This window comes from Pantoea sp. PvP021 (assembly GCF_054056055.1).
Window position 1 is genome coordinate 1 of the sequence record NZ_JBSRXX010000002.1, and the last position, 57,248, is coordinate 57,248.

A 57,248-nucleotide genomic window follows, 5' to 3' on the forward strand; every position below is an offset into this window, starting at 1 on the left:
CCGGCGTGGACTTCTGGCCCACCGTCACGCCTCAGCGCTGCGGATAGCCCTTTCAGCAGCAGAGGCGCTCAGGCCTCCACTCTCGTGCCCTTTTTTAACAATACACACTGAAGTTTCAGAGCAGGCCCCTGCCCGGCACCAGACTGCGTTATCATCTGTCGCTTAACTGACTGGCATTAGCCGCTGGCGGGTTTATTTTTATCACTGCTCCGTCAGCCGCACACCGCTGCTGGCATCAAACAAGTGCATTTTATCCGGATTAACGGTCACCGGCAGCGTGCCGCCAGGCACGGCATCGCTGCGGCCGGTCAGTTGCATATGCAGCGGGAAACCCTGCCAGTTCAGATGTAGCAGGGTCGATTCGCCGGTGATCTCAACAATATTGACCGCCGCCGGTTGCCCGCTGGCATCAAAAATCAGATCGTGGGGTCGTACGCCAAGCGTGACCGGCTGATCGGCCTGCTGCTGTGCCGCACTGTGCCAGCGACGCGGCAACGGCAGCCACTGCTCGCCACAGCAGACGCCAGGCAGCCCATCGCGTGTCTGGAAACGGGCATCCAGCAGATTCATCGGCGGTGACCCGATAAACCGCGCCACGAAGGTGTTTACCGGGCGGTCATAAATCGCCAGCGGCGCACCCTGTTGCACAATGACCCCTTCTTTCATCACTACAATCTGATCCGCCAGCGTCATCGCCTCGACCTGATCGTGGGTAACATAGACCATGGTGGTTTTGAAACGCTGATGCAGCGACTTAATCTCGGCCCGCAGCTCCATGCGTAACTGCGCATCAAGATTAGAAAGCGGCTCATCAAACAGAAACACCTGCGGATTGCGCACCATGGCGCGGCCCATCGCCACGCGCTGCCGCTGTCCACCCGACAACGCTCTTGGATAACGCTGCAGCAGCTGATCGATGCCGAGAATGCCGGCAATGCGGGCGATTTTGCTTTTTTGCTCCTCGCGCTTCACCTTTTTCACCTGCATGTGAAACGCCAGATTCTCCGCGACGGTGAGATGCGGATAGAGCGCATAGCTCTGAAACACCATGGCGATATCCCGGTCAGCAGGATCGAGATCGTTAATCTGTTTTTTATCCAGCATGATCGCCCCGTCAGAGACGGTATCCAGACCGGCAAGCAGCCGCAGCAGGGTTGATTTGCCGCAGCCGGAGGGGCCGACCAGCACAGTGAAACTGCCATCAGGAATGGTTAAATCCAGCGGGTGCAGCACGCTCTGTTTACCGTAGCGCTTCGCCACCTGTACAAGTTCAACACTGGCCATGTTCAGCGCACCTCATTTGATAGTTGGAGTTGTTGCCAGCTGGGATAGCGGCGCGGAGAGCTGCTTATCGCCTGTGATGCCACTTCAATGCCCCAGCGCAGCGCCGTGTGCGATGGCTGGTGATAGAGCAGTGCAGTAAGAAAACCGGCATTAAAACTGTCACCGGCTCCAATGGTATCTACCACCGTCACCGGCTGGGCAGCAGCATACTGCACAGAGGCGGCAGACCAGAGACGTGCGCCCTCTGCGCCACACTTAATCACACAGCCGCCGCGACCACTGAGCCGGGCTGCCAGCTGTTTACCGCTTTGATCCAGCAGTTCTGCGCCCGATAAGCCCAGCGCTTCCACCTCATTCAGCAGCAGCCAGTCACAGTCCGCTAACCAGTTGCCAATCTGTAAGCGAAGCGCATCGCTCCAGCCCGCAGGCGGCCAGCCGGTATCCACGGCGACACAGAAGCCACGCTGTTGCAGCGCGGCCAGCAGCGCCGGGTAGTGATCATAGAGTTCCAGACAGAGAAAGGTGCCGCACAGCAGGACGATGTCGCCCGACGTCGCCTGCGACGGCAACTGGGCCAGCACATCGTCCGCGGTCAGCACGGTAATATGGCCGTGATTGCTGAGAAACGAGCGTTCGTTATCGGGATGGGTCACGCCTACCGTCAGCGAGGTTTCACAGGCATAGCGCGGCCAGTATGCAGCGCTATGAGGAAAGTGACTGGCGAGCCAGTGACTGAAGCCATCGTCGCCCTGATTGGCAATGGCCCGATGCGGCACCTGCATCGCCTCCAGCGCCAGCGCACAGTTACCTGCGGACCCGCCGGGACGTAACTCACTGTGCTGCAGCATCACTTCCGTGCCGCGCTGCGGCCAGTCGCTGAGCGTACTCATGATTAAATCAACATTTATATTGCCCACCACATAGAGGGTGGGCGTGAGGGTAGTGACCATGATTATCCCTTACTTCCGCCGCTGGTGAGACCGCTGACCAGCGTCTTCTGCAACCAGATGGCAATAAACAGTGGCGGCACCGAAGCCAGAATGCCGATTGCCGCGATCAGCCCGTCATCGGTCGCGCGTCCTGCGGTAAAACCGGCAATGGCGACCGGCAGGGTCTGTGCCGAAATATTGCTGGTGAACAGCAGCGCGTAGAAAAACTCATCCCAGGCGAGCAGCCAGCCGAACAGCGCGGCAGCGCCCAGCACCGGCTTTGCCAGCGGCAGCGTAATGCGCAGCAGAACCTGCCAGAAGCGCAGGCCATCAAGCCGTGCTGCCTGTTCGATATCACGTGGCAGTGAGTCGAACTGGTTCTTCAGCATCCAGGTCAGAAACGGCAGGATCAGCGAACAGTAGACCATCACCAGGCCGGGACGGGTGTTGAGCAGCCCCAGTTGTTGCAGCAGAAAGTAGAGCGGCAGCACAAACGCCACGGGCGGCACCATATAGATTGCCAGAGCGCCGGAAAGCCAGGCATCACGACCACTGTAGCGTGAGAAGCTGAACGCCGCAGGTATCGCCAGCAGCAGCGAGATCGCTGTGGCCACCGTCGCCACCAGCAAACTATTACCCAGCGCGTGCAGAAAAACGTTGCCGGGCTGATTCGGTGCCAGCGAAACCAGCCCCTGATAGCGACTGAAATCCCACTGACGCGGCAGCCACTCCAGCGGCACGCGGGAGAGATCGCTGGCAGAACTGACACTCATCAGAAACAGCCAGCCCATTGGGGCCAGAATGCTGACGGCGACCAGCAGCGCAGCCCCGTAACGCAGGACCCGTCGCAGTTTAGTTTTCATAAGCGGTACTCCGGCGGCGCTGATGCCATAACATCAGCAGATAGAGCGTGATCAGCAGGGCGCACATCAGGGTCATCAGTATCGCGTAGGCGGCACCGCTGCCGGCACGCAGATAGCTGAACGACTCCTGATAAACGAAAAAGCTCAGGGTCTTGGTGCTGTCCACCGGGCCGCCGCGCGTCATCACGTAGATGATGTCGAAGATTTTGAAGGCATCGATGGTGCGTAACACCAGCGCGACGCCGAGCGGTGCAACAATCGCCGGGAAGGTAATCGCCCGGAAACGCCGCCAGGCGGAGGCACCGTCCAGTCGTGCCGCTTCAAACAGATCCTCGGGGATCGACTGCAGCGCCGCCAGCACCAGCAGGGTGACCAGCGGATAGTTTTTCCAGATATCCGCAAACATCACTGCATTGAGCGCCGCCTCCGGCGATCCCAGCCAGCTGCGATAACCGTCAATGATACCGAGCTGGCTGAGCAGGGCGTTGATGCTGCCGTAATCAGGGTTGAAGTTGAGCCGCCACATCATGGCGTTGACGATGGTCGGCAGCGCCCACGGCAGAATCACCAGCACCCGCAAAACGTTGCGCCCGGTGAATTTCTGATTCAGCAGCAGCGCCACCAGCACGCCGATAATCCCTTCAACGGTGACAGACACAAGGGTGAAATAGAGTGTGCGCCAGATCGATGCCCGAAAGTCGGGATCGCTAAGCGCATAGAGATAGTTTTCCAGCCCAATCCAGGCAGGCGTTTCACCACTGCCAATCAGCGCAGCATCGGTAAAGCTGAGCCAGATGGTACGCAGCAGAGGCCAGGCGGTTAACAGCAGCATCACCAGCAACATGGGTGCCAGCAGCACCCATGCCTGACGCTGTTCGCGTTGACGCAAACTCAGCATCGTGACTCCTTAACGCAGCCGGGCGGCGCTTTTATCAACCGTCGCCATCGCGTCCTGCGCCGGGGCTTTACCCAGCAACACCTGCTGTAACTGCTGTTGCAGCTGGTTCGACAGACGGGAATAGTCAGCGGTCTCCGGACGTGACAGCATCACGTTTAGTGATTTGTCCGCCGCGGCGATCAGGCTCTCCTGATCCTTTTTCACCGCCTCATCCTGATAAGAGGATTTCCAGATCGGCAGGCTGAGCTTCGCATACTGGTTTTGTACCGGCTGTGAGGTCATGTACTGAATGTACTGCCAGGCCTCGTTGGCATGGGTGCTGCCTTTGGTGATCCCCAGCCCCATTGAGCCGTTTACCGCCCCCACTTTTCCTGGCGCATCGCCGGGCGCAGGCATGATCCCAACGTCGCCCGCCACTTTGCTCTGCTTCGGATCGTTCGCCATGTTGTACATGTAGGTCCAGTTCAGCGCGAAAGCCGCATCGCCATTAGAAAACGATTTACGCACATCCTCTTCCAGATATTCACGCGACGCCGGGTTACTCAGGCCCTCATCGAGCGAGCTTTTCATCAGGTTAAGCGCCTTGAGTGAAGCCGGGCTGGAGAAGTTAAGTTTGCCGTTCTGATAGAACTGACCACCAAAGCCTGAAACAAGCGTGGTGTAGTCACACACCAGCGCCTCAGCCTGGGACCAGCTCCAGACCAGCGGCCAGGTGACAATCTTTTTATCCTTGATGATCTTCGCGTCATCCAGCACCTGCTGCCAGGTCTGTGGCGGCGTGGTGATGCCCGCTTTAGCCAGCATCGCTTTGTTGTAGTAAAGGTATTTGGTGTCGAGGATCCACGGCATACCCAGCGTTTTACCTTTGTAAACCACGGTGTTCATCGCGCCCGGGAAGACCTTCTCTTTATCCTCTGGCGTAATGCGTGCGCTGACATCCTGCAGCAAATCGAAACGGGCGAATTCCGCTGGCCAGATGGCATCGAACAGCACCACATCATAGCCATTGCCGCCCGCGCCACGCGCTGCCACAATCTTGTCGTGCAGCGCCTCATAAGGAACAAACTCCAGATTGACGGTGACATCCGGGTGCTGCTTCTGAAAATTTTGCGTCATCGCGCGGATATCATTTTCGCTGTAAGCCGCCTGGGTCATAAACAGGGCATTGATCTGGCTGGCCGCCGCCGCGCTGACTGCGCTTAACATCAGTAAGGCGGCAAAACCGGCTTTTAGTTGGGGTGTGTAACGCTGTGACATGGTCTTCTCCACTGTGCAGCAACAGGCTGTCGGTTAATTAAATCAATTTGATTGATTTAATCGGGGGCATAATTTTGGTCAGTGGGTGAACTGACCTGTCTGAATCTAAGCAAACGGCGTGCCACAGTGCCGGAGGGCATTGCAACAAAGCCGTAACAACGCTAAAACTCAGACTGCGCTTTTATGGCAAAATTGCCTATCCTGATGCGCGAGAATTGCGTGCAGCATCAAAGATATTGTTTGCCCGAATGCATTCGGAGACCAATACTGTCGGGTCCCGCTGAAATGGAAAACAACATGAAAACCTCGGGTACCAACCTTGAACATGCGCGGGCGCATAACCGACGTGTGGTGATTGAAGCCATTCGCCTGCACGGTGAACTGACCCGTGCCGAACTGGCCCGCATGACGGCGCTGACGCCGCAGACCGTCTCGAATATCGTGGCGGAACTGGAGCAGGCCGAACTGCTGACCAGCCGCCAGCCGCGCCGCAGCGGGCGTGGTCAGCCCTCAATTCCGGTTACGCTCAATCCCACCAGTGCCTGGTCGATCGGCATCCATCTTGATCACCAGACGCTGCTGCTGGTTCTGGTCGATCTCAGTGGTAAAGTGCGTTTCCGCCGCCTCGTTCTGGTGCAAAAGCCTCAGCCTGCTGCCACCCTGGCGTGCATTGCCAGCGTGCTGGAGGAGATGCGCGCCTTCCTGGGTACTCAGTGGCAGAAAGTGCTGGGGATTGGCGTGGTGATGCCAGGGCCTTTTGGTGTGGAGGGCATTTCATCAGTGGGGCCGACCACGCTGAACGGCTGGGAGCAGGTTGATATCGAGGCTGAACTCGCCACCATTAGCGGTCTGCCAGTGACGCTGGAAAATGATGCTACGGTCGCCGCCATAGGCGAACGCTTTCACGGCACGGCGCGCCACCTGAACTCCTTTATCTATCTCTATATCGGCACCGGCCTGGGCGCGGGGATCTTCACCGATGGTCATATCTATACCGGCCACGCCCATAATGCGGGCGAAATCGGACACATTGTGGTCGAGCCGGGCGGTCGCGACTGCTACTGCGGAAATCAGGGCTGCCTCGAGCGTTACGTCTCGCTGCAGGCCGCTTATGAATTCTGCGGTCTCGATCCAATGCGGGCGCTGCCCGAAGATCTGTTGCAGATTGAACCCGCGCGTTTTACCGCATGGATTGAGAATGTGACGACGCCGTTACGTCAGGCGATCAATATTCTGGAGTCGGTGTTTGATGCTGAGGCGGTAATTATTGGCGGGATGATGCCTGCGCCGTTGCTGGAGCAGATGGTGCAGCGATTGCCGCCGCTTTATCAGTCGGTGCGCGGACGCTATCTTAACGATATGCGACTAAAAATTGGCATGACCGGCAGCGATACAGCCGCTCTCGGCGCCGCCGCTTTACCGATTTTCGATGAATTTAATCCGAAGTTTCAGGTGCTGATGAAGTAGGCAGGGAAAAGGGCGCTGCTGCAGACAACAGCGCCACAGGCATTAACCCGGGTAGATACCGCGATCTTTACGCGCCATCAGAATACGCTCACAGGCCACGATATAGGCCGCGGTACGCAGCGAGCAATCTTTCTCCTTCGACTTTTCCCAGACGTGTACCATCGCTTCCGTCATGATCTTGTCTGAGCGACGATTGATCTCATCTTCGCTCCAGAAGAAGCTGGCCATGTCCTGAACCCACTCGAAGTAGCTGACGGTCACGCCACCGGCATTACAGACCACGTCCGGCACCACGATAATGCCGCGGGTGGCCAGCATGTCATCGGCATCCGGATAGGTCGGGCCGTTTGCGCCTTCCAGCACGATTTTGCAGCTCAGGACTTCAGCACGCTCGCGGGTAATCTGACCTTCCAGCGCCGCCGGGATCAGAATATCCATCCCTGTGGTCCAGAACGCCTCTTTATCAATGCTCTGCGCACCAGGGAAACCGGCAATCTGCTTATTGGCGATCTGCCATTCGGTCAGGGCAGCCAGGTTGATGCCATCGGCATTAAACAGCGTCGCGGTGTGATCCTGAATCACTACCACACGAGCACCCGCCTCATCAAACAGGCGTGCCGCTTCGCTGCCGACGTTACCGAAGCCCTGGACCGCAACGCGTGCGCCTTCAATTTCAATACCTGCACGGCGTGCCACTTCGCGTCCGGTAATAAACACGCCGCGACCGGTGGCTTTTTCACGCCCCAGTGAACCGCCCAGATGAATCGGTTTGCCCGTGACAACGCCGGTAATCGTTGTGCCGTGGTTCATGGAGTAGGTATCCATCATCCACGCCATCACTTTGCTGTTGGTCCCGACATCTGGCGCAGGAATATCTTTTTGCGGCCCGATGATGATGCCGATCTCGCTGGTGTAACGGCGGGTCAGTCGCTCAAGTTCACCGTCGGACAGTTTGAACGGATCAACGCGGATTCCGCCCTTAGCGCCGCCATAAGGCAGGTTAACCGCCGCGCATTTGATGGTCATCCATGCGGAGAGCGCCATCACTTCATTAAGGTCGACATCCGGATGGTAGCGAATACCGCCTTTTCCTGGGCCGCGCGAAAGGTTGTGCTGAACGCGATAGCCTTCGAAATGGCGAATTGAGCCATCATCCATCTGGAGAGGAATATCAACAATCAACGCACGTTTTGGATGACGCAAAGTATCTATCCAACGTGAAAGATCGCCCAGATAGGGCGCAACCCGGTCGATTTGCTGTAAATAGGTGGACCAGGCAGATGTGCTGCTTTCAGACGCATAAGATAACTTATCCATAAAAAACCTTTCTTAATGAAGTTATTTATTGTGTGGAGCCGTGGATGGAGAGCGCATTGCATTGCGCCGACATAATCTAACACTACTGAAACAAATAAGATGTGGCATCAGCCATGCCACATCGCTGTAATGCCCTATTTTGGGGCAGGGTAAGTGAATAGATTAGTATTGCTGGCCCCTTACAGACGAATAAAGATGCGCGTGGAGTGCGTATTTTCTGCATAGGACAGGAAATATCGCTATCTTTCAAATCTTTGAGGGCGTTCAAAAAGTTAAATAATTGATCGTAACCATGTTGACTTTGCTGCACCAATTAAGTGCATGAGAATAAGTAATCAAAGGATTACATAAAGTAATGGATTGGACGTTAATAGCGCAGGCTAATCAGGTATTTAGAAAGGAGAGAGGGTCAGGGCTGGGGAAGGGAGAATAACGGGCCAGCGCAGTGGCTGGCCAGAATGAGTTTTACTGATGCAGAGCCTGCTCGGCTTCTTTCAGTTCCTGGCGAGCGTCAGCCAGTTTATCTTCGCGCTTCTGGATCTTGCTGGCGCTGCGGCCTTCTGCTTTCGCTTTAGCCAGTTCCTGTTCGCGTTCCTGTACCTTCAACTTTTTCTCTGCCACTTTTTCCTGACGCTGCTTTAGCAGACTGCTTTCGGTACAGTTCTGATTTACTTCGCTCAGCGCTTTTTCAAGGCCGGCAACCTGATGGGTATTATTGTGCTGGCGGGCAAAAGAGAGCTGGGTCTCAATCTCCTGCTTTTTGGCTGCACAACCGGTCAGGCCAGAGGCCGCGTGAGCAGCAGTAAAAGTGAGTGGTAACAGGAGAAGGCTGAAGGTCAGTAAGGTCTTTTTCATCTTAGTCTCGTCAATGAGTCAGGGTTGTGGCACCAGTATACGGAACCACCTTAAGAGATTCTTAACGAAAAAAATTATTTACTGGCGCGGAAAAACAGGGGTAAAGAAGGCGCTGCCTGCTGTCAGGCAGCGCTGGAGGCGTTGGATTGGGCAAATTGCAGGTTACAATCAGGTCCACTGAGCATTACCGGATGGCCATCCAGACTCTGCTGTTCAAAATAGTCCTGCATCTGCTGGCTGATGCCGGCACCACACCACATCACATGATGCTGATGAAGGTCGGTTTTAACGGCTGGCAGCCCGGTTGCACGCGAGTCAACCTCGACATTAAAGCCCATCGCAGTAAGACGAATGGCTTCAAGCCAGATTTCGGTTTTATCAAGTACGCTCACCGCTTCCAGAAACAGAGGAATAGAAGATTCGTTGCGCGATGAGGCGCGCATGACTTTATCCGCCTGCTGCTGCACGGTTTGCTCAAAACGGTTGAGGCGACGTGACGCTCCCCGACGGAGATCGGCGTAAAGCCAGGCGCTCAGCGGCCGCAGCAGATTAATGACGAAATCATCACCGCTATAATGGCTGGACATCGTGTGCATCTGACGTGAAAGCGACAGCGGTGTGCCAAATTCCAGCTGCCAGAGCAGGTCACCTTTGCGCGCCGCCCAGCCAAAGGTGGTGACCGTCGAAGCAGCCTGCTGACCTTGCCAGATTTCGTCGAGCGTCGCGCCAGTGGCTGTTAAGCCAACCAGGGTCTGGATTTCACTGAGGTGATGCTCACTCCAGCGTTCCTGATACTGCTGCGGCGTCAGTAATCCCTGCTTCATCCAGCTCTTCAGGTTAGCGGGATGGGTGCCGGTTATGGCGCAAACAGTATCGGTGGTATAAGAATGCATATCGTGCCCTCTGTAGAGGGGAAGGCCGCCGGGATTAACCGGGGATGAACCACCACTATGAACCTTATAACAGCCAATTAACAGAGGCAGAGTTAAGGCAAACCGGCGCTATGTGCCTGTGACGCTACGCTTATTCGTTGTTATTCTCCGATTAAATTTATGCTGATCAGCAGGTTAAAAGCGCTGCGATCAGGCAATAAAAATACTGTGTATTTATTCAGTAAATATTCTTTACGCAAATATACCGGGAAATCGGTACTTTTAAGCCTCTTTTAAGAGCATGCCGACTCTTATCCCCCTTACATCCTCCCGCTAAATCGCTAAAATAGCGGGTTCTGATGATCAGGAGAAAGAGTGCCCAATGCGTTATCGTTTTAGTCTCGCCGTTGTAACGGTTGCTGCTGTACTGACTGGCTGTGCAAAACATGCCGCCAGCGATGCGCCAGATGAATTTGCTGCTGGCCCGACGCAGATTGATGTCTCACACATCAAGACCCGCGCAGATGATGGCTCCAGTGTATTCCTGACTGTAGATGGTAAAGACGCCGGCAGATTGCCTAACGGCGAAAGCATGCTGCTGCATGTTCCGGCCGGAAAACACCAGGTCGGTGGCTATGTACCCACTCTGTTTGGTATGGGTCGGGTGACCATTGCGCCGGTAGAAGTGACCACGTCACCGGACGATGTCAAAAAGGTGGCTTATACGGTCACACGCAACAAAGCGACCTTTGTTGAGAACAAGGACGAGCAGGGCTGAGTGGATGACGGCGGAGAGCTGCGCTCTCCGCTGGAAGGGCTGGTGCTATAAGCCCAGTTCGCTCAGTGAAGGATGGTCGTCAGGGCGTCGGCCCTGCGGCCAGTGAAACAGCCGCTGTTCTTCACTGATTTTCAGATCGTTGATGCTGGCATAACGCTGCTGCATTAAACCCTGCTCATCAAAGGCCCAGTTCTCGTTGCCATATGAGCGATACCACTGCCGTTGCTCGTCATGCCATTCATAGGCGAACCGCACCGCAATCCGGTTCTGGTCAAAACTCCACAACTCTTTAATCAGCCGATACTGCTGCTCCCGCTGCCATTTTTGCTGCAGGAAGGCGATGATTTCTGCCCGGCCGGTCAGAAAGGTATCGCGATTGCGCCATTTACTGTCCGCTGAATAGGCCAGAGCGACTCGCTCCGCATCCCGGCTGTTCCAGCCATCCTCAGCCAGCCGGACTTTTTCAATCGCCTGTGCAGCCAGGGTAAATGGCGGTAGAGGCGGACGTGAATTTTCCAACTTTCTCTCCTTAACAGCGCAGGCAAACGCATTGTCAGCATTCGTTACAGTCGTATCAGAGTTCCAGGGCGTGAATCTGGCAGACGGCACGCGCCGCTTCCTGACCTTTTTTCACGAAATGCTGAGTATAGAAGTCGATAAACTCTGCCGATGGCTGGAAATTATGTGGCGTAAGTGACACAGAGAAGACGGGCACATTGGTTGTCAGCTGCGCCTGCATCAGACCACTTACCACAGCCTGCGCGACAAAATCATGGCGATAGATGCCGCCATCCACCACCAGTGCTGCACAGACAATCGCATCGTAGTTGCCGGTCTGCGCCAGGCGTTGCGCCAGCAGCGGCATTTCAAAAGCGCCCGGAACATCCCATGTCTTAATCTCATATGAGGTACCGCGGCTTTCCAGTTCCTGTTCGAATCCTGTCAGAACCTGAGAAACGATTTCGCTGTGCCAGTTAGCTTTAATAAAGGCGACTTTCAACGGCTGCATGACTTACTCCAGTAAAAGGTGACATTCAGTGGTAACGGGCCAGATTTCGCCCCTGCACCCCGAATCAAAATAGTGAGCCCGGCAGGCCAGTAACCTGCTGACAGCCTTCACTATACTGTAATGTAAAGAGTCTGTGTCCATCATTGTGATTATATGTAAATAACTGAGCGATGGATTACCCGCTTATGCTGCCGCAAAAGCCCGCAACGCCTCCTGCAAGGCATTCAGCACGCACGCTTCAGCCCGCCAAACCGCCTCACACCCTGTTGTTTGCGTAACAGCTTCCAGTTACGTTATTGCTTAAATAAAATACTGGATATTTGAACAGGTATTTGTATAATTAATCGACTGCCCGCCGGGTATTGGTAGCGTTAGCGAGGGGTGAACCCATGATGATTTCAACTGAAAGCCTCAAATCTCTGGAACAATCGGTCACAATGAGCAGTCGTGAACTGGCTCAGATGACCGGTATTACACACGGAGAAGTGAAGCGGTTAATCAAAAGTCTGGAGACGGCTCAGCGTCTCTCCCAGCCGCTCAGCGTGAATGAGTATGAGCGGGAAGGAGAAGTGCGTCAGGAGTACCGTCTGTGCAAGCGTGACTCGCTGCTGGCCGTGGCACGCCTGTCGCCAGGCTTCACTGCAGAAGTGCTGGATCGCTGGCAGGACCGCGAGAAGACGACCCATCTGCCTGACTTTACCAATCCGGCTGAAGCCGCTCGCGCCTGGGCTGAGCAGTTTGAACAGCGTCAGGCGGCGGAGCAGCAGCTGGCTCTCTCGGCACCCAAGGCGGCGTTCTTTGATAACTTCGTTGAGGTTGATGACTCGCTGGGTTTTCGGCAGCTCTGCAAAATGCTGAAAGTGAAAGAACCGGAGTTTCGCCAGTTTCTGCTGGAGCGCAACATTATGTATCGCGCAAAAGGCACCCTGACGCCGCAGCACTACCATATGCAGGCCGGCTACTTTACGCTGCATACCGGCACGGGCGAAAATCAGCACGCTTTCTCTCAGGCACGTTTTACGTCTAAAGGGGTGAAATGGGTCGCCAGTCTGTGGGCAGGGCATCTCTCTGCTCAGCCAAAAGGCGCAGCTGCGTAACCGTTCCTGTGATCTTGCGGGCTGGCGCGGATGTATAAGTGCTGGCAGATGTGCCTGTAAAAGTGCAGATATAAAAAAGGCCGCAACAGAGTGCGGCCTTTTTTGATCGTTAATGATCGATTATCGGGCAACTCACCAGCCTTTAATCGCATCACCCTTGTAAACTTCTTCGGCTTTGGCCGCCACCTCCGGTGACTGCAGCGCTGACTTCAGCTTCTGAATTTTATCGCTGTCTTTATTATCTTCACGTGATACCAGCGCATTGACGTAAGGCGATGAGGCACTTTCCATAAATAAGCCATCGCGGTGCGCTGATAATCCAGCCTGAGCCGAGAAATTAGTATTAATGATCGACAGGGTCACGTTGGGATCGTCTAATGTGCGGGTCAGCTGTGGGGTATCCACTTCAACCAGCTTCAGGTTTTTTGGATTTTCGATGATATCCAGTGAGGTCGGTAAATACCCCACATCCGGTTTGAGTTTAATCAGACCCTGCGCCTGCAGGAGCAGCAGGCTGCGTCCCAGCGTGGTGGCTTCGTTAGAGATGGTGATAGTGGCACCATTCTGCAGCTCACTGATGTTCTTGATTTTGTGCGAATAGGCAGCAATCGGGAAGACGAACGTTTTACCCACTACCGCAAACTTATAGCCGCGCTCTTTAGACTGTGATTCCAGATAAGGCAGGCTCTGGAAGGCGTTAGCATCAACTTCTTTGTTATTCAGCGCTTCATTTGGCAGCACATAGTCATTGAAGTTAAGCACTTCGACATCGAGCTTGTATTTATCCTTCGCCACCTGCTTTACCACCTGCCAGATTGCTTCATCAGGCCCGGTATTAATCGCAACTTTAACTTTGTTATCGTCATCTTTTGAGCAGGCGGATAATAGTAGAACAGAACTGGCGAGTAATGCCGTAAACAGACCTTTCATTATCAGAAATCCCTCAGGTGGTTGATGGCTTCAAAGATAATACAGAACTCACAGGTTGCGTACTGACTGAGGAATATATCTTATAACCACAACGCAAATATTGAACATTAATTAATCAGTAATTCAGCCAGTCCGCTAATGGCCGGTTTTCATCCCTCTGTTCGCTGGCGGAAAATTCCTGTTAACAGGCTTATTAAAACGCAGGCGGGCATCAACACAGTTTTCTTCTAAGCTTACTTATCGGTCACTACTGGCATTCTATTGATTATTAACAGGGATTAACCATGTCGAAGCAAGATAACGAAATTAACGCGGTTGAAGTGATGCGCAGCAGCCAGGCCTGGAACGGTGACGTTCTTGAGGCCTATCCCACCGGCGAACCTGAGCTGACCGTTATGCGGCTCTCACTACCTACCCATACGTCATTGCCCTGGCATACCCATCCAATGCCGAATGCGGCGTTTATTCTTTCCGGCGCCCTGATTGTTGAGGATAAAGAGAGCGGCGAACAGCGCACCTTCCATGCGGGTGAAGCCCTCAATGAGACGGTCAACAGTGCGCATCGCGGTTACACACTGGATGAGCCAGCCGAACTGGTGATTACCTATGCCGGTGTAAAGGGGCAGGAACTGACCGAGCCACTGCCGGGCGAGCCGGAAGAGTTTTAAACGCACTTACTTCATGACGCACCACGGTAGTGTCGCCCGCTGCCGTTTAAAAACCCTGCTCAGACTTGATTCGGATCAGTAAAGGGTGCGCCTGCACAGACCAGGATTAAACGCTCTCTGCTTCATCCACACCAATTAAAAAGGAATTTTCATGGATAAGAATGTTGCTCTGCTGCTTGCCCCAGGCTTTGAAGAAGCTGAGGCTATTATCACTCTCGACATCCTCTCACGCCTGGGCGTTCAGGTTACAACCCTGGCCTGTCAGCCCTATCGCGAAGTGAACAGTTATCATCATGTGAAGGTTGTCGCCGATGAGCTGCTGGAGGCGAATCGGGACAGGCTGTTTGATGCGGTGATTGTGCCGGGTGGTCCTGACGGCAGCAAAAATCTGGCGGCAAATGCGGCAGTGATAGATTTTATTCGCCGCCATGATGAGGCGGGCCGCCTGGTCTGCCCAATTTGCTCCGCAGCGGCCAGAGTGCTGGCGCCACAGGGTCTTTTAAGGGGGCGTCGCTATGTCAGTTCTGGTACGTCATCAGAAGGTGTCACCGATGGCGTTTACGTTAATGCCTCGGTAGTGAAAGATGGCAATTTGCTGAGTGGACAGGATCTGGGCGCGGCGTTTGATTTCGCCTTCGCGATCGCTTTTATCCTGACTGGTGAGGCTGATAGTGCTACCGAGCAGGCTGAACATATCAGTCACAAGCTTAAGGTGGATTTCGCTAAGCTTTAATGAGCTGTGTTTCGCGCCCTTAAAGCGAGATGCTGACAGGGCGCAAAGTCATCCGCGACAGAAAAGGCATTTACTCCCCGCCAAACCCCGCTTCCCGCAGTACCTTTTTTGCCTGCTCCGATTCTAAAAAATCCGCCAGCCGACGCGCCTCTGGCGTAATGACTGCACAGGCGTAGCGCGCAACAGGATTGAAAACCGCAGGAATATCAACGACTGTCAGCCCGGCAATCTGACTCAGGGCCGCCCGATGGCTGGCATAACCGATAAACAGATCCGCCTGATCCTCCAGGATAATCCATTCTGCCGCCAGCCTGCCTGCGGGAATGGGTGCAGAGTCACGCCCACCCACCAGTGCCTTTGCACGCTGGCGCACCGCTTCACCGGCTTTACCCATCCGGGTGAAAAGGGCCTGCGCGTAGTCGCCAGAGGGATCGGCTGTGGGTGTAGAGGTTGCGATCCGCAGTGTGTCGCGGGTGAGTAGCTGATACCAGTTGTCTCCCGCCTGTAGCCGATCGCTGCGAACCGTGATGCAGAGTTTATTAGTCGTGAACGGTATGACTGCCAGCGCTCGCTCAGCGTTCAGCAAGTTTTGCGGATGCTCTTCACTGGCTGAAGCAAAGAGATCGCAGGGCTCACCGGCTTCAATCCGTTCACGGAGCAGACCGGCGGGGCCAAACCGGGTTTCAACTGGCTCAGGAAAGTACGCCATCAGGGCGGGCCAGACGGCTTTCAGGCTGCCCGCCGCCAGTACGCGCATCACTCTGTTCCCTGATAAGCGGTGCGATAGAAGCGCTGATACCACTTATTGGCCAGCTTATTCATGTCCACATCCTGAAATTTCTGCGGATAGAGTTTTTTCGCCATCCACAATTCGCCAATCCCCATCGCTTCCGGCATTGGATAACCCCAGGCTTTGGCGTAGTCCGGCATCAGCCAGACGCGATGATTTTTTACCGCGTCGATAGCCTGCCACTGTGGTGAACTGTTGATTTCATTCACGACGGAGGGATAACGGTCCTGCACAAAAATCACCTGTGGATCCCAGGCGATGACCTGCTCCATCGACACGGTTTTAAATCCCTTTACGGTCGCTGCGGCGACATTGACCGCGCCCGCATGCAGCATCATCAGGCCGGTATATTTCCCTGAACCGTAGGTGGTCAGTTCCGGGTTCGCCATATAGGCGCGAATGCGTTTTTCCGCCGGAACATCCTTCAGGCGATCGCTGACGATTTTGCGGCCCTCATCGGTGGCCGTAATCAGCGCTTTTGCTTCTGCCGGTTTATTGATGATCTCGCCGATAAGCGTAATCCCTTCACGCAGTCCTTTGTCATAGGCCATTTCCTCATCGCGGATAGACGGGTTCATTTTTGCCTTTTCACCCGGCTCGTCATGACGCAGTGAGATAGCCACCACCGGAATGCCCAGCGCGGTAATGCTGTCGATCATCTCATGCGGTGCGTAGTTGGTCACAAACACCACCTGCGGATGCAGCGCCACCAGTTTTTCGGGATCAACATGCGTCAGATCCCCCAGTGTCGCTTTCTGGTTCAGCTCAGGAGCCAGGCGGGCATAGCTGTCGCCAAGTTGCTGCTTCCAGTTCGCCATCACACCGACGATTTTATCGGTCGCGTTCATCTGCACCAGCAGGTTCAGCGTCTGATGCTGAAGCACCACAATACGATCAACACGATCAGGAATCGTGACCTGGCGGCCTGTCTGATCGGTTATCTGGCGCGATGCCTGGGAAGAGAGCGGAAGGAGTATCAGTAAACCGAGTGTGCATGCCTGCCAGAAGCGCTTCATTAACTATCCTCAAAATACGTTATGCATTGGATTATATAGCGATAAGTGATGGGCGTCACGGTCCGGGTCTGCATTCCGGCATAGATGTGAGTACGAAAATAGACTGACTGAGGGTTCTGATATCTCTTGCCTGCCCGGCACTGATAATGTGCAACGCCCGTTACTGACTCACCATCCCGGTGCCTTCTGGATTATGCTCTCTCTATTTCTCTGATTTTACTTAAGTTAATTTCTGGCACGCCATTTGCTGAAGTCTGAACAGTAAGCAGCGTTCGACCCAATTGATAGCAAATAGCTGGCTAGGGTTCCGGTTCACGCAGGTGAATGTCTGGTCCGAGAGCTGGCGACCTCTGCGAGGTTACACGGCGGGACAAAAGCCCGGGAGACAGCGGCACCAAATGGTGTCTTGCGCTGCTCCCGTTTTTTTTGTGCCAACCAGAGGTCAACCATGAAGAAATCACCCCTCCTGACGCTTATTCTGTCGCTGACGCTGCTGGTCAGCGCGCCATCTTTCGCCGCGGTCAAAAAAGAGTTCAATATCTGCTGGACCATCTATGCGGGCTGGATGCCCTGGGGCACCATCAGCAACGAGAAAATCATCGATAAATGGGCCAGCAAATACGGCATCAAAATTCATATCACCCAGCTCAATGACTATATTGAGTCGATCAACCAGTACACCGCGGGTCAGTTCGACGGCTGCACCATGACCAACATGGATGCGCTGACCATTCCTGCGGCGGGCGGCATTGATTCCACAGCGCTGATCACCGGCAGCTTCTCCGATGGTAATGACGGAGTGGTGCTGAAAGGCGTAAACAAAAAACTCAGCGACCTGAAAGGGATGTCTGTCTATCTTCCTGCGCTGTCGGTTTCGCACTACCTGCTGGTTCGCGGTCTTGAGAAGGCCGGTTTACAGGAAAAAGACGTTAAGGTCGTGAACACCTCCGATGCCGATATCGTCTCCGCCTTTGGTACCAGCGGCGTGCAGGCGGCGGTTGCCTGGAATCCGCAGCTTTCAGTGATCAAGAAAACCCCGCAAACCACAGAAGTATTCAGCTCTTCGGCCGTACCGGGCGAACTGATTGACATGATGGTGGTGAATACAGAGACCCTGAAAGATAACCCCGCGCTGGGTAAGGCACTGACCGGGGCCTGGTTTGAGATGATGGCGAAAATGCAGGCCGGAGATGCGCAGGCGCTGAGCGCGATGGCTGCCGATTCCGGTACTGACCTCGCCGGATACAAGGCGCAGCTGAAAACCACCCACCTGTTCTGGACCCCAGCCGAAACCCAGACATTTGTTTCTTCCCCCGATCTGGCGAAAACCATGCAACGCGTCGCCGCGTTCTCCTTTGATAAGGGATTACTGGGCGAGGGTGCACAAAGCGCTGACTTCATCGGCATGAGCTTCCCTGGCAACATCACCGTCGGTGATACAGCGAACATCAAACTGCGCTTTGACGACAGCTATCTGAAGATGGCCGCTGCGGGCAAGCTGTAATCACCGATCTCAGGAGTATTTGCCATGCGCCACATCAACCGCTATCCCCGGCAGGGAATGCGCCTGACGCTGATGCTATTACCTTTTGTATTGCTGATCGCCGTCTGGTTTATCAGTTCGGCGGTGCGTCTTGAAGCCAACCCACACGACAAGCTGCTGCCCGGCCTGTCACAGATGATCGCCGCTATTGATCGGATGGCCTTCACGCCGGACAAGCGCAGCGGTGAATATCTGCTGTGGGCGGATACGTGGATTAGCTTAAGCCGTCTGCTGACCGGCCTGGCGATCTCTTCACTGATTGGTCTCTGCATCGGTGTTGCTGCGGGCGTCTTCCCGATGAGTCGCGCGGCGCTGTCACCCTTTATGACCGTGGTGTCGATGATCCCACCGCTGGCGCTCCTGCCGATGCTGTTTATCGTCTTCGGGCTGGATGAGCTGTCAAAAGTGATGCTGATTGTTATCGGGATTACGCCGATGCTGGCGCGCGACCTTGAACATCGGGCGCGGGAAATCCCCGCAGAGCTCTTTATCAAAGCACAAACCCTGGGGGCGAACAGCTGGACGGTGGTGCTGCGGGTTGTGCTGCCGCAGCTCTTGTCGCGGCTGATCACCTCGCTGCGCCTGTTGCTGGGATCCGCATGGCTATTTCTGATCTCCGCCGAAGCCATTTCCGCAACCGCCGGACTGGGCTATCGCATTTTCCTGGTTCGTCGCTATATGGCGATGGATGTGATCATTCCCTATGTCATCTGGATAACGCTGCTGGCGTGGCTGATGGATCTCGCGCTGCGTCAATTGCACAAAGCCTGTTTCCCCTGGGCGGAAGGAGGCCGGGAATGAGTTTTATCGATATCAAAAATATCTGGCAGGAGTATGGCGACCACGTGGTGCTGGAACGCATCAATCTGCAGGTCAAAGAAGGTGAATTCTGCTCGCTGGTGGGCGCGTCCGGCTGTGGTAAGTCGACGTTTTTACGCCTGCTGCTGGGGCAGGAAAGGCCGACACGGGGAACAATCACGCTGGATGGTGAACAGCTGCGCGCGGAACCCGATCGCAGCCGTGGCGTGGTGTTTCAGCGTTATTCGGTTTTTCCTCATCTCAACGTACTGGATAACGTCACCATTGGCCTCGAGCTACCGGCTTCACCGTTTACTGGCCGGCTCTTTGGCACCCGAAAACGCCATGCCCGTGAGCAGGCAAAACAGATGCTGGAGAAAGTCGGGCTGGGCCATTCTCTCGATAAATATCCGGCGCAGCTTTCGGGCGGGATGCAGCAGCGGCTGGCGATTGCGCAGGCTTTTGTCATGCAGCCGCGCGTACTGCTGCTGGATGAGCCCTTCGGCGCGCTTGACCCCGGCATCCGCAAAGATATGCATGCGCTGCTGCTCCAGCTCTGGAGCGAAACCCGCATGACGGTGTTTATGGTCACTCACGACCTTGCCGAAGGCTTCAATCTTGGCACCCGGCTGCTGGTTTTCGACAAAGTGCGCATCGATCCTCAGGCCCCCAATGCCTGGGGCGCGCGTATCACTTACGACATCCCGCTTAATGAAACGCGGCTGTCGCAGCTGGCAACCGGCAGTAAAAACAACATTTATCCCCTCAAGGAGACCGCTCAATGACCGCACTTTTTCATTCAGCTCCGAGCCTGCGCGAAGAGCAGCTGCCTGGCGGAGGGCACACCTCGCTGATTCTGCGCAAAGGGCAAATCCTGCGCCTGACCGACATCGAGGGCGGCGCGAACGTCAGCATGATGATGCTCAATCCCCACGAGAAAAGTGAACGCCTGAATCTGCCGGATACCCTGAAAGGCCAGCATACGGCTCGCCTGACCACCGGGCACTGTTTCTACTCCGACATGGGACGCGTACTGGCCGCGATTGTGGCGGATAGCTGCGGCTGGCACGACCCGTTTGGCGGCGTACTCAACGCGGCGGAAACGCACGATAAGTATGGAGCCGGACGCTATCAGGAGCTGCGCAACGGCTTCTACCGCAACGGCACAGATAATCTGCTGGTTGAGATGGGCAAATGGGATCTGGGCCTGGAAGATCTGCTGATGGTCGTCAATTTTTTCAGCAAGGTCACGGTTGATGATAAGGGCCGCTTCCGGTTCAGCGCGGGCAACAGCTGCGCCGGCGATTTCACTGAACTGTACGCACCCATGGACGTGCTGATGGTGCTGACCGCGCTGCCACATCCGCAGGATCCCGCCGCTGACTATCTCCCGCGTCCGGTCCAGCTGAGCTGGTATCAGGCCGACGATATGCAGGCCGTCAGCGAAGCGATGGTCACGCGTGGTGAAAACCAGCGCGCGCTTCATAACACCCAACTTTTTGCCCTGTAAGGAGGCTGCGATGACCCTTATCAACTCTGATCGTCGCCCTGAAGATGCCGTCTATCGCCACGTGATACCGGCAGGCGAGCCGTGGCTGTTCGAAGTGAAAAAAGGGCAGACGCTGCGCCTGCTCGACCTCGAAGGGAATCAGGCAATTGATACCCTGTTCTATAACAGCGATAACCCGCGGGAACGCTACGATCCTCAGCGCACGCTGCGTCGTCAGGGAAACGTCTATCTGACCACCGGCAGCGTGCTCTATTCGAATCTGGGCAATCCGCTGCTGACTATCATTGCCGACACCTGCGGTCGTCACGATACCCTGGGCGGAGCCTGCTCGCAGGAGAGCAACACCGTGCGCTATGCCCAGGATAAGCGCTACATGCACAGCTGTCGGGATAACTTTCTCTGCGCCTGCCTGCACGATGGCCGCCTTCACAAACGTGATATCGGTGCCAACATCAATTTTTTCATGAACGTTCCGGTCACGCCGGAAGGTGGTCTGACCTTTGAGGATGGGCTATCGGCGCCCGGCAAATACGTTGAGCTGGTAGCCGAATGCAATGTGATGGTGCTGATCTCCAACTGCCCGCAGCTGAATAACCCTTGTAACGGCTGGAACCCGACGCCCGCCGAAGTGCTGGTGTGGAACTGAGTCAGCGTTGCCATGGCGACAAGCGGGACTGAGTTTCTCAGCCTTTTGCGTCAGACCTCTCAACACACCACCGGCGCACGCCTGTTACGTGCCGGTCAGCCCCGGGGACGGCCCCAGGGAATATCGAATTTTGCGGGACGACCCGCATCCCTGAGAGTTCGCTTATGTTTGATACCTTACTGATTGCTAATCGCGGTGCTATCGCCTGTCGCATCCTGCGCACGCTACGTGCCATGCAGGTGAAAGGGGTCGCCGTTTACTCCGAAGCCGATCTGAGCAGTTTACATATCCGCGAGGCGGATGTGGCGCTAAGCCTTGGCGAAGGCCCGGCTGCACAAACCTATCTGGTGACGGAAAAGATCATCGCCGCCGCGCAGCAGAGCGGGGCGAAAGCGATTCATCCTGGCTACGGTTTCCTTTCGGAAAACGCCGCCTTTGCTGAAGTGTGCGAGGCTGCCGGTCTGATTTTTGTCGGCCCCACACCGCAGCAGTTGCGGACTTTTGGCCTGAAACACACGGCCCGCGCGCTGGCGGAAGCCGAAGGGGTGCCGTTGCTGGAAGGCAGTGAACTTCTGGCGGATATCAGCGAAGCCCGCCGCGCCGCAGAGAGGGTCGGCTATCCGGTAATGCTCAAAAGCACCGCGGGCGGTGGTGGCATCGGTATGCGGGTCTGTCGTGATGCGAATGCGCTGTCAGAGGCGTTTGAAACGGTCCAGCGCCTCGGCCAGAACAACTTCAGCGATGCCGGGGTATTTCTCGAAAAATATATCGAACGCGCCCGTCATCTTGAAGTGCAGATTTTCGGTGACGGCAAGGGCGAGGTAATCGCGCTGGGCGTACGCGACTGCTCGGTACAGCGGCGTAACCAGAAAGTGATCGAAGAGACGCCAGCGCCGAATCTGCCCGCAGGTATGGCGGAGGCTTTATGCGCGGCGGCTATCGCGCTGGGAAAAGCGGTGAACTATCGCAGCGCCGGAACGGTTGAGTTTGTCTATGACAGCGGGGCGCAGCAGTTCTATTTTCTTGAAGTGAATACCCGGCTGCAGGTTGAACATGGCGTCACGGAGCAGGTGTGGGGCGTTGACCTGGTGCAGTGGATGATTGAGCTGGCAGCAGGCGATCTTCCTCCGCTTCATGCGTTAGCCGCCGCGCTGAATCCTCAGGGCCATGCCGTGCAGGCGCGAATTTATGCGGAAGATCCGGGGCGTCAGTTCCAGCCTTCGCCAGGGCTGTTAACCCAGGTCCTCTTTCCGGCAGCCGACGGTAAAACCCTGCGTATTGACCGCTGGGTGGAAGCGGGGTGCGAAGTCCCGCCATTCTTCGACCCGATGCTGGCAAAAGTTATCACCTGGCGCCCCACTCGCGAGGAAGCCATCGCCACCCTGGCACAGGCGCTGGCGGAGACCCGTTTCTATGGCGTAGAAACCAATCGCCTCTATCTGTTGCAGATTCTGGCCTTCTCGCCCTTTACGGCTGGCGAACCCTGGACCCGCTGCCTGGAGCAGCTCGCCTATCAGGCGGCAACGGTTGAAGTGGTGAGTGCCGGAACCCAGACCAGCGTTCAGGACTATCCCGGACGTCTGGGATACTGGGCGGTAGGCGTGCCGCCATCGGGGCCGATGGACGATCGCGCACTGCGTCTGGGCAACCGTCTGCTGGGCAATGAGGAGGGTGACGCCGCGCTGGAAATCACCCTGAATGGACCCACCCTGAAATTTAACACTGAGATTCAGGCGGTGATCTCTGGCGCGCCGCTCACTGTCACACTGGATGGCGTCGGGCAGTCAATGAATTCTGTATTTACCATTCCGGCCGGGACAACGCTGAAGCTGGGCGCGATAAGTGGCGCTGGCGTCAGAAGTTATCTCTGTCTGAGCGGCGGCATTCAGGTGCCGGACTATTTAGGCAGCAAAAGCACCTTCACCCTTGGTCAGTTTGGCGGACATGCCGGACGGGCACTGCGTAGCGGTGACGTGCTGCATCTCGCTCCGCGTTCTGCGAGCGCAACCGGATCGGAACTGCCCGTCGGACTGCAAACAGAGCTTGCCACGGTGCGCACGCTGCGCGTCATTTATGGTCCGCACGGTGCGCCTGAGTTTTTTGCGCTGAAGTATATCGAGACGTTTTTTGCCACAGAATGGGAAGTGCATTTTAACTCCAGCCGCACCGGCGTTCGCCTGATCGGGCCAAAGCCAATCTGGACCCGCGACAGCGGCGGTGAAGCAGGGCTGCACCCCTCAAACATCCATGACAACCCGTACGCGATCGGCGCGGTCGATTTTACCGGTGATATGCCGGTGATTCTGGGGCCGGATGGCCCGAGCCTTGGTGGGTTCGTCTGCTCGGTGACGGTAATCGAGGCTGACCTCTGGCAACTGGGACAGCTCAAAGCCGGTGACAAAGTACAGTTTGTCGCGGTGGATATTCCTACCGCCCGCCGACTGGCAGAGGGCCGACGCACCGAGCTGACCACGCTCCAGCCACAGGAAACAGACTGGCAGCCTGCACCGCTGATTTCGCCCATCGTGATGACCTGCGGCGCAGCGGATAAACGCCTGGTGGCGCGCCTCTCTGGCGATACCCATCTGCTGCTGGAGGCTGGCGAGCCGGAACTGGATCTGGTGTTACGTTTTCGCATTCATGCGTTGATGCAGGCGCTGGAAGCGCAATCCCGCAACGGCATTATTGATATCACGCCGGGGATCCGCTCGCTGCAAATCCACTTTCAGCCGGAGACGCTGACGCCCGACGTGCTGCTGATGTGGGTGCGCGTTGAGTGGGAGAGGGTCTGCATGAGTGATGACCTTCAGGTTCCCACACGCGTGGTGCATCTGCCGCTCTCCTGGGACGATCCGGCCTGTCAGAAGGCCATCGAAAAATATATGACCACCGTGCGGCAGGATGCGCCGTGGTGCCCGAGTAATCTGGAATTTATCCGCCGTATAAACGATCTGCCGGATGAGCAGGCTGTCTGGAACACGGTCTTTGAAGCCAGCTATCTGGTGATGGGGCTGGGCGATGTCTACCTCGGCGCGCCGGTCGCCACACCGCTGGATCCCCGGCATCGGCTGGTGACGACAAAATATAACCCGGCCCGCACCTGGACGGCGGAAAACTCGGTTGGCATCGGCGGTGCCTATCTGTGTGTGTATGGCATGGAGGGGCCAGGCGGCTATCAGTTTGTCGGCCGCACGCTGCAGATGTGGAACCGGTATCATGAAGTCGCCGATTTTGGCGGTAAACCCTGGCTGCTGCGCTTTTTCGATCAGATCCGCTTTTATCCGGTTTCAGCCAGTGAGCTGTTGCAGATTCGCCGCGATTTTCCCCTCGGTCGCTATCCGCTGCGCATTGAGCACAGCACGCTGCGGCTGGCGGAATATCAGGATTTCCTCGCCCGTGAAGCGCAGAGCATCGGTCTGTTTCGCCATCACCAGCAAGCCGCGTTCCATGCGGAACGTGACCGCTGGATCGCCAGCGGACAGGCCCATTTTGACAGTCAGGAAAGTGTGGCCGATGAAGGCGGCGACGCGCCGCTGCAGCCAGGCGAGCAGGGGGTTGAAAGCCCGGTTTCAGGCAATTTATGGCAGGTGCAGGCGACGGCGGGCAGCCGGGTGCGGGAAGGCGATATCCTGGTGGTGCTGGAGTCGATGAAGATGGAGATCCCGCTTCTGGCGCCGTGCGACGGCATTGTTCAGCAGGTCAGCGTGCAGCCAGGCAGCGCTGTACGTGCAGGGCAACGCGTGGCGGTGATTGTTGAGGATAATGCGGAAGGATGATGACACCTGATCGCCTGGTGGCGCAGTAATAATCTGACCCTGCGCCTGCTGATGGTTCCAGACTGGCGGACGCAGGCGAGTCCGATCACGGCGAAGGGCTATTCGCCGCTCGCGCCCAGTTGGCTTAACCAGCTAATCATCGCCTCACTGCCTGGCTGGCTCAGGGTGCGTTGCGGCCAGACAAGGTAATAGGGTTTGCTCAGCGGCAGGCAAAGATCATCCACTACCACCAGATCGCCCCGTGCCAGTTCCGCCGCGATAAGGCGTCGCTGCCCCAGCAGCACACCAGCACCCGCGACGGCCGCATCAATCGCCAGCGAGGTCAGATTAAAGCTGAACGCGGGCTGCGGCAGAGGTTCGTCCATGCCTTTAGCCTGAAACCAGCTTCGCCAGTCCGGCAGAAAACGGCCTTCATTACCCCAGTCGAGGTGGATCAGCGGCGCCTGGCTTAAGATCGTTTCCGGTGTAAAGCGATGTAACAGAGCAGGACTGGCCACCGGCAGCACGTCATCATGAAACAACTTCAGCTTATCTGACTGCGGGTAACGATCCTCACCAAAGCAGATCACAAAATCGGCGGGCATCGCGGTGAAATCGACCTGAGAATGCGTACCGTGTAACGAGAGATCGATATTCGGGCAATGGTCGCGCCAGCTGGGGCAACAGCCATTTGGACGCCAGCGCCGGTAATGTGTAAACCGTGAGTTTTGGCGCGCTGGCCGCATGGCGGATGTTTTGCTGACCGAGATGCAGAATATCAAACGCCTCAGTGACATAGCGCAGATACTCTTTTCCGGTTTCGGTCAGCATCACGCCGCTCTGCGTACGTAAAAAAAGGGCGCTGCCGAGTTGCTCCTCCAGCTGGCGAATCTGCTGACTGACTGCCGCCGGGGTTAAGGCCAGTTGAGCGGCCGCTTTTGCCAGGCTGCCCAGTTCGGCAGCCACTTTAAATGACTGTATGACGCTGATCTTTGGCAACCTTGGCAATTGGGCAGGCATTAACACTTCCTTATCAGGGCATTAAGTTTTTATCGTTACGCAGCGTTGCAGGCGACCGGTAGAGTAACATCACACCTGCTCATCATGAGAATTGTTGCTATGTCTGGTTCCCTTGTCCGTCTCGATCTTCATCCACTGGCCGATCATGGCTGGCGTCAACGTTGTCGTGAGCAGTTAAACCAGTCCGGCGCGCTGGTACTGCGTCAGTTTTTAAAACCACACGCTTTAGAGGCGATCATCGAAGAGGGCAATGCACAACGTCACCAGGCTTATCACACCCGCAGCATGCACAATGTCTATCTGATGAAACCTGATGACGCTTTCAGTGCTGAGCATCCGCGTAATCGGGATGTGATCAGCACCAAAGGCTGCATCACTGATGATGTTATCGCTGCCGACTCGCCGCTGCGCCAGCTTTATAATGATGAGTTGTTCAAACATTTCCTGTGCGATGTACTGGGTGAAAAAGCGCTCTATCCCTATGCTGACCCGCTTTCCTCGATCAACCTGCACTATGCATCACACGGTCAGGAGCTGGGCTGGCACTTCGACAACTCCTCATTTGCCATCACCTTACTGGTACAGAAACCGCTGGCGGGCGGCGTGTTTCAGTATGTGAAAGATCTGCGGGATGCTGATGCCGGTGAGATGAACTTTGCCGGTGTCGACGCAGTGCTGGAAGAACGCCAGACCGTTGACGCGCTGGAGATAGATGCCGGGGATCTGGTGCTGTTTCGTGGCCGTAATTCCCTGCACCGGGTGACCCCAACTGAAGGCGAGGTCACCCGGATGCTGGCCGTGCTGGCTTACAATACGCAGCCGGATATTGCGTTGTCAGAAACCGCGCGTATGACCTTTTACGGCAGACTATGACATCATGGCGTGTCTGCAAGGGCACGCCAGCCGCGCAGAAAGATTTGCTGCGTGCGGAAAGCCACCAATGCACGCCAGTCCGCATCTTCTGGCCAGAACCCCTCGACCAGTTGCTGCTTTATCACCTGGCCGCCCTCACTGGCAGGATCGCCATAGAGGTGCAGCCAGTGATCTTCACGCACCCGCTGATGCATATCCTGACCCTCGTAAGTCCCGCATTCCACCACCAGAGGCAAAATCCGGGTGTCAGCCAGCGACGTCAGCAGATAGTGCGACAGATAGCCGGTTGCCGTTGCTGTAATTCCAGTTACACTGTCACGTCCGGCACCAGTAAACAATAAGGTCAGCCACTCACCGTAAATGACTTTGCCCCAGTCATGCGCCGGATAACGCTGCTCCGCAATAGAGAGCAGCATCGGATGCCCCCATGCGCCAGCCCCGGTATGAAGGTCAAAGCTGATGATGGTTTTCGCTACAGAGAGATGCTGTTCAACGATTGCCGCCATCGTAAGGTGTGACCAGCAGGGCTTCTCACCGCCGAAAAAAAAGCCGTCAGCAAAACTATACTGTCCGGCTTCTGTGACACGTTTAACCGCCTGCCAGCCCGCGCCCTCGAGTGCGTCGGCCAGTTGCCGATCGGCACTGGCACGGTCGCCATGATAAATACCGTGCCACTGTGCATAATCCGGGTTAGCAGGAGGCGGCTGACTGAAATCGATAAAGTTACGGTTCAGATCAATATTGTCTTCGTTCACGCGCCGTAAATGCGCCGCGCCCCATGGATTGAGCAGATGAATCAGCAACAGCGCGGTATCAGCGGGCAACGCTTTTTCATCCAGGGTCTCGAGCCAGGCTATCTGGCAATCGGAACCATAATAGCCTTCAACGCCGTGAGTGCCGGAAACGACCAGCATCAGACGTGATGCGCTGGCCGGTCCTATCCGTGCCACGTCTGTATACAGAGCTTCTCCCAGAGGACCAGGCAGAGGATGCGGATAAGAGGTCGTCTCAGCACCTTTGCTCTGCGTCGCTGCCATAAAGCGCGCGCGCTGAACGTGGTATTCGGGCAACGCCATAGTCTTCATACTCCTGCGATTCTTCACGTTGTGCGGATCAGGGATAAACATTGAATTTAAAATATTTTTTGGTGAGCTGGTCATAAGTCCCGTTTTTATGAATCTCCGCCAGTGCCGCATTAATCATCTTCAGGTTTGCCTCATCTCCTTTGCGTAGCGCGATACCCACGCCATCACCAAAAATCACTTTATCCACCAGGGTCCCTTTGATGGCGTACGGCTTGCCTTCGGCTGAGGTCAGGAATCCCTGTTCAGCAGAGACCGCATTGGCCAGGCTGCCATCAAGACGCCCGGCGACCAGATCCGGATAAACTTCCATCTGGTTAGGATAGGAGATGACTTTAACGCCCTCCGGCTCCCATTTGGTTTTGGCATAGGTTTCCTGGATGGTGCCCTGTGCCACACCGATCGTCTTACCGCGCAATGAGGCAACATCGGTCGTCAGCGTGCTGGCAGCCGGTGCCAGTAAAGCACTGGGCGTGTTGTACAACATATCGCTGAAAGCCACCTGCTGACGACGCTTATCGGTCATCGACATCGCTGACAGGATGGCATCAAATTTCTTCGCCTGAAGGGCAGGGATGCTGCTATCAAAACCCATTTGCACCCACTGGCACTTCACCTTTGCCTGAGCGCAGATGGCATTGCCCAGATCAACATCAAAGCCCTGCAATGATCCATCAGCCGCCTTGAATTCAAACGGCGGGAACGTAGGGTCAACGCCAAAGCGCAGGGTCTGCTGCGCCAGTGCCGCGTGACTAACTGTTGTGAGCGAAAACAGTAATGCGAGGGATAGGCTCTTTTTCATGTTTTAATTCCCGGATGCAAGTGAATTTAAGCGCGACATTCAAATTTAATAACATGCGACCTGTTTTCCTGCCAGCGAATAAACCGCAATCATCCAGATTAAAATCTTATGTTATTAAGGTACTGTGCGAATTATTTATACGGCGTTAATTTTTACTTAATACTGTGCATCAAATGACTGAGCCATACCAGGGTATGGCGCAGGTCCGGGCCTGAAGCCGCAGGCGCTGGGGATGGGATAACAAGACAAGCCCCAGCGCCAGTTTTACAGGTTATCGCGCAGCAGTGATTTATCAGGACAGGGAATTAAGTAATACGCCTGCGTTAAACTCAATTGTCATTAGCCAGACAGTAAATATTTACCTTCCCGCGCTGCATAAAATAAAGTTTATGGGATTTAAATCAGTTCAGATAAATTAACGCTTAGCCCATCAGAATAATGTGATGGATGCGCTTATTTTCTGCTGTACAGCGCTAAACGTTCATGCAGGAAATCTATAAACGCGCGTACTTTTTCTGGCACATGACGCGTATTAGGGTAGAGCGCGTAAATTCCCTGACGGGGGAATTGATGATCGGGCAGTAGCCGTACTAATCCACCTTTTTCAATCTCATCCTGTACCAGCCAGGCGGGCAGAATCGCCACGCCAGCACCGGCTAAAGCAAAAGCGAGCAAAGAAGAGGCACTGTCAGCCGTGATCATGGCAGGCTGAAATGCGCTCATCAGCACAGACTCGCCTTCGGGCGTGATCACCTGCCAGCTGAGTGGCGTCGATAAACGGCTATGCGCAATCCATTTTGCTGACGCGAGATGTGAAAGATCCCGGATAGACGCTTCATTCAGGCTGTTGAGATAACAAGGTGCAGCGACCGGCAGGATATCAAACTGATCGATAAGGCGGGCGTGATGACTGGAATCGGCAAGATGCCCAAGTCGTATCGCCACATCGAAGCGGCCGGCAATCAGGTCGTCATTTTTTGATGAAGAGACGTGATGTATGCGTAACTGCGGGTGTTGGGCTGCAAAGTCAGCAAGGGCAGGGACGATCACACGAGCGCCATATTCCAGAGTGGTTGTGATCCGGAGTGTCCCGCTTAATCCAGCGTGATCACTTCTCACATCCTCTAATACGCTTTCCGCATCCTGAAGAAGCTGAAGGCAACGATGATAAAATCTTTCACCCGTATCCGTGGCTGAAACGCGTCTGGTGCTCCTGATAAGGAGCGAGACACCCAGCTCCTCTTCGAGATGTTTAATATTGAAACTCACAACGGCTTTAGTTAACCCGAGTGTCTGAGCTGCACCTGTAAAACTGCCTGCCTCGACAACTGCGACAAAGATCCCCAGCCGTTGCATATTGATCATCGTGAACTCCGTTAACGACATCTCATTGTCAAAATATCTTTGACAGTGTAACAACAGAAAGTGAATTTATCCCGATAATTTAAGCACCTATACTGCGCGCCTTACGCTGATCTATCTGGGAAAAAAATGAGCTATCGTGTGCGCGTAGCCAGTGTCTATTTGCTGGGATTTTTTATTGATCTGGTCAACATGTTTATCGCCAATGTTGCTTATCCAGAGATTGGCAGACATTTTGATGCCCCCGTTAGCCAGCTGGCATGGATCAGTAATGGCTACATCTTAGGCCTGACGCTGGTCATACCGCTCAGTAGCTGGCTGGTACGGCGCATGGGCGCAAAACGTCTGTTCATGCTCTCACTGCTTATTTTCATTGCGGGCACCTGTGGTGTGGGGGCATCAACGTCAGTTTCTCAGCTCATCGCCTTCCGATGGATACAGGGCATCGGCGGCGGACTATTGATCCCCATCGGTCAGACGATGACCTATGCGTTATACAGAAGCAATGAACGTGCGAAGTTATCGTCAGTAGTGATGTTGATTGCATTGCTGGCACCCGCCTTGTCGCCAGCTATTGGTGGAATAGTGGTTGAGAGCCTTAGCTGGCGCTGGGTTTTTCTTGTGAGCCTGCCGCTCGCGGTTGCGGCATTGCTGCTGGCGGGATGCTGGCTCAAAGCAGACAAACCGGCGAACTCATCTGACCCGCTGGACCTGGTGGGTTTAGTCAGTGGTTGTACCGCGCTCACGCTGATCCTTCTCGGGCTGACTTACCTGGGCGATGCTGACAGGCTTTATCAGGGGGCGATGATGCTGCTTGCTGGCGTCCTTACTCTGGCGGGCTATGTGTGGGACGCACTTCGAAAAAACCATCCACTCATTAACCTGCATCTGATAAAGGATCCGCTCTTACACACCGCAATGCTGATCTATCAGTTTATACCAGGCGTGTTCACCGGCGTCAGTATGATCACTATGCTATACCTGCAAAATCAATTAGGTATACATGCCAGCATTGTCGGCGCGCTCATGCTGCCATGGTCTCTGGCTTCCTTTGCGGCAATTAGTCTGACAGGTAAGACGTTCAACCTCTGGGGACCACGCCCGCTATTTATCACCGGCTGTCTGTTTCAGGCGCTGGGTATTGGCCTGCTGGCGCTGACTGGCCAGACATCGGACACCTTAGTCTTTGTACTTGCTTTCGCCTTGATGGGATTTGGCGGCAGCCTGTGCAGCAGCACGGCCCAGAGTTCTGCTTTTATTCACATCACCGACAGCGAACTTGCTGATGCCAGCGCACTCTGGAATATCAATCGCCAGCTCAGTTTTTGTCTCGGCGTTACGCTGGTCAGCCTGCTATTCAATCTGATTGCGAATAGCGGCATGCCTGAAGAACACGCTTATCACCTCTGTTTTGTTATAGCGGCATTCAGCGCTGTGATTCCGCTTCTGTGCTGTTTACGCATTTCAAATCAGAAGGTTATTTCTATGCTTAAAAGGGACCAAAAATGAACCGTTATTTTAAGGAAGTACTGGACGCCCACGAATTGATTCGCAACTGGCTGGGTAACAAAGAAGCACATGATGAGGTTTGTGAGGAACTTTTAGCGCGTTTTAGTCCTGCATATTCCATGGTGACACCGGGCGGTGCCTTACTGGATTTCACGACACTAAATGGGTTTTTCCGCACTCAGCGCGGTGCACGTCCGGGTTTAGCGATTGATATCTGCGACATGCAGATGGTTGCTGAGAGTGAAGGAAACGCCACTGTGGTATATAAGGAGTTGCAGCAGCTTCCGGGTCAGGAGGTCACACTGCGGTTTTCTACGGTTGTGTTCGAGGTAAATAATGCTGGCAAGATTTTGTGGCGACATCTGCACGAGACTTCGTTGCCTAAGCCATAGATGCTGTCGATTCGCAGTGTGTCAGGGCGCGACGGGTTGAGAGCAACAGCGTGCTCTTAAACCAGCGATCATCGCCACTGTATATCCTGAACCGATCGCCGTGAGAGATACAGTGGTGGTGAGGCGACGGCTTTATTGATCGTGAAAATTCCTCACCAGAGGCCGTCATACTCATACAAGGGGCTTCAGCAGGTTGTCTGAAGCGCCCGGATAAGGTTAGCTTAGAGCTTTAGCCTCTATGTTACCGCCTTGCCTTAAGTGCGCATAATCTATCTTATGTTAAATAACGTATCACACATGTACCTCACTACGCTTTACCACCTTCGGCCTGCCGCCGATATTTTTGCGACAGGCGACCAAATACCTCTTCCGCGTTTTTGCTTTCGCCGCTGTTTATACCTGCGCTGACCGCTGTTTGCAGAGCATCAAGTTTCATCTGCTGCTCCCGTTCTTCCAGTGCCCTGAGGCCCGCACGGATCACTTCACTGGTGTTGTTATATCGCCCGCTTTCAATCTGTTCGCGAATGAACGCTTCGAAATAAGGACTAAGTGCTACGCTGGTTGGCATGATTCCTCTCCCGCTGAGTTACTATCAGTTATTAACTGTTAGTATTTCAGAGTTACTCTTTTCCATCAACTTTCGGCTTAAAACCCTCCCACAGCTATGCCGAATATTTACCCGTGATGTCCAACACTACGATGTTATCGCATTGCCATTATCCATCGCAGGACTGCGCTATTCTCCCGCATCGGTATTGTCATCTCTTGACGGTACAATTAACAATGCCTAATGTCGATTACTGCCGTTATCAGTTGTGGCACAACATAACTGGCTGACCTATAAACTAAAAACCCCAACAATTTAGCTGGGGTTATGAAGGGTCGTTACTCTTTCGCTATCGGCGTCTCGCTCACATCGATCTTCGTGTCGCCCTGAATGCCCTTAATGCGTTTCTCAACGTCATTAACCTGCTCGCTGCTGTGAAGCAAGGTGTAAGTCAGATCAAATGCCGTACTGGCACCCGGTTGCAGTTGCTTCACCCGTTTTTGTTCACGTTCAATGGTGACCGGATAGGCGTAACTGGTACCAGGTTCGATACCGGTCACGTAGCCCTGTTTCAGGGTGTCGGTATTTTTCCATAAGGTCAGCATCGGGAGCTGACGCGTATCGAACTGAATGGATGCGCCGCTGTTGCCCGCTTTATTTATCACCGCAGCGACGGTCTGATGATTGCTGTCTGAAAGTGGCTTGATGTTGAACACCATCTCATCGAAGTCTTTGGTCGGACCTTTATAGGTCTGCCACTCTTTTAACCCGGCTTTCGCGTAGTCATTGAATGGGCTGATGCCGGACATCGGCGCCAGGAAGCGTGCGCCCTCTTCCAGAATCGGTTTGCCGAAGTTGCTGTGATAGATGATCTGGTAATCGTGCGGATAGTCGGCGTGGTTGGTTAACACATCATGCAGGCTGAAACTGTTGCTGCCTGGCACGTAACGCAGCTCGGTCATGGTCTGCAAATCAGCTTTCTTAAAGGTGCTCTCTTTAATCAGGCCGCGAATACGAATTTCGTGTGGTGCCGCATCTGCCACTTCAACTTCCAGCTGAGAAACCGGCGTATTCCCCGCTTTACCGTGCAGCGTATAGATTCGGCCTTCATCGGTGACCGGATGACCGGTCCATTCGTAGCCGCAACGCACCATCATCTCGTTGAAACCATCCAGCCAGCCCAGACCGTTGCGGCTCTCAAGATTGATGTAGGCAGGATTGACGACCTCTTTAACTGGTGAATCCCAGCCCATGCGGGTGCCAAAGCCTTCAACACGCAGTAAGTTCATGCCACGTGTCGGGCTTAGCGTAATCGTCAGGCCATCCTCACTGCGGATCGTCAGAATTTTACTGCCTTCCTGCTTGCCGCCATGCAGGACTTTCTGTTCGATGCTGAACGGTTTGCCCTGAAACTTCAGCTCACTGCTGGAAATCTTCCAGTTTCCTTGCTCAGTGCCCTGTTCAGCACTCGTCAGCACCCAGGTTTTCGCCGCTGCAGAGCCTGAAACCAGCACTGCCAGTACCGTTAACGCCAGTTTAATCTTCATAAGTCATCCCATTGGCTGAATCGTTTTTTCATTCCGTAAGGGAAATTTACTTAATGGGACTGAAGATAAACGTGATGATGCTCACCTGTTGAGAAAAGGCAGTGAGTTAGCCCTATTATTGTGGGCCAAATCACAGTGATTACGGCCAGAGAGGAATAACTACAGCGAACCAGGTGAAATTTGCTGACATTAGCTTTATACGATTCAGCTCAAAATGAGGGTTCTGATAAAGGACGGCTGGTGAAGCACCATAAAAAAAACACGAAAAAAAATCTTCAATCGCGCAACTTTTTCCATTTTTAAACGAACCTGTTATCAGGGACGTCAGACAACTCCGTCTGTTCGTCAATGGAGAGAGTAAAGCCAATGAAAAACACCCTGAAAACCCTGGCCGTCGCTACACTGCTGGCACTGAGTGTTCCGGCAACATCTGCTTTTGCAGCGTTACAGGTCGGTGAAAAAGCGCCGGACTTTAAACTTGAAGCCGCGCTGGCCGGTAAATCGACCACCTTCTCATTGCAACAGGCGCTGCAGAAAGGCCCGGTTGTCCTCTACTTCTTCCCTGCTGCTTTCAGTGCAGGCTGTACGCTGGAAGCACACGATTTTGCTGAAGCGACCGATGAATTTAAAAAGCAGGGTGCGACAGTCATTGGCGTGACGGCGGGCAATACCGATCAGATTGCGAAATTCTCGCAGCTTGAATGCCGTGACAAATTTACCGTCGCAGCCGATCCCGGTGCCAAAGTGGCGGCAGAATATAAGAGCACTATGGAGATGAAAGGTCAGAAGCTTTCAGACCGTACCTCTTACGTGATTGCGCCCGATGGCAAAATCCTGCTGAGCTTCACCGATAAAAATCCTGATACGCATATCCAGAAAGCGATGGATGCCGTTAAAAAATACCGTCAGGCCAATCCGGCATAACTTAATCTTCAGAGCAGGTACATCATGCTGACTGCGATTGCAGCCGCCTTCCTGGGCGGCATTATTCTGAACCTCATGCCCTGCGTGTTTCCGGTGATCTCGCTGAAAGCACTGAGCCTGATCCGCCATCACGAATCACCTTCCCACGCCAGAGCCGAAGGGCTGGCCTTTCTGCTGGGCGTAGTCGTGACGATGGTCGCTCTGACCGCAGTTCTGTTGCTGGCCAGGGCGGGCGGCGCATCGGTGGGCTGGGGATTCCAGCTGCAATCGCCGCTGGTCATCGCCGCGCTGATTCTGGTGATGCTTGGGTCGGCACTGAACCTGCTCGGTCTGTTTGAAGTAGGATTATCGGTACAGCGGGTTGGCGAAGTGGGAGGCGATCGCGGTGGTTTAGTCGGTTCAGCTCTGACTGGCGCGCTGGCCATCATTGTCGCGACTCCCTGCAGCGCGCCCTTCATGGCCAGCGCGGTAGGCTATGCGCTTACCCAGCCTCCACTGATCAGTCTGGTGATCTTTATTTCACTGGCGCTGGGCTTTGCTGCGCCCTTCACTCTCATCTCATTCTTCCCGGTGCTGGCGCGAATTTTGCCAAAACCGGGTGCCTGGATGATCACGTTAAAGCAGGGGCTGGCGTTTCCCATGCTGGGCGCGGTGGGCTGGCTGATCTGGGTACTTGAACGTCAGGCGGGATCGGCGGCGCTGGCTGCCATTCTGGCCTGCTGTTTACTGTTTAGTTTCGCCGCCTGGCTGTATGGCATGGCGCAGAAACGCCGTATGATGGGACAGCGTCATTGGGTGCTGCATGTGGCGACCGCATTCTTCCTGGCGCTGGTCGTAGTGCCGTTACTGAACCTGAACAGGTTTGCCGAGGCTCCGGCTGAAACGGCAACCGCCTCACAGGCTGCCGCCGCTGTGGCCTGGTCGCCCCAGAACGTCGATGCCATCAAAGGTCAGGGCAAGCCAATACTGGTGAACTTTACCGCATCGTGGTGTATTACCTGCCAGGTTAACGATCGTACTTCGCTTTCGACGCAGGCGGTAAAAGCGGCGATGGCGCGAACCAACACCATTTATATGGTCGCGGATTCCACCAAATATAATCCCGATGTTGAACAGGCGCTGAGCGATTTTGGACGCGGTGGATTACCCCTCTACGTGGTCTATCCGGCTGACGGCGGTAAACCTGAGGTACTGCCGCAGGTGCTGACGCCTGGCATTGTGATTTCAGCGCTGAATCAGGCAACAGAAAAAGGAAATAAATCCTGAGATTACTGATGAAACGATTGCCTGGCGCGTGGCCAGGGCGCGGCGACAGCATGCTGAACTGCTGATGAACGATGCCAGAAACTGATCAACGCGCACAGCAGTGGCCAGCATTAATGGCCCGGGCGCAGGCGGGTGACAGAGCTGCCTATAACCAGTTACTGAAAGCGATGGTTCCTGCCATCCGGGCATTGGTATGCAAAAAAATCCGTGATGAGGGACTGGTTGAGGATGTCATTCAGGAGACATTGCTGGCGATCCATCGGGTGCGGCATACCTACGATCCGCAGCGTCCGATACTCCCCTGGGTTGCTGCCATTGCCTCTGCCCGGGCCATAGATGCGCTGCGCCATCGCGGCCGTCGCCAGGAAGTACAGGATGAGGAAGAGCTGCAACGACAACCCGCTGCAAGTGCAGAGTCCTCAGCCGATACGGATATCCTCTCCGGTTATCTGGATAACCTTCCGCTGCGCCAGCGGGAGATCGTCGAATCTGTGCATCTGCGCGAGCAGAGCCTGGCGCAGGCAGCAGCTGAAACTAATCAGTCGCTCTCTGCGGTTAAATCTCTGTTGCATCGCGCAATGGTCAACCTTCGTAAATATGGACGGGGTCATCATGAGAAATCATGACCAGTTAATTAATCAGCTCAGCGCGTCTGCCCAGCCGGTGCAGCGCGTCTGGCCCACCGCCTGGCGCGTTGCGGGCTGGATTGCCCTTGCCCTGCCCTGTGGCGCGCTGACCAGCTGGGCATTTCACAGCCGTTTCACTGACTGGTCGCAGCCTGGCGCGTTTTTCGCGCTGGTTGCCCTGCTGCTGTCACTCATCATCGCGGGCAGCACGCTGGCGGCAGCCTTTACGCTGAGTATTGCAGGCAGAAAACCGATCAGCCTGCGCTGGCCGCTGCTGATGGCGATGATGTGGCTGGTGCTGAATCTGATCAATATGTCATCTTCAGCACCGCCATCGGGCGCGAACCGGTTGGGTGAAGGGATGCACTGCTATCTGTTTATGCTGTCGGCCAGTGTCCCGATGATGCTGATGTCCGTGTTCGCCCTGCAGCGCACCCGATCCCTCTATCCGGCGCGCAGTCTGGCGCTGAGCGGCTGCGGCAGTGCGTTTACCTCATCGATGCTGCTGTCGTTGTGCCACGATACCCATCTGCACGCCATCGATTTTTCTATGCATCTGGCTGCGGGCATCACCATCGTGGCGCTGACGGTGCTGGCAGGCCGCCGCTGGGTCAGGCTGGGAGAGTAATGGCACGCCGCTTCCGTTCCTCCTGAAGATGACTCCGCGCCCCGTTCAATGAAATTCTGTCAGGAGCGCGGACTGGGTAATTTTATGCATTTTCCCCCGCGCGGCTACGGCCCAGATCCAGGGTCAGAGAGACCGCACCGACAACCAGCATCAGCGCCATAATCAGTGAAAACGAGAAAGCGAGATACGTGTAATGCGCCACGTAGCCAATCACGGCTGGCCCGCTCAGGACCCCCAGATAGCCCAGAGTAGTAATGGCAGGCACGGCGACCGCCTGCGGCATCACCGTCTGACGCCCAGCGGCGGAGAACATTACCGGCACGATATTGGCGCAGCCTGCGCCGACCAGGGTGTAGCCCAGCAACGCCAGCGGCCAGGAGTCGATAAAGGTCACCATCGCCATGCCAGCGGCGGCAACCAGCGCGCCGCCCAGCACAACCGGTAAACGTCCCAGCGATGAGATAATCCGATCCCCGGTCAGACGCGCCACGGTCATCGCAATGGCAAAGCAGGTATAGCCCAGCCCACCCAGTGACGCCGGAATGGCCCGGACGTCGGTCAGATAGACAGCACTCCAGTCCAGCACGGTGCCTTCGGTCAGGAAGACGGCAAAGCAGATGATGCCGATAATCAGTACGCTGCCGCGCGGAACAGCAAATACCGGGCCTTCAGCGGGGTTCGCGTAGGTCAGTAAGCCCGGTGTGCTGACCAGCGTCATGATAATCACCGCCACAACTGCCAGCAAACAGCCGGTCAGCACGCTAAAACCCATCGCCAGTAGCAGCGTCATAAAGCCCGCCCCGGCAATGCCGCCCACACTGTACATGCCGTGAAAGCCTGACATGACTGGCTTTTCCGCCTGCTTCTCCACCAGAATCGCCTGGATGTTCATGGCGCAGTCGGTTACTCCGATGCCGACGCCAAAAACCAGCAACGCCAGCGCCAGCAACAGCGGGTCGCTGAGCACCGACAGCCATGGCGTACTGATGATGACCAGCGCGACAGCGACCAGAATCACCCGGCGGCAGCCAAAGCGGCTGGTCAGCCAGCCCGTCACCGGCATCGCAATCAGCGCGCCGACGCCAAGACAAAGCAGCAAGGTGCCGAGTTGCGCCTCATTAACGCCGGTATTGCCGCGGGCGAAAGGCACAATCACCGCCCAGGTCGCGGTTATAAAGCCGGCTATAAAAAAGATGATGCGTGTTGCCAGTGTGGAAGAGACGTTATTAGCCATTGCATTCCTTTGAGGGATGTCGGGGAGAGCTGACAGGACCGAGAGATCGCTATTGACTCCCTGCCCGGCAGTGAACGATTATGCTCACTATAGCTCGATTGTGAATATTTTGAGGTTTATATGCTCGATTATGCAGCTTTCCCGCAGCAGCGACAAGCGCTGATTCGTGAGATATTGCAGGACAAAGGACGGGTGGTCTGCGCTGACCTGGCACGGCAATTGGCCGTGTCAGAGCACACTATCCGCCGCGATCTTCATGAACTCAGTAAAGAGGGTTTATGTAAAAAGGTCTATGGCGGTGCGGTGTTACAGCTTCAGGAGGCGGGCAGCTTTGTCAGCCGGAAAGCTCACGATCACGCAGCAAAAGCCCTGATCGCGCAGCGCTGTGCCAGCATGGTGAAAGCCAATAGCTGCATCTTTATTGATGCCGGTACGACCAATCTGGCGCTGGCACAGGCGCTATCACCAGATTTGAATATCACCGTCGTCACCAATGCACCCGATATTGCTGCACTACTGATCAACCATCCTGCTGCGGAGGTGATTATGCTGGGCGGGCAGATACAGAAGAGCACGGGCGGCGCGGTCGGGCAAACCGCGATCAACCAGATCCAGGGGATTCTGTTTGATCAGGCGTTTATTGGCGGCTGTGCCATGAGTCCGGAGGCCGGTCTGACCGGTTTTAACTATGCGGATTGCGAATTCAAGAAAGTTGCCATGGCGCAAAGCAATCAGGTCATTGTCGGGCTGACAGCGGATAAAATCCCCGCAGTAGCGCGATTCAGCGTGGCGAAATGCCGTGAAATCTTAACGCTCGTCGTGGAAGAGAAGCTCGATAAAGAACTGCTTGAGGCGTTTGAAGAGGAAGAGATAACGCTTATTACTGTCTGATACGGGGTGATGAAATAAATCATGTCGCAGACGAACCCGATAAACGCACCCTGCCCTGGCTGTACTAATGGTCGACAAATCCGCACCCGATGCTGCCAAATTCCAGGCTTTAGCGTAGGCTGAAAGCTGGTTGGTTTCACTACACAGGAGATCACGATGCAAAATGAAATGACAGCACAATGCCACTGTGGCGCGGTGGCGTACCGGGTGACGCTCAAGGATGGATTTAATACGGTGCGCCGCTGCAACTGCTCGTTTTGCCGGATGCGCGGCGCGGTGGTGGTATTTGCGACAAAGGTGGAGCTGACCCGGGGTGCAGCGCAGCTCACAGAGTATCGTTTCAACAGCAAAGAGGTGGGCCACTACTTCTGTTCCGTTTGCGGCATTTACACCTTTCATCAGAGCCGCTCACAGCCCGATCAGTTCGGGGTGAATGTCGCCTGCCTTGAGGGGGTTTCGCCGTTTGATTTCACCGATGTCCCGGTCTCCGATGGTATCAATCATCCAAAAGATGGCGGCGCGGGCGGTGTAGCCGGTCATCTGATCTACACCCCCACGCAATCCTGAACGATCGCAGGCTGAACTACTCCCGTGTGGGCTTGCCACTGAAGCGGGTAATCGGCTTTTGCTCTTCACGGTCGATCTGTTGTGAGAAGACTTCAAGCGCCGCGAAGATGGGGCGCAGTCCGCGCCACAGATCCTCATCATTGAGTAACCGGATAATGCCGCGGATGCCCGGCGCGGCTTTTTCCTGACGGGCCTCATCGCGCGCTGGTTTAACGGCCATCGCGGCATCGCGAACGGCCAACAGCAGATGATTAAACCGTTCTGGCGGCACGCTGCCCAGCGTCATCATCAGTATCGAGAGATTCTGCAGCGCGTTCTGCGTACCCGGCTGATTAAGGCCCGAAACCAGGATTTTCCCCACCTCGCTGTTTGATTTAACCAGATCGTTCGCCAGCCGCAGAAAACCGTGCTGGTGAAGATTTTCGATTAGCTCATCCATCGCCTCCCGGGCGGTCGGCTCGGTAGGTGTCGGCGGGACCTGATATTTCATCCGTTCTGCCATTAGAATTTCTCCGGTTTTTCGACATGTTCAGGCGGTTCCCGATAGCCAGCCTGCTGCCATTTTTGCTCTATCGGCAGGTGATCCAGCGGCGTACGACTGCCGTGACGGAAGTTGTGTAGTGGCACCGGATTAGGCTGCGACTGGCGATCAACGCGCTTCATATTTACGGCAATCTCTTTATAAGCTGGTGTGTTGACGTCGGGATCGTGATGTTCGCCGGTCAGGGCGTTGACGCCATCTTTGCCATGATGAATCGGCATAAACAGCACGTTGCCTGCCACTCGCTCAGTGATCACAACAGGCACATCCAGCGATCCGCGCCGCGAGGTAATGCGCACCCACTCTCCTTCGTTCAGCGCGCGCTCGGCGGCCAGCTCCGGTGAGATCTCAACAAAGGCATTAGGCGACAGCGACATCATGCGGCCACCCTGCCCGGTCTGATTCATCGACTGGAAATGCTCCAGCATCCGGCCATTATTCAGCAGCAGATTATACTGTGAATCCTCCTGCTCGGCGGGCGGCTGCCAGCTCAGCGGATAGAGTCGCGCTTTGCCATCCGGGAAATTAAACCGTTCCGTGTAGAGTCGCGGCGTGCTTTCGCCTGCGGCGCTGACGGGCCAGAACTGGGACTGCCAGCCGACCAGTTGCTCATAGCTGACACCCGCGAAAATCTCTGCGATGCCTGCCGCTTCCGCCATAATCGCGCCTGGGTTCGGGTAATGCCACGGATGACCGAGACGGGCGGCGAGATCGGTAAAGATCTCCCAGTCGGGCCGACAATCACCCAGCGGCTTCATGGCGGGTGAAAAGTGCTGGATCCGCCGCTCGGTGTTCACAAAGGTGCCCTCCTTCTCCACGCTGGGCGCACCGGGCAGCACCACATCGGCAAATTCGGCAGTGCGTGACATGAAAATGTCCTGTACCACCATAAATTCCAGCTTGCTGAAGGCGGCATGCACCGAAGTGGCATCGGCATCCGCAAACGCCGTCTCTTCACCGGTGATATACATCGCGCGAATTTTGCCTTCACCGGCCTGCTGCACCATTTTGAAATTATCAGCACCAGGCTGATCGGAAAGCGCTTCAGGTGAGACGCCCCAGGCACGCGCCCATTTTTCGCGCACCGCTGGGTCAGTGACTTTTTCATAGCCGGGATAGAGATTACTGAGGCAGCCAAAGTCGCTGGCGCCCTGTACGTTGTTGTGTCCGCGCATCGGATAACCGCCGGTGCCAGGCCGGCCATAGTTGCCGGTGACCAGCAGCAGGTTCGACAGCGCCGTACTGGTGTCTGCCCCGTGGCTGTGCTGGGTAATTCCCATCGCCCACAACACACAGGCGCTGCCCGCCTGGCCGATCATGTCCGCTGCTTCGATCAGTTCTGATTCACTCAGTCCACATGTCTCACTGGCAAAGGCCAGCGTAAAGGGAGCGAGTGAGGCGCGGTACTCATCAACCTGGTTGACCCGCTGGGCCAGAAAAGCCTCATCCGCATAACCGTGATCGAACATATATTTTGCCATCGCCGAGGCCCAGACCAGGTCGGTACCGGGCCGGATACGCAGATAACAGTCAGCACGTTCCGCCATTTCATGACGGCGCGGATCAACGACCAGCAGTTTCTGACCGCGATGTTTGTGGCTCTGTTTGATGTGTGAAGCAATCACCGGATGGTTCTCGGCCAGGTTGCTACCGACCAGCACGATCAAATCGGTCTGTTGCAGATCCTCAATCGTCCCGGCATCTCCGCCGTAGCCCACCGTGCGGAACAGCCCTTCTGTGGCCGGGTTCTGACAATAACGCGAGGAGTTATCAACGTTGTTGGTGCCGAAAATTAAACGGGCGATTTTTTGGGTCAGATAGGCTTCTTCATTGCTGGCCTTGCTGGAGCCGATAAAGCCAATCGCATCGCCTCCATAATTCTGAGCGATACCCTGTAATCCTTCGGCAACCCGTTGTAGTGCTTCATCCCAGCTGGCAGGCCGGAAGTGGCCATTCTCGCGGATCAACGGCGTAGTCAGGCGCTCCGGGCTGTTGACGAAGTCCCAGCCGAACTTACCTTTAACGCAGGTCGAGATGCCGTTGGCCGGGGCTTTGGCGACCGGCTGAACTTTCAGGATATGGCGGTCACGGGTCCAGATTTCAAAGCTGCAGCCTACACCGCAATAGGTGCAAACGGTTTTGGTGCGTTTGATCTCCGACTGGCGCAGCGCCACATCGATTTTCGAAACGCCGGTAATCGGCTCCATGCCGATGCTGTTTTCCAGCGTTTTAACAAAGTCGATCAGCGGACGCTTCAGCCCTTCATCCATCGCGGTAAAGGGGCCTGCATCTGGCTGCATGGTTTTTTCCAGCAGCGCATTGCATGGGCAAACAGTGACGCAATGTCCGCAGCTGACGCAGCTGGAACCGGCGATTTCCGTTCCGCCATCCCAGAGCACGCGAGGATGTGCCTGGGTGTAGTCAATCGAAAGTGTTTCGTTGACCTCGACATTCTGACACGCTTCGACACAGCGACCGCATAAGATGCACTGGTCAGGATCGTAGGTGTAAAACGGATTGGAATGATCTTTTGCGTAGGGCTTGGGCTCATGAGGATAGTACTGAATCGGAATGTGCATATCAGCCACGGCATTATGCAGCGTGCAGTCACCGGTGTTGTGCTCACAGACGGTACAGTAAAGCTCATGACGGTTGAGCAGCCGATCCATTCCCTCCTGCTGCGCGGCCTTAAGCGCACTGCCTTCACTCTGCACCTCCAGCCCCTCTTCAGTGCGGAGCGTGCAGCCGCGAACCCGCTCGCCGTTGGCATCTACCCAGCAGACATCACAACTTTGCAGCGGCGGCAACGCCGGGTGGTAACAGACATGAGGTAGTTTTTTCCCTTGAGCATCCAGAAAATCGATTAGCGGTTGATCAGCTAACCCTTTTAACCGTTCACCATTGTAGATAATGGTGCAGTAATTTTGACTCATATAAGCCTCATGACGACATTGCGACGAGCTACCGAATGGAAAATCTCCCTCTATTTAAAGGGTTGCTTCACAAGCTTAGTGAGGATTAGCAGCCACGCCATGAATACCGCTACGCTTATCAAGGTTACTTGCTGACAGATAAGGCTTTTTTAAATGTAATGACTTCTTACCGGCTAAATACGGGTCAGGTTTTACCCGGCTGATCGTCAGAATCTGGCACAGAGGCTTCGCGTTGATAAGCATTGGCCGCACAATGGTGAAGTTGAGGGTTAATAACCAAACATAATGTATGTTGTAACTATATAATCAACTAGCTTATTTCGCTATAAGACGCAGGGTAAAGATCGGTACGCTTATCAATCCGTCGTTTTGCCCTCAGGCAAATTAATTATCAGGACCGCCGCGATTTAACAGACTACTTCCGAATTAATTACGTACCGCCACTAACTTATTCCAGTACATATCAGGCTGAAACGATTTAATCTGGATAACGGGTTTATGGATTATTTTAGCTATTAAACGGGACTATTCTCCTGCCCGTGAGTGAGCGAACAATTTATGGCATAGCTATGTCGATCAAATGACAGTTATCAGCATTGACGGCCAGAACAGTGGCGCTCCACCCCAGAGTTGACGCTCACATTTTAGTCATACCTATCAGCCATTTATCTTAATTTTAACAAGCTGATAATTATAAGATGATAATGATAACTGTTATGGTAATATCCTGTTAACCCTGCCCGAAACTTTCTCATCAGGGCCTCTTTACGCGTCATGCTTAATTAAATTATCAGTAAATACCTGGCTGAAATGAGGTCCCTATGAATCCCATCGTTTATATCGTTGACGACGACGCTGCTGTGACTGCTGCACTGCGTAATCTGCTCACTGCCGACGATTACACGGTTATCTCTTTTTCTTCGGCTGATGATTTCCTGGCTCACGCTTTTACTCCCCTTCCCTGTTGCCTGATTCTGGATATTAATCTGCCTGGTGCAGATGGATTTGATGTCGCACAGGCATTGATCGATCGTGGCTACGCCATTCCTACTATCTTCTTAACCGGCTTCGGGACTATTCCGGTCACAGTGCGGGCGATGAAAACCGGTGCTTATGAGTTTCTGACTAAACCTGTCGATCCCGATCGTATTTTGCAGGCGGTTGCAGAAGCCTTACAGATCGCCGGGCAGAATATGGCCTCTTCCGAGGAGCGAAGGGAGATACTGGAGCGACATCAGACCCTTACACCGCGTGAAAGCGAGGTCATGCTGCTGGCGATTAGCGGCCTGCTGAATAAGCAGATCGCCGCCGAAATGGGCGTCAGTGAGATCACGGCTAAAGTTCATAAGCGGCGGGTGATGGAGAAGATGAATGCACGGTCGCTCACCGATCTGGTGCGGGCGGCAGAGCGGCTCAATATTGATCATACCCGACGCCGCTAAGGCCAGGCAGACACCTGGCCTCAATACGATTATCCCAGTGGCAGAGTGAACCAGAAACGGCTGCCGCCTTCCGCCCGGTTCTCTGCGCCTAATTCACCACAATGCTTTTTGATAATCCCTTTGCTGATGGTTAATCCCATGCCCATGCCACTTTTCTTCGTGGTGTAAAACGACTCAAAAATCCGTTCACGCACGCCATCCGGCAAGCCGCAACCACTGTCCAGCACCTCAAAACGCAGCGTGTCCGGCGTCGGGTTCTCTGACTTCAGCCGCAAAAGCGCCGCGCGCGGTAAATCGTCGGACATGGCATCGATGGCATTGATCACCAGATTCAGCAGTACCTGCTGAATCTGAACGCGGTCGCAATAGATATCCGCCTTTCCGGCCCTCAGTTTCAGCTCCAGCGAAATTCCGCGTCGCTCCAGCTCCACCCGGGAGAGCGCCAGAATATCGCGGGCGATCAGATGCAGGTTTTCCGAGGCAAAGCTTGATTCATGATTGCGGGTCAGCGACTGCAGGCCACGAATTATCTCTCCGGCACGTTTTCCCTCTTTGATAATTTCATCCAGACTGCTGCTGGCATTCTCCAGCATCACCGGTTCACGCTTTAACCAGCGCAGGCTGGCACCGGCATTGGCCACGATCGACATCAGTGGCTGGTTAATTTCGTGGGCGATTGAGGCAGTCAGTTGCCCGACTGTGGTGGCGCGGGTTACACGGGCCAGATCCGCCTGGGCCATGCGCGCGGCATCTTCTGCCTGGCGCTGCAAGGTGATATCGGAAATGGTGCCGAAGTACTCTTTCACCTCGGGGAAGTTTTCTACCGGCTCTCCGATACCTTTGATATAACGGCATTCCCCATCCGGCCTGAGCACACGGAACTCAGCCTGCATACTACGTCCCTGACTGACGCTGTGCGTCACCAGTTCGCTGATGCATTCATAATCATCGGGATGAACGCGGGTCAGAAAATCTGCCATCGACAACCCTTTTTGATGGGCTGGCAGGCCCAGAATACGGCCATACTCTTCAGACACCATCATCATGTCCTCTGCCACTTCCCAGCGCCAGGTGCCGGTATGACTGATCTTCTCGCCGAGCATCAGCGAGGTTTTGCTGGCGCGCAGCTGCTTCTCAACCCTTCGCCGATGGTTGTTCTCCTCCAGCAGTTCAGCGTAGAGGCGCGCCGTCTCCAGCGAAACTGCCGCCTGAGCACTCAACGTTTTAACAATGTGGGAGTGCTCAGCCGTGAACGCATCGGGCATCAGGCGATTCTCAAGATAGAGCACCCCAACCATATTGGCCTGCCTGAACATCGGAACACATAACACCGCAGCGCCCGAGGCCACCAGGTAAGGATCCTGACTGAACGGACTGAACTCTTCCGGCTTGCCAGTACGTATCTCCTGACCGGTACGGATCACCGCGGCCAGTACCGATAGCGGCAGGTCAGTTGCGACGGGGCGCTCTTTGACAATCTGCACCCGCACGCCATCAGCCGTGCTTTCTGCCCAGGCCTGCGTTTCCGGAAGCGTACCATCCAGAATCCGGATAAGCCGACAGCGCTGGGCCCCGGCCCGCTCCAGCAGGATGCGCATCAGGGTATGAATCAACCGATCAAGGTTGATCTCCTCCGTCAGGGCGCGCACGGCGGTCAGCACACTCTCCAGGTCGTAGAACGAGGCATCCTGCGTAAAGGGAATGGTCGCCACTGCACTGTTTTGCATCGGCGTGGTCAGATGCGGATAGTGCTGCTCAAGCTGGCGCACCATCGCCAGCGCGCCCCAGCTCTCCCAGCTTCTCATCGACGCTTTAACGTAGGCATCGGCGGCGGTATCTAGCTGTAATGCTTTGCAGTAGCGGCCAGCCAGCTGATTCGCCAGCGCATGAATGTGCAGATATCCCCCCTGGCGGGAGAGACAGATCGCATTTTCATACTGTTTCAGCGCCTCGCCCGTGTTGCCCGCAAGACGGGCACACTCTGCCCTGAGCAGGGCATATTTATCAGCAAAGAGTCCGGGATTGAGGTCGGCCCAGCCCGCAAATTTGTCCAGATCGCAGCGCAGCGTGTTGCTGTCAGCCGCACCGGGCTGCAGGCTTAGCGATAGTGCGCTGTAAAAATGCATATCCATCAGGTAGATGTAAGCGGGCACTGCGCTGGTCAGCGGACGAATTTCTGCAAAACAGCGCAGCGCCTCCCGGTATTCTGCCGCAAAGAAATGTGCCATTCCCCGATACAACCCCGCCCAGAACAGCACCATCGCTTTTGGGCCAGAGATCACGCCCGGCTCGCTGCCCGCCACCATCGGCAAAGCCCCATCGCGATCGCCTGCCCTGAACCCGTTGCTGTTCCGCAGTTGCATCACCAGCTGCTTCTGCATGACCAGCACGTTCTCAACATCGGGATAAAAGGTTTTGCGGGTAAAAGCGAGTCCGCGCTCAATGGAGGTCATGACCGACTCCAGGTGATCGCCGCGTGTCAGCGTGTTCATGATCTGATGACGCAACGAGAGGCAGGCAAAGGATCGGTCACCGTGCATCACCGCGACGCGAAAACTATCACGGGCACTCTCTACGGCCACATCCAGCGGCTGCGTCCAGATCCCCAGTTGATCCAGAGGCAGCAGCGTGCGGGCTTTATAGCGGGTAAAGTCATGCTGCTCCACCAGCTCACGTGCCACCCGGCCGCAGGCATAGCCAAAATGCCAGGCCTGATAACGTTCGCTGATTAGCACGCTGAACCAGGCGAGACCAAACGCAGAGGCACCGGTCACGCCGTGATCCAGCGTCATCTCCAGCATCCGGCAGACCAGCAACAGATGCAGCTGCGGGCAGTCGTAGGCGGAGACAAAGATGGTGCTGGCCATCAGGTTCAGCACCGACTCAGTTTCCTGATCGGTGTTGCGTGGCAGTCGGGAAAAAGCCGCTTGCGGGGAATCGCCGATCCGCGCCCTGATCGCCTGCCAGGCGGCGTCAATCTCCGCGTCGTCCGGATCACGCCTGAGATGCACCCCAAATACTGCCAGCCAGGCGAGCGCAGTTTCCAGCGCCAGATGGTTGTCGGACTGACGCATATGAATTTCAGCAGAGAGACAGGCTGCCATCGATTTTTCACTGAGCGTGCCTGGTTCACTCAGCAGTCGGGTACAGAGCTTTTGCGCGGTCGTGAGATTACCGTGCAGAAATTCGCACTCCGCCTCATCGATGCCCAGCATAAAGTCATTGCCGGTCACCATCCGCTGGCTGAGTTGCTGGGCGCTGCGCAGATAGCGCAGCGCCGAGAGATAATCTCCGGCACGTTTCGCTCCCTGCGCAGCACGTAAACAGAGGGGATAATAGCGTTCACGGTCTGCGACACTAAGCGGCAGTTCAGCAATCATGCCGATGTGATAAGCCGCGCGGAACAGCGTCTCACTGTGATCGGCATTTACCACCGCGGCCGACAGCCATGCCGCCGCCTGCTGATGAAGAGAGTGTTGCTGCCGGAGGTCGAGCAGTAAAAACGCTGCGTTGTGCACGCGGTCGTGGGTAAAGGCGTAGTTCCCGCCAGTCAGGGTTATAAAACGGCCGCTGACGGCAGGCTCAAGCTGCTGCTGAATCCGCGATACGGACGTCGCGTTGATATGACTTAATAGCGACAGTTCACCGCTGGCCCCCAGACAGGCCAGCGAACCCAGCAGCTGGCGTGTAGCCTCCGGCATCCGCGCCAGCTGATTTAATACCAGCGTCGCCACATTGTCGGTGTACTGACGCGCAATCAGCGCCTGGCTGTCGTAATGCCACTTCAGCGGGTTCTGACGATAGACAATCACCCCATCATCCACCGCCTGACGGAAGAACTCCTGCATCGAGAGTGGATTACCGCCGGTTTTCTCAAAGATAATCTGTGCCAGCTCACGATTGCCGCCGGGACGGGTATGCAGCATCCCCGCCAGCCAGCGGGTGATGCTTTTAACACTGAGCGGCTGCGGCGTCAGCGCCACGACACGTGCCGCTGATGCTCTGAGGCGCAGCAGAAACCCGGCAATCATCGGACAGGGCATCGACTCACCCTCCCGGAAGGCGAGCACCAGCATAAAAGGCAGATGCTCATTACGGGTAATCAGATTTTCCAGCAGTTGCAGCGTGGCATTGTCTGCCCAGTGAACATCATCAATCAGCATCACCAGCGGACGGCCCGGGGTGGCAAAGGCCTGGATAAGCGCAGACGCCATCTGATTAAACTGCTCGCGGGCGTCCGGAGCATGGCGCACCACCGGCTGCACTGTCCGGATATTCAGCAGCTGTTTTAGTTCAGGCACCAGTTCAATGGCTAAATCGGTATAGCCACCCAGCAAGCGCAACAGGCGAACCCGCCATTTGCTTAGCTCCAGGGCTGACAATCCCAGCAGATAAAGCGTAACCGTGCGAAACGCTGAGGCGACTGCGGCATAAGGTGCGGCAGGCGAATGTTGATCGGCCTTGCTGGCTGCCAGCAGAATCTGTCGGTGCTGCAGGGTTTTCAGCGCGGAAGCGATAATGGCGGACTTACCCGAGCCGGGGGAACCGCTCAGCATCACCAGGCTCTGCGTGCCAGTACGGTTGACCGCATCCAGCGTCGTCAGCAGCACGCGAGCCTGCGGATGTTGCGTGAAGAGTGTCTCGGGCCGGAAACTGGTGCTGAACCGCTCCTGCAGACCGGGCGTGAACGGCGCAATGGTGTTTTCTGCGGTCAGCGTCGCCTGACAGCGGCGTAAATCAGCCATCAGCCCCTGCACGGTCTGATACCCGTCAGCAGGTGACTTTGCCAGCAGACGCAGCAGAATCACAGAGAGCATCGGCGGCACATCCTCTCTGACCTGTCCGGCTGGCCGGGGTGCACTGGCGATGTGATGATGAATCCACTCCGCCTCCCCCGCATCCGGTGAGCCAAACGGCAACTTACCGGTGAGATATTCATACAGCACGACACCCAGACTGTAGAGATCGCTGAGGCTGCTGACCGGATGCGGTGTGCGGCCGGTATGTTCAGGTGACATATAGGCCAGCGTACCGCCTGAGACGCGCAGGCTGTTTTTTTCCGCCGATTGCGCCGCCAGCGAGGCGAGACCAAACCCGCCCAGCCGGAACCGGCCATCGTCGCTGATAAAAAAATGGCCCGGCTTGATATCCCCATGCACGATGCCCTGATGATGCGCCTGGCCGAGCGTGTAGCAAAGCTGCAATGCAACCTGCAGGAAGTCAGCGATTTTATCGGGAGGGGTCGCGAGGTTATTCGCCAGGCTGCGAAACGGAAACGTGGGGTAGATCAGCGCATAGCGGTTGAGGTAACGGGTGGTGCCCGTCGCGGTGATGGCCCAGCGGGGCGAAAGATAAGCGGCCAGCGCTCGCTCATTTTTCAACCGCTGCGTCGCCTGAAACGTGACGTCGTCACTCTGTCCGGTGGCGATTATCAGCGACTCACCTGAGTGACGGCGCGCCAGCATCCAGAGCAGGCAGCCATCCTGCGCCAGCGGCGTCAGCGTGTCGAAATCTTCAATCGCGATCCCTGCGTCGTCACTCTCCTGAAAATTAACCGAAAGCATGCTCATCAGCGCACCTTTCCCTGAGATAACTCGCAACGGATCAGTGTCAGCAGCGTATCAACATCAATCGGCTTTCGCAAAAAAGTCACGGCACCTAAAGCAATGGCATACCACAGGGTGGTCTCTTCCAGATCTGCCGAGATAAAAATCACCGGTGGCAGACCTGCCCGCTGTTTCAAAATAGTGAACAGCTCAAAGCCGGACATGCCCTTGAGTCCGACATCGATGATCAGCATGCCCACCTCTGAAAGCGCATCGTCATCGCTCAGCAGCGCCTCACCTGACTCAAATAGTCGGGTCGAATAGCCGTCTGAATGCAACAGATTGCTGAGTCCACTGCGGACCGCGCGTTCATCGTCCACAATGACAATACGCTGTGACAGCGCCATGCAGTTATCCTCTGAAACGCCTCATCGTACGGCACGCGAGGACTTAAGGGTGGTCATCGCCATCGGGTGGCGGTGTTCCACTGATTTTTGGCACACACTCATGGCGAAACCACTTCAGCGTCACCGGCTGACGGCGGAACAGACGCGTACCCAGCGGAATCAACTGCTCGCCCACCAGCATGCCAAACAGCCCCACTAAAGCAATAACCGGAGGTGCCGGAGAGTTGACGTTGATCAGGGCATAGATTACCCCGGCAAGCAGCCCCACCGTGAGAGAAATAATGTAGGATTTCAACATGTTCAGCTTACCCGCGAAACAGGTGTAACAAACGGCGCATCGGATCGCTGCAGGGTGGTCGCATGCTCTGCGGGCAAGACTGCGTGCACCAGCGCCCCACCCAGCAACATCCCCAACAGCCCCACCAGCGCAATCGCGGGCGGAGCCGGTGAACGCACCTTTAACAGGCCGTAAAGCAGGCCAATCAATACCCCTGCAGCCAGAGAAAGCAGTAAAGGATTCATAACCAGACTCCTGTTATGCCTGCTGACCGGCAGACGTAAGCCGATCAGCAGGACGCCCCTTAGCGGACCGGTGCGTGAACCGGTGCCAGGGTACGGTGTTCACTTTTCTGACGTGACGGCGCTTTGTGTACCATGGTGTAGGCATAATCCACACCAATGCCATAGGCACCTGAATGCTCTTTGGCGATGTTCATCACCGCATCGTAAGTGTCCCGGTTGGCCCAGTCACGCTGCCACTCCAGCATGACCTGCTGCCAGGTGACCGGCACCACACCCGCCTGAATCATGCGCTGCATCGCGTAGTCGTGCGCTTCTTTGGTGGTGCCGCCTGACGCATCCGCCACCATATAGATCTCGTAATCCCCTTCCAGCATTGCGCACAGCGCAAAGCTGTTGTTACACACTTCCGTCCAGAGACCGGACACCACCACTTTTTTCTTGCCGTTCGCGGCCAGCGCATCACGCACTTTCTGGTCATCCCAGGAGTTCATTGAGCTGCGCTCCAGAATGTCCTGACCCGGAAACACATCCAGCAGTTCAGGATAGGTGTGGCCCGAGAAGCTTTCGGTTTCGACGGTGGTAATGATGGTGGGGATATTGAAGACTTTCGCCGCCTTCGCCAGCGCAACGGTGTTGTTTTTCAGCACCTGGCGGTCAATCGACTGCACGCCAAAGGCCATCTGCGGCTGCTGGTCGATGAAAATAATCTGGCTGTTATGTGGCGTGAGGACTTCAAGCTTAGCGTTGGACATGCGTTCACCCATAGAGGTTATGTAACGGAATTTTCGCCAATTGGCGCGGAGCAAAAGGACGGTCAGTGCAGGTTTAACGTCCTGCTGCTGGCTGTCTGGTCGCAGTGTAGGGCGACGGGCGAAGGCAAACTATTATCTCTGCGTATAACTATACGAAGGTATAGGTATCCCTCTGTATAACTAGACGACGCATTAACCCGCTCACCATAATCCGGCTTATTCGTGCCCTGTTATCTGCGGCACATCCTGTCTCGCACTACGTCGGACAACCCCGTTGAGGAGGATCTATGGTTACGCTGGGTAAAGCAGAACTGATACTGACCCATGGCAAATTTCATACTGTTGACCGCAGCAATCCGGTGGCAGAAGCCGTTGCGATTCGTGATGGCAAATTCGTTGCGGTAGGCACACTGGCAGAGGCGATGGAGTATCACTGCGACGGCACTAAAGTGATCGATCTGAAAGGTCACACCGCCGTGCCGGGCCTGAACGATTCCCACCTGCACCTGATACGTGGTGGTCTGAACTACAACCTTGAGCTGCGCTGGGAAGGGGTTCCGTCGGTTGCCGATGCGCTGCGGATGCTGAAAGAGCAGGCGCTGCGCACGCCGTCACCGCAGTGGGTGCGTGTGGTAGGCGGCTGGACCGAGTTCCAGTTTGCCGAGCGCCGGATGCCGACGCTGGATGAGATCAACGAGGCGGCACCCGACACGCCGGTCTTCGTGCTGCATCTTTATGACCGCGCCCTGCTCAACCGCGCAGCGCTGAAAGTCGTCGGCTACACCAAAGAGACACCGAACCCGCCGGGTGGCGAAATCCAGCGCGACAGCAACGGCAATCCCACCGGCCTGCTGATCGCCCGTCCCAATGCGATGATCCTCTACGCCACCCTGGCCAAAGGACCGAAACTGCCGCTGGAACAGCAGATCAACTCGACCCGTCAGTTTATGCGCGAGCTGAATCGACTGGGTCTGACCAGCGCCATTGATGCGGGCGGCGGCTTCCAGAACTATCCCGAAGATTACGAAGTGATCGCTGAACTGCATCAGAAAAAGCAGATGACGCTGCGTATCGCCTACAACCTCTTCACTCAGCGTCCGGGTCATGAACTGGAAGATTTTGAGAAGTGGACGGACATGCTGACGCCAGGCCAGGGCAGCGACTATTTCCGTCACAACGGCGCAGGCGAAATGCTGGTGTTCTCTGCCGCCGACTTCGAAGATTTCCTGGAGCCACGTCCGGACTTAGCGCCTGGCATGGAGGATGAGCTGGAGCGCGTGGTGCGTCATCTGGTGGAACATCGCTGGCCTTTCCGTCTGCATGCAACCTATGACGAGTCGATCAGCCGGATGCTGGATGTCTTTGAAAAGGTCAACCGCGATATTCCGTTTAATGGTCTGCACTGGTTCTTTGACCACGCGGAAACCGTTACTCAGCGTAATATCGATCGTATCAAAGAGCTGGGCGGTGGCATTGCGGTGCAGCATCGCATGGCATTCCAGGGCGAATACTTTGCCGAACGCTACGGTATTGAAGCCACCCGCCATACCCCACCGGTTCAGAAAATGCTGGAAACCGGCGTTCCGGTCGGCCTCGGCACCGATGCAACCCGCGTCGCCAGTTATAACCCCTGGACCGCGCTCTACTGGCTGGTTTCCGGCCGCACCGTAGGCGGCATGCAGATGTATGACGTCAATGCCCGCCTTGACCGTGAAACGGCACTGATGCTCTGGACGCAGGGCAGCGCCTGGTTCTCCAGCGAACAAAATAAAAAAGGTCGGATTCAGGTAGGTCTTCTGGCGGATCTGGCCGTGCTGAGCAAAGACTTCTTCAGCGTGCCGGAAGAGGAAATTAAAGGCATTGAGTCAGTGCTGACGGTGGTGGATGGCAATATTGTCTATGCCGCCGGATCGTTCAGCGCGGATGCGCCGCCCGCTATTCCGGTTCTGCCAGAGTGGTCACCGGTGGTGAATGTGCCAGGTCACTATCGCAGCGCCCCGCCGGTTGCGCAGAGCCGTGCGGGTATGATGCCCGCCGTGCACCACTGCAGCGGCCCGTGCGGTGTTCATCGCCACTCGCATGAGATCGCCCGTGGTTCCAGCGTTCCGGTTGCCGAAGATAACGCCTTCTGGGGCGCGCTCGGCTGCAGCTGCTTCGCGTTTTAATCATGAATAACGCTATCACTCAATCGCCCCGCATCAACGCGGGGCTGTTCTTCCTGCGCCTGACCGGCAGTCTGCTGCTGTTACAGGTGCATGGACTGCCGAAAATTCTGCATTTCAGCGAAGAACTGACGCGTATAGAAGACCCGTTTGGTCTGGGACCGATGATGAGCCTGCTGCCAGCGATAGTGGCAGAAGTCATCTGCCCGATCTTTATTATTCTCGGCTGGGGTAGCCGGATTGCCTGCCTGCCGATCATCGCGGTGCTGCTGGTCGCGATGCTGGTGGTACACCCTGGCTGGTCACTGGCGGAAGGCCAGTTTGGCTGGCTGCTGCTGATTATCTTTACCACGCTGGCGCTGACCGGGCCTGGCGGCTGGCGAATCGGCGCGGTGAAACATCAGGGGGTTCGTCATGGCGCAGGTTAATGATATCCACCAGCTGGAGCAGGAGCAGCCTGAGGTCCAGGCCGCTGGCGAGATTTCGCCGTTACAGCCGCTACGCAGGCCGGTGTTCCGCATGCTGTGGATCGCCACCGTCGTCTCCAATATCGGTTCATGGATGAACGATGTGGGTGTGAACTGGAGCATGCTGACGCTGAGTGCCGATCCGCTGGCCGTGGCGCTGGTGCAGGCGGCCAGCAGCCTGCCGATGTTCCTGTTCGCGCTGCCCTCAGGCGTGATGGCGGATATCGTTGACCGCCGCAAATATCTGCTGTTTTCCCAGCTATGGACCTTTATCGCCGCCTGTGGACTGACGGTGCTCGCCTGGACCGGCCATGTCACTCCCGAGGTGCTGCTGGTGGCAGCCTTCTTGCTGAGCGCCGGTGCCGCCATGAGTTCACCGCCCTTTCAGGCGGTAGTGCCGGATCTGGTGTCGAAACCGGAGCTGGGTGCGGCCATTGCCCTTAACTCACTCGGTATTAATATCAGTCGTGCCATCGGCCCGGCGCTGGGTGGCCTGATCCTCTCGTTCACTGGTCCCTGGATGGTCTTCCTGCTGAATGCGCTCTCAGTGCTGGGCGTCACCTGGGTGCTCTGGCGCTGGAAGGCGGAGCCGAGCGTGCAGCGCCTCCCGCCTGAGCACTTCTTTCCGGCGGTGCGTGCCGGACTGCGCTACGTTCACGCGGCACCGGTGTTGCGTAATGTGCTGGTGCGAACCTTTGCCTTCTTCCTGTTTGGCAGTGCGGGCTGGGCATTGCTGCCGCTGGTGGCGCGTCGTGAACTCGGCCTGGGCCCTGGCGGCTACGGCATCATGCTGGCCTGTATCGGTGTCGGCGCGATTACCGGCGCGGTGCTGCTGCCGCGCCTGCGTCGTCGCCTGAGCTCCGATCGCCTGATGGTACTCGCCAGTCTTGTTTTCGCCCTGACCATGCTGGCGCTGGCTTTTGTACGCCACTTCTGGCTACTGAATGCGTTTGAATTTTTTACCGGATTTGCCTGGATTGCCGTGCTCTCGACGCTGAATCTCGGCGCACAGCGCAGCGCCGCGAAATGGGTAAAAGCCCGCGCGCTGGCGGTCTATCTGACGGTGTTCTTCGGCTCCATGACCGCTGGCAGCGCACTCTGGGGACAGCTCGCCTCGCACTTCAGCATTCCGCTGTCGCTCTGCATCGCCGCACTGGGCATGGTGCTGGCCAGCAGCACCGTCTGGCGCTGGCGTCTCGACCAGGATCCCGACCTCAATCTCGATATGATTGGTGATGGCGTTAACGCGCCCGCACTGGATATTCGTCACGAACGCGGCCCGGTGATGGTGAATTACGAATACCGGATTACTATTGATGATACACATGCCTTTACCGTCTGCATGCAGGATATGCGTCGGGTCAGGCGTCGCGGTGGCGCCATCAACTGGTCACTGTATGAAGATATTCTGCAGCCCGGCATTTTCGTTGAGACCTTTGTCGTCGGCTCCTGGGTTGAGCATCTGCGTCAGAAAGAGCGCTACACCATCAACGACAAAAAGATAGAGCGACGGGTTTTCGCTTTTCATCAGGGTGAACATTCACCCGAGGTTCGCTATCTGGTGGCGCCAGCGTGACTGGCACACCATCTTTTCATCCATCACGTCATACAGAGGGCAATACCATGAGCACCTTTAAAACGACCGACGGCACACAGATCTACTTTAAAGACTGGGGCACCGGTAAGCCGGTTCTGTTCAGCCACGGCTGGCCGCTGGATGCCGATATGTGGGACAGCCAGATGAACTTCCTGGCGGAGCACGGTTATCGGGTTATCGCCTTTGACCGTCGTGGATTTGGTCGTTCTAATCAGCCCTGGACCGGTAATAACTACGATACCTTTGCTTCTGACATCAACGATTTAATCACCCATCTCGACCTGCAGAATGTGACGCTGGTGGGTTTCTCAATGGGTGGCGGCGACGTCACACGCTATATCGGCAGCTATGGCAGCGATCGCGTCGCGGCACTGGTGCTGCTGGGTGCCGTCACGCCAATCTTTGGCAAAACGGCAGACTACCCGCAGGGTGTCGATATGTCGGTGTTTGAAGGGATTCGTGATGGCCTGCTTAAGGATCGCGCGCAGTTTATCAAAGAATTCGCTACGCCGTTTTATGGTACCAATGCCGGACAGACCGTTTCTGATGGCGTCATGACGCAGACGCTGAACATCGCGCTGCTCGCTTCGCTGA

The 57,248-nt window shown here is 55.7% G+C and carries 51 protein-coding genes, 1 pseudogene and 1 riboswitch (1 of these 53 running past the window's edge); of the genes and pseudogenes, 25 read left to right on the forward strand and 27 right to left on the reverse strand.

Going from position 1 to position 57,248, the window contains the following annotated elements; genetic code table 11:
* Positions 1-201: 201 nt before the first annotated feature.
* From ACVKSX_RS09105 to ACVKSX_RS09125, 5 genes are read right to left on the reverse strand one after another with little or no spacing between them, the layout of a single operon-like run.
* Positions 202-1,284, reverse strand: a complete 1,083-nt coding sequence (locus ACVKSX_RS09105) for an ABC transporter ATP-binding protein (RefSeq protein ID WP_031590703.1) — start codon at positions 1,282-1,284, stop codon at positions 202-204.
* Between the two features lie 2 nt (positions 1,285-1,286).
* Entirely contained in the window at positions 1,287-2,234 is a 948-nt protein-coding gene (locus ACVKSX_RS09110) for a carbohydrate kinase family protein (RefSeq protein ID WP_061902176.1), read from the reverse strand.
* A 2-nt stretch (positions 2,235-2,236) separates the two neighbouring features.
* A complete protein-coding gene (locus ACVKSX_RS09115) occupies positions 2,237-3,076 on the reverse strand; it encodes a carbohydrate ABC transporter permease (RefSeq protein WP_033760458.1) in 840 nt (279 codons plus the stop codon).
* A complete protein-coding gene (locus ACVKSX_RS09120) occupies positions 3,066-3,974 on the reverse strand; it encodes a carbohydrate ABC transporter permease (RefSeq protein WP_033787031.1) in 909 nt (302 codons plus the stop codon). The genes ACVKSX_RS09115 and ACVKSX_RS09120 overlap by 11 nt, the downstream gene beginning before the upstream one ends.
* Before the next feature lie 9 nt (positions 3,975-3,983).
* Positions 3,984-5,231: an extracellular solute-binding protein gene (locus ACVKSX_RS09125; protein ID WP_354438807.1), complete on the reverse strand. Its 1,248-nt coding sequence runs from the start codon at positions 5,229-5,231 to the stop codon at positions 3,984-3,986.
* 297 nt (positions 5,232-5,528) lie between these two features.
* On the opposite strand from ACVKSX_RS09125, the gene ACVKSX_RS09130 reads away from it, so the two are divergent.
* Entirely contained in the window at positions 5,529-6,698 is a 1,170-nt protein-coding gene (locus ACVKSX_RS09130) for an ROK family transcriptional regulator (protein WP_207253903.1), read from the forward strand.
* A 42-nt stretch (positions 6,699-6,740) separates the two neighbouring features.
* Here the strand turns inward: ACVKSX_RS09130 and ACVKSX_RS09135 are convergent, their stop codons facing one another.
* The 3 genes from ACVKSX_RS09135 to ACVKSX_RS09145 form a co-directional block, all read right to left on the reverse strand.
* A complete protein-coding gene (locus ACVKSX_RS09135) occupies positions 6,741-8,015 on the reverse strand; it encodes a Glu/Leu/Phe/Val family dehydrogenase (RefSeq protein WP_354438805.1) in 1,275 nt (424 codons plus the stop codon).
* A gap of 465 nt (positions 8,016-8,480) precedes the next feature.
* Positions 8,481-8,870, reverse strand: a complete 390-nt coding sequence (locus ACVKSX_RS09140; protein ID WP_010247098.1) for a DUF1090 domain-containing protein — start codon at positions 8,868-8,870, stop codon at positions 8,481-8,483.
* 122 nt (positions 8,871-8,992) lie between these two features.
* A complete protein-coding gene (locus ACVKSX_RS09145; protein ID WP_073970681.1) occupies positions 8,993-9,763 on the reverse strand; it encodes a MerR family transcriptional regulator in 771 nt (256 codons plus the stop codon).
* Between the two features lie 361 nt (positions 9,764-10,124).
* Here ACVKSX_RS09145 and ACVKSX_RS09150 point away from each other — a divergent pair, with 361 nt between their 5' ends.
* A complete protein-coding gene (locus ACVKSX_RS09150; protein WP_033760447.1) occupies positions 10,125-10,520 on the forward strand; it encodes a hypothetical protein in 396 nt (131 codons plus the stop codon).
* Positions 10,521-10,565: 45 nt separating this feature from the next.
* Here ACVKSX_RS09150 and ACVKSX_RS09155 read toward each other — a convergent pair whose 3' ends face one another.
* The gene (locus tag ACVKSX_RS09155) at positions 10,566-11,039 is read right to left on the reverse strand and encodes a nuclear transport factor 2 family protein (RefSeq protein ID WP_033773958.1); all 474 of its coding nucleotides are present in this window, start codon (positions 11,037-11,039) and stop codon (positions 10,566-10,568) included.
* Between the two features lie 55 nt (positions 11,040-11,094).
* Positions 11,095-11,529: a 6,7-dimethyl-8-ribityllumazine synthase gene (locus ACVKSX_RS09160; RefSeq protein WP_122889383.1), complete on the reverse strand. Its 435-nt coding sequence runs from the start codon at positions 11,527-11,529 to the stop codon at positions 11,095-11,097.
* 389 nt (positions 11,530-11,918) lie between these two features.
* Between ACVKSX_RS09160 and ACVKSX_RS09165 the strand changes: the two genes are divergently transcribed.
* Positions 11,919-12,626 carry a phage antirepressor KilAC domain-containing protein gene (locus ACVKSX_RS09165; protein ID WP_010247108.1) on the forward strand — a complete coding sequence of 236 codons (708 nt, stop codon included), beginning with the start codon at positions 11,919-11,921 and terminating at the stop codon, positions 12,624-12,626.
* Positions 12,627-12,758: 132 nt separating this feature from the next.
* Here the strand turns inward: ACVKSX_RS09165 and ACVKSX_RS09170 are convergent, their stop codons facing one another.
* Complete coding sequence (locus ACVKSX_RS09170; protein ID WP_010247110.1) at positions 12,759-13,556, reverse strand: MetQ/NlpA family ABC transporter substrate-binding protein; 798 nt, start codon at positions 13,554-13,556, stop codon at positions 12,759-12,761.
* 284 nt (positions 13,557-13,840) lie between these two features.
* On the opposite strand from ACVKSX_RS09170, the gene ACVKSX_RS09175 reads away from it, so the two are divergent.
* Together ACVKSX_RS09175 and ACVKSX_RS09180 are read left to right on the forward strand one after the other, a co-directional pair.
* Positions 13,841-14,224, forward strand: coding sequence for a cupin domain-containing protein (locus ACVKSX_RS09175; protein WP_163852049.1), 384 nt, complete (start codon positions 13,841-13,843; stop codon positions 14,222-14,224).
* A gap of 151 nt (positions 14,225-14,375) precedes the next feature.
* Positions 14,376-14,957: a DJ-1/PfpI family protein gene (locus tag ACVKSX_RS09180; protein ID WP_010670359.1), complete on the forward strand. Its 582-nt coding sequence runs from the start codon at positions 14,376-14,378 to the stop codon at positions 14,955-14,957.
* A gap of 70 nt (positions 14,958-15,027) precedes the next feature.
* Here ACVKSX_RS09180 and ACVKSX_RS09185 read toward each other — a convergent pair whose 3' ends face one another.
* Positions 15,028-15,714 carry a molybdate ABC transporter substrate-binding protein gene (locus ACVKSX_RS09185; RefSeq protein WP_354438801.1) on the reverse strand — a complete coding sequence of 229 codons (687 nt, stop codon included), beginning with the start codon at positions 15,712-15,714 and terminating at the stop codon, positions 15,028-15,030.
* The gene (locus tag ACVKSX_RS09190; protein WP_033768993.1) at positions 15,714-16,763 is read right to left on the reverse strand and encodes an ABC transporter substrate-binding protein; all 1,050 of its coding nucleotides are present in this window, start codon (positions 16,761-16,763) and stop codon (positions 15,714-15,716) included. The genes ACVKSX_RS09185 and ACVKSX_RS09190 overlap by 1 nt, the downstream gene beginning before the upstream one ends.
* A 288-nt stretch (positions 16,764-17,051) precedes the next feature.
* Positions 17,052-17,150: riboswitch (guanidine-I (ykkC/yxkD leader) on the forward strand.
* A gap of 61 nt (positions 17,151-17,211) precedes the next feature.
* On the opposite strand from ACVKSX_RS09190, the gene ACVKSX_RS09195 reads away from it, so the two are divergent.
* The 6 genes from ACVKSX_RS09195 (at position 17,212) to uca (ending at position 25,036) form a co-directional block, all read left to right on the forward strand.
* Complete coding sequence (locus ACVKSX_RS09195; protein WP_069026741.1) at positions 17,212-18,267, forward strand: putative urea ABC transporter substrate-binding protein; 1,056 nt, start codon at positions 17,212-17,214, stop codon at positions 18,265-18,267.
* A 24-nt stretch (positions 18,268-18,291) separates the two neighbouring features.
* A complete protein-coding gene (locus ACVKSX_RS09200; protein ID WP_010247123.1) occupies positions 18,292-19,107 on the forward strand; it encodes an ABC transporter permease in 816 nt (271 codons plus the stop codon).
* Positions 19,104-19,889 carry an ABC transporter ATP-binding protein gene (locus tag ACVKSX_RS09205; protein WP_354438799.1) on the forward strand — a complete coding sequence of 262 codons (786 nt, stop codon included), beginning with the start codon at positions 19,104-19,106 and terminating at the stop codon, positions 19,887-19,889. Before ACVKSX_RS09200 ends, ACVKSX_RS09205 begins: the two co-directional genes overlap by 4 nt.
* A complete protein-coding gene (locus tag ACVKSX_RS09210) occupies positions 19,886-20,614 on the forward strand; it encodes an urea amidolyase associated protein UAAP1 (RefSeq protein ID WP_354438797.1) in 729 nt (242 codons plus the stop codon). The genes ACVKSX_RS09205 and ACVKSX_RS09210 overlap by 4 nt, the downstream gene beginning before the upstream one ends.
* 10 nt (positions 20,615-20,624) lie before the next feature.
* Positions 20,625-21,260 (forward strand): urea amidolyase associated protein UAAP2, encoded by a 636-nt coding sequence (locus ACVKSX_RS09215; RefSeq protein WP_154210101.1) that lies wholly within the window; start codon positions 20,625-20,627, stop codon positions 21,258-21,260.
* Between the two features lie 164 nt (positions 21,261-21,424).
* On the forward strand, positions 21,425-25,036 hold the full coding sequence (gene uca, locus ACVKSX_RS09220; protein ID WP_354438795.1) for an urea carboxylase: 3,612 nt from the start codon (positions 21,425-21,427) through the stop codon (positions 25,034-25,036).
* A gap of 98 nt (positions 25,037-25,134) precedes the next feature.
* On the opposite strand, the pseudogene ACVKSX_RS09225 reads toward uca, so the two are convergent.
* Positions 25,135-26,035: pseudogene (locus ACVKSX_RS09225) on the reverse strand (LysR substrate-binding domain-containing protein).
* Between the two features lie 99 nt (positions 26,036-26,134).
* Between ACVKSX_RS09225 and ACVKSX_RS09230 the strand changes: the two are divergent.
* Positions 26,135-26,908 carry a HalD/BesD family halogenase gene (locus ACVKSX_RS09230; RefSeq protein WP_033780229.1) on the forward strand — a complete coding sequence of 258 codons (774 nt, stop codon included), beginning with the start codon at positions 26,135-26,137 and terminating at the stop codon, positions 26,906-26,908.
* Between the two features lie 2 nt (positions 26,909-26,910).
* On the opposite strand, the gene ACVKSX_RS09235 is transcribed toward ACVKSX_RS09230, so the two are convergent.
* From ACVKSX_RS09235 to ACVKSX_RS09245, 3 genes are all read right to left on the reverse strand, one after another.
* Positions 26,911-27,984 (reverse strand): DUF2817 domain-containing protein, encoded by a 1,074-nt coding sequence (locus ACVKSX_RS09235; RefSeq protein ID WP_354438792.1) that lies wholly within the window; start codon positions 27,982-27,984, stop codon positions 26,911-26,913.
* Positions 27,985-28,021: 37 nt separating this feature from the next.
* A complete protein-coding gene (locus ACVKSX_RS09240; RefSeq protein WP_010670348.1) occupies positions 28,022-28,792 on the reverse strand; it encodes an ABC transporter substrate-binding protein in 771 nt (256 codons plus the stop codon).
* A gap of 453 nt (positions 28,793-29,245) precedes the next feature.
* Positions 29,246-30,157, reverse strand: a complete 912-nt coding sequence (locus tag ACVKSX_RS09245) for a LysR family transcriptional regulator (protein ID WP_346532573.1) — start codon at positions 30,155-30,157, stop codon at positions 29,246-29,248.
* A gap of 126 nt (positions 30,158-30,283) precedes the next feature.
* Here ACVKSX_RS09245 and ACVKSX_RS09250 point away from each other — a divergent pair, with 126 nt between their 5' ends.
* Together ACVKSX_RS09250 and ACVKSX_RS09255 are read left to right on the forward strand one after the other, a co-directional pair.
* Positions 30,284-31,663, forward strand: a complete 1,380-nt coding sequence (locus ACVKSX_RS09250; protein ID WP_346532571.1) for an MFS transporter — start codon at positions 30,284-30,286, stop codon at positions 31,661-31,663.
* Positions 31,660-32,055, forward strand: a complete 396-nt coding sequence (locus tag ACVKSX_RS09255) for a DUF4440 domain-containing protein (protein WP_191924031.1) — start codon at positions 31,660-31,662, stop codon at positions 32,053-32,055. The genes ACVKSX_RS09250 and ACVKSX_RS09255 overlap by 4 nt, the downstream gene beginning before the upstream one ends.
* Before the next feature lie 307 nt (positions 32,056-32,362).
* Here ACVKSX_RS09255 and ACVKSX_RS09260 read toward each other — a convergent pair whose 3' ends face one another.
* Together ACVKSX_RS09260 and ACVKSX_RS09265 are read right to left on the reverse strand one after the other, a co-directional pair.
* A complete protein-coding gene (locus ACVKSX_RS09260) occupies positions 32,363-32,623 on the reverse strand; it encodes a type II toxin-antitoxin system ParD family antitoxin (RefSeq protein ID WP_010670343.1) in 261 nt (86 codons plus the stop codon).
* Positions 32,624-32,940: 317 nt separating this feature from the next.
* A complete protein-coding gene (locus ACVKSX_RS09265) occupies positions 32,941-34,149 on the reverse strand; it encodes an aldose 1-epimerase family protein (RefSeq protein WP_033760398.1) in 1,209 nt (402 codons plus the stop codon).
* 366 nt (positions 34,150-34,515) lie between these two features.
* On the opposite strand from ACVKSX_RS09265, the gene ACVKSX_RS09270 reads away from it, so the two are divergent.
* The 4 genes from ACVKSX_RS09270 to ACVKSX_RS09285 all read left to right on the forward strand — a co-directional run bounded on the left by ACVKSX_RS09270 (position 34,516) and on the right by ACVKSX_RS09285 (position 37,593).
* Positions 34,516-35,073, forward strand: a complete 558-nt coding sequence (locus ACVKSX_RS09270; protein ID WP_010670341.1) for a peroxiredoxin — start codon at positions 34,516-34,518, stop codon at positions 35,071-35,073.
* Positions 35,074-35,097: 24 nt separating this feature from the next.
* Positions 35,098-36,339 (forward strand): protein-disulfide reductase DsbD family protein, encoded by a 1,242-nt coding sequence (locus ACVKSX_RS09275; RefSeq protein WP_010247150.1) that lies wholly within the window; start codon positions 35,098-35,100, stop codon positions 36,337-36,339.
* Positions 36,340-36,410: 71 nt separating this feature from the next.
* Entirely contained in the window at positions 36,411-36,965 is a 555-nt protein-coding gene (locus tag ACVKSX_RS09280) for a sigma-70 family RNA polymerase sigma factor (RefSeq protein ID WP_010247151.1), read from the forward strand.
* The gene (locus ACVKSX_RS09285) at positions 36,952-37,593 is read left to right on the forward strand and encodes an NrsF family protein (RefSeq protein WP_010247152.1); all 642 of its coding nucleotides are present in this window, start codon (positions 36,952-36,954) and stop codon (positions 37,591-37,593) included. Before ACVKSX_RS09280 ends, ACVKSX_RS09285 begins: the two co-directional genes overlap by 14 nt.
* A gap of 82 nt (positions 37,594-37,675) precedes the next feature.
* Here the strand turns inward: ACVKSX_RS09285 and ACVKSX_RS09290 are convergent, their stop codons facing one another.
* Positions 37,676-38,827: an MFS transporter gene (locus ACVKSX_RS09290; RefSeq protein ID WP_307381704.1), complete on the reverse strand. Its 1,152-nt coding sequence runs from the start codon at positions 38,825-38,827 to the stop codon at positions 37,676-37,678.
* 120 nt (positions 38,828-38,947) lie between these two features.
* Here ACVKSX_RS09290 and ACVKSX_RS09295 point away from each other — a divergent pair, with 120 nt between their 5' ends.
* Both ACVKSX_RS09295 and ACVKSX_RS09300 read left to right on the forward strand, forming a co-directional pair.
* Positions 38,948-39,718: a DeoR/GlpR family DNA-binding transcription regulator gene (locus ACVKSX_RS09295; RefSeq protein ID WP_354438787.1), complete on the forward strand. Its 771-nt coding sequence runs from the start codon at positions 38,948-38,950 to the stop codon at positions 39,716-39,718.
* 156 nt (positions 39,719-39,874) lie between these two features.
* Positions 39,875-40,285, forward strand: a complete 411-nt coding sequence (locus ACVKSX_RS09300; RefSeq protein ID WP_010247156.1) for a GFA family protein — start codon at positions 39,875-39,877, stop codon at positions 40,283-40,285.
* A 16-nt stretch (positions 40,286-40,301) separates the two neighbouring features.
* On the opposite strand, the gene ACVKSX_RS09305 is transcribed toward ACVKSX_RS09300, so the two are convergent.
* Together ACVKSX_RS09305 and fdhF are read right to left on the reverse strand one after the other, a co-directional pair.
* Positions 40,302-40,787 carry a DUF1641 domain-containing protein gene (locus ACVKSX_RS09305; RefSeq protein ID WP_010247157.1) on the reverse strand — a complete coding sequence of 162 codons (486 nt, stop codon included), beginning with the start codon at positions 40,785-40,787 and terminating at the stop codon, positions 40,302-40,304.
* Entirely contained in the window at positions 40,787-43,759 is a 2,973-nt protein-coding gene (fdhF, locus tag ACVKSX_RS09310; protein ID WP_307381700.1) for a formate dehydrogenase subunit alpha, read from the reverse strand. Before fdhF ends, ACVKSX_RS09305 begins: the two co-directional genes overlap by 1 nt.
* A gap of 821 nt (positions 43,760-44,580) precedes the next feature.
* Here fdhF and ACVKSX_RS09315 point away from each other — a divergent pair.
* Positions 44,581-45,201: a response regulator transcription factor gene (locus ACVKSX_RS09315; RefSeq protein WP_122459819.1), complete on the forward strand. Its 621-nt coding sequence runs from the start codon at positions 44,581-44,583 to the stop codon at positions 45,199-45,201.
* Between the two features lie 29 nt (positions 45,202-45,230).
* Here ACVKSX_RS09315 and ACVKSX_RS09320 read toward each other — a convergent pair whose 3' ends face one another.
* The 5 genes from ACVKSX_RS09320 to ACVKSX_RS09340 are packed head-to-tail and all read right to left on the reverse strand — an operon-like array spanning position 45,231 to position 52,428.
* The gene (locus tag ACVKSX_RS09320) at positions 45,231-50,771 is read right to left on the reverse strand and encodes an AAA family ATPase (RefSeq protein WP_354438784.1); all 5,541 of its coding nucleotides are present in this window, start codon (positions 50,769-50,771) and stop codon (positions 45,231-45,233) included.
* Complete coding sequence (locus tag ACVKSX_RS09325; protein WP_010670332.1) at positions 50,771-51,154, reverse strand: response regulator transcription factor; 384 nt, start codon at positions 51,152-51,154, stop codon at positions 50,771-50,773. The genes ACVKSX_RS09320 and ACVKSX_RS09325 overlap by 1 nt, the downstream gene beginning before the upstream one ends.
* Positions 51,155-51,197: 43 nt before the next feature.
* Positions 51,198-51,452: a XapX domain-containing protein gene (locus tag ACVKSX_RS09330; protein ID WP_010247172.1), complete on the reverse strand. Its 255-nt coding sequence runs from the start codon at positions 51,450-51,452 to the stop codon at positions 51,198-51,200.
* Positions 51,453-51,454: 2 nt separating this feature from the next.
* Positions 51,455-51,676, reverse strand: coding sequence for a XapX domain-containing protein (locus tag ACVKSX_RS09335; RefSeq protein WP_010247175.1), 222 nt, complete (start codon positions 51,674-51,676; stop codon positions 51,455-51,457).
* A 59-nt stretch (positions 51,677-51,735) separates the two neighbouring features.
* Positions 51,736-52,428 (reverse strand): hydrolase, encoded by a 693-nt coding sequence (locus tag ACVKSX_RS09340; RefSeq protein ID WP_010670331.1) that lies wholly within the window; start codon positions 52,426-52,428, stop codon positions 51,736-51,738.
* A 287-nt stretch (positions 52,429-52,715) separates the two neighbouring features.
* Here ACVKSX_RS09340 and ACVKSX_RS09345 point away from each other — a divergent pair, with 287 nt between their 5' ends.
* The 4 genes in view from ACVKSX_RS09345 to ACVKSX_RS09360 are tightly spaced (at most 47 nt apart) and all read left to right on the forward strand, a layout consistent with a single transcriptional unit that may run on beyond the window.
* Complete coding sequence (locus ACVKSX_RS09345; protein WP_022624300.1) at positions 52,716-54,593, forward strand: amidohydrolase; 1,878 nt, start codon at positions 52,716-52,718, stop codon at positions 54,591-54,593.
* A gap of 2 nt (positions 54,594-54,595) precedes the next feature.
* On the forward strand, positions 54,596-55,018 hold the full coding sequence (locus ACVKSX_RS09350) for a DoxX family protein (RefSeq protein WP_010670329.1): 423 nt from the start codon (positions 54,596-54,598) through the stop codon (positions 55,016-55,018).
* The gene (locus ACVKSX_RS09355; RefSeq protein WP_256843827.1) at positions 55,005-56,633 is read left to right on the forward strand and encodes an MFS transporter; all 1,629 of its coding nucleotides are present in this window, start codon (positions 55,005-55,007) and stop codon (positions 56,631-56,633) included. Before ACVKSX_RS09350 ends, ACVKSX_RS09355 begins: the two co-directional genes overlap by 14 nt.
* A 47-nt stretch (positions 56,634-56,680) precedes the next feature.
* Positions 56,681-57,248: the 5' portion of an alpha/beta fold hydrolase gene (locus ACVKSX_RS09360; RefSeq protein ID WP_354438780.1), read on the forward strand. Its footprint extends 254 nt past the window's final position; 568 of the gene's 822 nt are visible here — the first part of the coding sequence; it begins with the start codon at positions 56,681-56,683; its stop codon lies beyond the right edge, outside the window.

Coding starts and splice junctions, on each gene's coding strand:
- ACVKSX_RS09105 (WP_031590703.1), bottom strand. CDS start 1,284: ATGGCCAGTGTTGAACTTGTACAGGTGGCGAAGCGCTACGGTAAACAG.
- ACVKSX_RS09110 (WP_061902176.1), bottom strand. CDS start 2,234: ATGGTCACTACCCTCACGCCCACCCTCTATGTGGTGGGCAATATAAAT.
- ACVKSX_RS09115 (WP_033760458.1), bottom strand. CDS start 3,076: ATGAAAACTAAACTGCGACGGGTCCTGCGTTACGGGGCTGCGCTGCTG.
- ACVKSX_RS09120 (WP_033787031.1), bottom strand. CDS start 3,974: ATGCTGAGTTTGCGTCAACGCGAACAGCGTCAGGCATGGGTGCTGCTG.
- ACVKSX_RS09125 (WP_354438807.1), bottom strand. CDS start 5,231: ATGTCACAGCGTTACACACCCCAACTAAAAGCCGGTTTTGCCGCCTTA.
- ACVKSX_RS09130 (WP_207253903.1), top strand. CDS start 5,529: ATGAAAACCTCGGGTACCAACCTTGAACATGCGCGGGCGCATAACCGA.
- ACVKSX_RS09135 (WP_354438805.1), bottom strand. CDS start 8,015: ATGGATAAGTTATCTTATGCGTCTGAAAGCAGCACATCTGCCTGGTCC.
- ACVKSX_RS09140 (WP_010247098.1), bottom strand. CDS start 8,870: ATGAAAAAGACCTTACTGACCTTCAGCCTTCTCCTGTTACCACTCACT.
- ACVKSX_RS09145 (WP_073970681.1), bottom strand. CDS start 9,763: ATGCATTCTTATACCACCGATACTGTTTGCGCCATAACCGGCACCCAT.
- ACVKSX_RS09150 (WP_033760447.1), top strand. CDS start 10,125: ATGCGTTATCGTTTTAGTCTCGCCGTTGTAACGGTTGCTGCTGTACTG.
- ACVKSX_RS09160 (WP_122889383.1), bottom strand. CDS start 11,529: ATGCAGCCGTTGAAAGTCGCCTTTATTAAAGCTAACTGGCACAGCGAA.
- ACVKSX_RS09165 (WP_010247108.1), top strand. CDS start 11,919: ATGATGATTTCAACTGAAAGCCTCAAATCTCTGGAACAATCGGTCACA.
- ACVKSX_RS09170 (WP_010247110.1), bottom strand. CDS start 13,556: ATGAAAGGTCTGTTTACGGCATTACTCGCCAGTTCTGTTCTACTATTA.
- ACVKSX_RS09175 (WP_163852049.1), top strand. CDS start 13,841: ATGTCGAAGCAAGATAACGAAATTAACGCGGTTGAAGTGATGCGCAGC.
- ACVKSX_RS09180 (WP_010670359.1), top strand. CDS start 14,376: ATGGATAAGAATGTTGCTCTGCTGCTTGCCCCAGGCTTTGAAGAAGCT.
- ACVKSX_RS09185 (WP_354438801.1), bottom strand. CDS start 15,714: ATGCGCGTACTGGCGGCGGGCAGCCTGAAAGCCGTCTGGCCCGCCCTG.
- ACVKSX_RS09190 (WP_033768993.1), bottom strand. CDS start 16,763: ATGAAGCGCTTCTGGCAGGCATGCACACTCGGTTTACTGATACTCCTT.
- ACVKSX_RS09195 (WP_069026741.1), top strand. CDS start 17,212: ATGAAGAAATCACCCCTCCTGACGCTTATTCTGTCGCTGACGCTGCTG.
- ACVKSX_RS09200 (WP_010247123.1), top strand. CDS start 18,292: ATGCGCCACATCAACCGCTATCCCCGGCAGGGAATGCGCCTGACGCTG.
- ACVKSX_RS09205 (WP_354438799.1), top strand. CDS start 19,104: ATGAGTTTTATCGATATCAAAAATATCTGGCAGGAGTATGGCGACCAC.
- ACVKSX_RS09210 (WP_354438797.1), top strand. CDS start 19,886: ATGACCGCACTTTTTCATTCAGCTCCGAGCCTGCGCGAAGAGCAGCTG.
- ACVKSX_RS09215 (WP_154210101.1), top strand. CDS start 20,625: ATGACCCTTATCAACTCTGATCGTCGCCCTGAAGATGCCGTCTATCGC.
- uca (WP_354438795.1), top strand. CDS start 21,425: ATGTTTGATACCTTACTGATTGCTAATCGCGGTGCTATCGCCTGTCGC.
- ACVKSX_RS09230 (WP_033780229.1), top strand. CDS start 26,135: ATGTCTGGTTCCCTTGTCCGTCTCGATCTTCATCCACTGGCCGATCAT.
- ACVKSX_RS09235 (WP_354438792.1), bottom strand. CDS start 27,984: ATGGCGTTGCCCGAATACCACGTTCAGCGCGCGCGCTTTATGGCAGCG.
- ACVKSX_RS09240 (WP_010670348.1), bottom strand. CDS start 28,792: ATGAAAAAGAGCCTATCCCTCGCATTACTGTTTTCGCTCACAACAGTT.
- ACVKSX_RS09245 (WP_346532573.1), bottom strand. CDS start 30,157: ATGATCAATATGCAACGGCTGGGGATCTTTGTCGCAGTTGTCGAGGCA.
- ACVKSX_RS09250 (WP_346532571.1), top strand. CDS start 30,284: ATGAGCTATCGTGTGCGCGTAGCCAGTGTCTATTTGCTGGGATTTTTT.
- ACVKSX_RS09255 (WP_191924031.1), top strand. CDS start 31,660: ATGAACCGTTATTTTAAGGAAGTACTGGACGCCCACGAATTGATTCGC.
- ACVKSX_RS09260 (WP_010670343.1), bottom strand. CDS start 32,623: ATGCCAACCAGCGTAGCACTTAGTCCTTATTTCGAAGCGTTCATTCGC.
- ACVKSX_RS09265 (WP_033760398.1), bottom strand. CDS start 34,149: ATGAAGATTAAACTGGCGTTAACGGTACTGGCAGTGCTGGTTTCAGGC.
- ACVKSX_RS09270 (WP_010670341.1), top strand. CDS start 34,516: ATGAAAAACACCCTGAAAACCCTGGCCGTCGCTACACTGCTGGCACTG.
- ACVKSX_RS09275 (WP_010247150.1), top strand. CDS start 35,098: ATGCTGACTGCGATTGCAGCCGCCTTCCTGGGCGGCATTATTCTGAAC.
- ACVKSX_RS09280 (WP_010247151.1), top strand. CDS start 36,411: ATGCCAGAAACTGATCAACGCGCACAGCAGTGGCCAGCATTAATGGCC.
- ACVKSX_RS09285 (WP_010247152.1), top strand. CDS start 36,952: ATGAGAAATCATGACCAGTTAATTAATCAGCTCAGCGCGTCTGCCCAG.
- ACVKSX_RS09290 (WP_307381704.1), bottom strand. CDS start 38,827: ATGGCTAATAACGTCTCTTCCACACTGGCAACACGCATCATCTTTTTT.
- ACVKSX_RS09295 (WP_354438787.1), top strand. CDS start 38,948: ATGCTCGATTATGCAGCTTTCCCGCAGCAGCGACAAGCGCTGATTCGT.
- ACVKSX_RS09300 (WP_010247156.1), top strand. CDS start 39,875: ATGCAAAATGAAATGACAGCACAATGCCACTGTGGCGCGGTGGCGTAC.
- ACVKSX_RS09305 (WP_010247157.1), bottom strand. CDS start 40,787: ATGGCAGAACGGATGAAATATCAGGTCCCGCCGACACCTACCGAGCCG.
- fdhF (WP_307381700.1), bottom strand. CDS start 43,759: ATGAGTCAAAATTACTGCACCATTATCTACAATGGTGAACGGTTAAAA.
- ACVKSX_RS09315 (WP_122459819.1), top strand. CDS start 44,581: ATGAATCCCATCGTTTATATCGTTGACGACGACGCTGCTGTGACTGCT.
- ACVKSX_RS09320 (WP_354438784.1), bottom strand. CDS start 50,771: ATGAGCATGCTTTCGGTTAATTTTCAGGAGAGTGACGACGCAGGGATC.
- ACVKSX_RS09325 (WP_010670332.1), bottom strand. CDS start 51,154: ATGGCGCTGTCACAGCGTATTGTCATTGTGGACGATGAACGCGCGGTC.
- ACVKSX_RS09330 (WP_010247172.1), bottom strand. CDS start 51,452: ATGTTGAAATCCTACATTATTTCTCTCACGGTGGGGCTGCTTGCCGGG.
- ACVKSX_RS09335 (WP_010247175.1), bottom strand. CDS start 51,676: ATGAATCCTTTACTGCTTTCTCTGGCTGCAGGGGTATTGATTGGCCTG.
- ACVKSX_RS09340 (WP_010670331.1), bottom strand. CDS start 52,428: ATGTCCAACGCTAAGCTTGAAGTCCTCACGCCACATAACAGCCAGATT.
- ACVKSX_RS09345 (WP_022624300.1), top strand. CDS start 52,716: ATGGTTACGCTGGGTAAAGCAGAACTGATACTGACCCATGGCAAATTT.
- ACVKSX_RS09350 (WP_010670329.1), top strand. CDS start 54,596: ATGAATAACGCTATCACTCAATCGCCCCGCATCAACGCGGGGCTGTTC.
- ACVKSX_RS09355 (WP_256843827.1), top strand. CDS start 55,005: ATGGCGCAGGTTAATGATATCCACCAGCTGGAGCAGGAGCAGCCTGAG.